Origin of the sequence: Sphingomonas sp. ERG5 (assembly GCF_000803065.1) — a bacterium.
In the GTDB taxonomy this organism is placed as follows: Bacteria; Pseudomonadota; Alphaproteobacteria; order Sphingomonadales; family Sphingomonadaceae; genus Sphingomonas.
Genome location: NZ_JSXI01000010.1, coordinates 1 through 54,975, shown reverse-complemented (window position 1 = coordinate 54,975; position 54,975 = coordinate 1). Strand labels below are relative to the sequence as shown.

At 65.3% G+C, this 54,975-nt stretch carries 54 protein-coding genes; 28 read left to right on the top strand and 26 right to left on the bottom strand.

The features are described from left to right. Positions 1–919: 919 nt before the first annotated feature. The 6 genes from OO12_RS02490 to OO12_RS02465 form a co-directional block, all read right to left on the bottom strand. A complete protein-coding gene (locus tag OO12_RS02490; protein ID WP_034157054.1) occupies positions 920–2,230 on the bottom strand; it encodes an amidohydrolase family protein in 1,311 nt (436 codons plus the stop codon). Beyond that, positions 2,227–3,621, bottom strand: a complete 1,395-nt coding sequence (locus OO12_RS02485) for an amidohydrolase (RefSeq protein ID WP_034157053.1) — start codon at positions 3,619–3,621, stop codon at positions 2,227–2,229. Before OO12_RS02485 ends, OO12_RS02490 begins: the two co-directional genes overlap by 4 nt. Positions 3,622–3,786: 165 nt before the next feature. Continuing rightward, positions 3,787–4,494, bottom strand: coding sequence for a phosphocholine cytidylyltransferase family protein (locus tag OO12_RS02480; RefSeq protein ID WP_235364656.1), 708 nt, complete (start codon positions 4,492–4,494; stop codon positions 3,787–3,789). After that, the gene (locus tag OO12_RS02475) at positions 4,491–5,585 is read right to left on the bottom strand and encodes an inositol-3-phosphate synthase (protein WP_034157052.1); all 1,095 of its coding nucleotides are present in this window, start codon (positions 5,583–5,585) and stop codon (positions 4,491–4,493) included. The genes OO12_RS02480 and OO12_RS02475 overlap by 4 nt, the downstream gene beginning before the upstream one ends. 66 nt (positions 5,586–5,651) lie before the next feature. Next, on the bottom strand, positions 5,652–6,377 hold the full coding sequence (locus OO12_RS02470) for a CDP-alcohol phosphatidyltransferase family protein (RefSeq protein WP_235364655.1): 726 nt from the start codon (positions 6,375–6,377) through the stop codon (positions 5,652–5,654). A gap of 219 nt (positions 6,378–6,596) precedes the next feature. Next, positions 6,597–7,748, bottom strand: a complete 1,152-nt coding sequence (locus OO12_RS02465) for an acyl-CoA dehydrogenase family protein (RefSeq protein ID WP_034157050.1) — start codon at positions 7,746–7,748, stop codon at positions 6,597–6,599. A 121-nt stretch (positions 7,749–7,869) separates the two neighbouring features. Between OO12_RS02465 and OO12_RS02460 the strand changes: the two genes are divergently transcribed. The 4 genes from OO12_RS02460 to OO12_RS02445 all read left to right on the top strand — a co-directional run bounded on the left by OO12_RS02460 (position 7,870) and on the right by OO12_RS02445 (position 12,888). Beyond that, the gene (locus OO12_RS02460) at positions 7,870–8,886 is read left to right on the top strand and encodes a fumarylacetoacetate hydrolase family protein (RefSeq protein WP_034157049.1); all 1,017 of its coding nucleotides are present in this window, start codon (positions 7,870–7,872) and stop codon (positions 8,884–8,886) included. A 203-nt stretch (positions 8,887–9,089) separates the two neighbouring features. After that, positions 9,090–10,379: a 3-methyl-2-oxobutanoate dehydrogenase (2-methylpropanoyl-transferring) subunit alpha gene (locus OO12_RS02455; protein WP_034157048.1), complete on the top strand. Its 1,290-nt coding sequence runs from the start codon at positions 9,090–9,092 to the stop codon at positions 10,377–10,379. Between the two features lie 56 nt (positions 10,380–10,435). Beyond that, complete coding sequence (locus OO12_RS02450; RefSeq protein WP_034157064.1) at positions 10,436–11,440, top strand: alpha-ketoacid dehydrogenase subunit beta; 1,005 nt, start codon at positions 10,436–10,438, stop codon at positions 11,438–11,440. 95 nt (positions 11,441–11,535) lie between these two features. Then, positions 11,536–12,888: a dihydrolipoamide acetyltransferase family protein gene (locus OO12_RS02445; protein WP_034157047.1), complete on the top strand. Its 1,353-nt coding sequence runs from the start codon at positions 11,536–11,538 to the stop codon at positions 12,886–12,888. Positions 12,889–12,925: 37 nt separating this feature from the next. On the opposite strand, the gene OO12_RS02440 is transcribed toward OO12_RS02445, so the two are convergent. The 3 genes from OO12_RS02440 to OO12_RS02430 form a co-directional block, all read right to left on the bottom strand. Beyond that, positions 12,926–13,903 carry a hypothetical protein gene (locus tag OO12_RS02440; protein WP_034157046.1) on the bottom strand — a complete coding sequence of 326 codons (978 nt, stop codon included), beginning with the start codon at positions 13,901–13,903 and terminating at the stop codon, positions 12,926–12,928. A gap of 91 nt (positions 13,904–13,994) precedes the next feature. Continuing rightward, positions 13,995–15,533 (bottom strand): ABC transporter permease/substrate-binding protein, encoded by a 1,539-nt coding sequence (locus tag OO12_RS02435; RefSeq protein ID WP_034157045.1) that lies wholly within the window; start codon positions 15,531–15,533, stop codon positions 13,995–13,997. Further along, positions 15,530–16,336: an ATP-binding cassette domain-containing protein gene (locus OO12_RS02430; RefSeq protein WP_034157044.1), complete on the bottom strand. Its 807-nt coding sequence runs from the start codon at positions 16,334–16,336 to the stop codon at positions 15,530–15,532. Before OO12_RS02430 ends, OO12_RS02435 begins: the two co-directional genes overlap by 4 nt. Positions 16,337–16,827: 491 nt before the next feature. Here OO12_RS02430 and OO12_RS02425 point away from each other — a divergent pair, with 491 nt between their 5' ends. Further along, positions 16,828–17,631, top strand: coding sequence for an SDR family oxidoreductase (locus tag OO12_RS02425; protein ID WP_200887367.1), 804 nt, complete (start codon positions 16,828–16,830; stop codon positions 17,629–17,631). Between the two features lie 25 nt (positions 17,632–17,656). Here the strand turns inward: OO12_RS02425 and OO12_RS02420 are convergent, their stop codons facing one another. Next, positions 17,657–17,956 carry a 4a-hydroxytetrahydrobiopterin dehydratase gene (locus tag OO12_RS02420; RefSeq protein WP_034157043.1) on the bottom strand — a complete coding sequence of 100 codons (300 nt, stop codon included), beginning with the start codon at positions 17,954–17,956 and terminating at the stop codon, positions 17,657–17,659. A gap of 49 nt (positions 17,957–18,005) precedes the next feature. On the opposite strand from OO12_RS02420, the gene OO12_RS02415 reads away from it, so the two are divergent. Genes OO12_RS02415 through OO12_RS02405 form a run of 3 tightly spaced genes read left to right on the top strand, consistent with a single transcriptional unit; the run spans position 18,006 to position 19,653 of the window. Continuing rightward, the gene (locus tag OO12_RS02415; protein ID WP_034157042.1) at positions 18,006–18,425 is read left to right on the top strand and encodes a metallopeptidase family protein; all 420 of its coding nucleotides are present in this window, start codon (positions 18,006–18,008) and stop codon (positions 18,423–18,425) included. Continuing rightward, positions 18,422–19,018, top strand: coding sequence for a heme ABC exporter ATP-binding protein CcmA (gene ccmA / locus OO12_RS02410; RefSeq protein ID WP_034157041.1), 597 nt, complete (start codon positions 18,422–18,424; stop codon positions 19,016–19,018). The genes OO12_RS02415 and ccmA overlap by 4 nt, the downstream gene beginning before the upstream one ends. After that, entirely contained in the window at positions 19,015–19,653 is a 639-nt protein-coding gene (locus OO12_RS02405) for a heme exporter protein CcmB (RefSeq protein WP_034157040.1), read from the top strand. Before ccmA ends, OO12_RS02405 begins: the two co-directional genes overlap by 4 nt. Before the next feature lie 35 nt (positions 19,654–19,688). Here the strand turns inward: OO12_RS02405 and OO12_RS02400 are convergent, their stop codons facing one another. From OO12_RS02400 to OO12_RS02365, 9 genes are all read right to left on the bottom strand, one after another. Beyond that, on the bottom strand, positions 19,689–20,558 hold the full coding sequence (locus tag OO12_RS02400; RefSeq protein ID WP_034157039.1) for a class I SAM-dependent methyltransferase: 870 nt from the start codon (positions 20,556–20,558) through the stop codon (positions 19,689–19,691). Between the two features lie 42 nt (positions 20,559–20,600). Then, on the bottom strand, positions 20,601–21,998 hold the full coding sequence (thrC, locus tag OO12_RS02395) for a threonine synthase (RefSeq protein WP_034157038.1): 1,398 nt from the start codon (positions 21,996–21,998) through the stop codon (positions 20,601–20,603). A gap of 126 nt (positions 21,999–22,124) precedes the next feature. After that, a complete protein-coding gene (locus tag OO12_RS02390) occupies positions 22,125–22,742 on the bottom strand; it encodes an SURF1 family protein (protein ID WP_034157037.1) in 618 nt (205 codons plus the stop codon). Continuing rightward, entirely contained in the window at positions 22,739–23,128 is a 390-nt protein-coding gene (locus tag OO12_RS02385) for a DUF983 domain-containing protein (protein WP_443024537.1), read from the bottom strand. The genes OO12_RS02390 and OO12_RS02385 overlap by 4 nt, the downstream gene beginning before the upstream one ends. Continuing rightward, positions 23,112–23,618, bottom strand: coding sequence for a DUF3291 domain-containing protein (locus OO12_RS02380; protein WP_052215452.1), 507 nt, complete (start codon positions 23,616–23,618; stop codon positions 23,112–23,114). The genes OO12_RS02385 and OO12_RS02380 overlap by 17 nt, the downstream gene beginning before the upstream one ends. Further along, positions 23,615–24,538, bottom strand: a complete 924-nt coding sequence (locus OO12_RS02375) for a cytochrome c oxidase subunit 3 (RefSeq protein ID WP_034157036.1) — start codon at positions 24,536–24,538, stop codon at positions 23,615–23,617. Before OO12_RS02375 ends, OO12_RS02380 begins: the two co-directional genes overlap by 4 nt. 47 nt (positions 24,539–24,585) lie before the next feature. After that, a complete protein-coding gene (locus tag OO12_RS02370) occupies positions 24,586–25,125 on the bottom strand; it encodes a cytochrome c oxidase assembly protein (protein WP_034157035.1) in 540 nt (179 codons plus the stop codon). Then, the gene (locus OO12_RS28410; RefSeq protein ID WP_160296715.1) at positions 25,122–25,268 is read right to left on the bottom strand and encodes a hypothetical protein; all 147 of its coding nucleotides are present in this window, start codon (positions 25,266–25,268) and stop codon (positions 25,122–25,124) included. Before OO12_RS28410 ends, OO12_RS02370 begins: the two co-directional genes overlap by 4 nt. A gap of 3 nt (positions 25,269–25,271) precedes the next feature. Beyond that, entirely contained in the window at positions 25,272–26,165 is an 894-nt protein-coding gene (locus OO12_RS02365) for a heme o synthase (protein ID WP_034157034.1), read from the bottom strand. 120 nt (positions 26,166–26,285) lie between these two features. Between OO12_RS02365 and OO12_RS02360 the strand changes: the two genes are divergently transcribed. Continuing rightward, complete coding sequence (locus tag OO12_RS02360) at positions 26,286–26,969, top strand: GNAT family N-acetyltransferase (RefSeq protein ID WP_152616225.1); 684 nt, start codon at positions 26,286–26,288, stop codon at positions 26,967–26,969. A 162-nt stretch (positions 26,970–27,131) separates the two neighbouring features. Here the strand turns inward: OO12_RS02360 and OO12_RS02355 are convergent, their stop codons facing one another. Further along, positions 27,132–28,391, bottom strand: coding sequence for a hypothetical protein (locus tag OO12_RS02355; protein ID WP_034157033.1), 1,260 nt, complete (start codon positions 28,389–28,391; stop codon positions 27,132–27,134). 97 nt (positions 28,392–28,488) lie between these two features. Here OO12_RS02355 and OO12_RS02350 point away from each other — a divergent pair, with 97 nt between their 5' ends. The 6 genes from OO12_RS02350 to OO12_RS02325 all read left to right on the top strand — a co-directional run bounded on the left by OO12_RS02350 (position 28,489) and on the right by OO12_RS02325 (position 35,305). Next, positions 28,489–28,896: a Nif11-like leader peptide family natural product precursor gene (locus tag OO12_RS02350; protein ID WP_152616224.1), complete on the top strand. Its 408-nt coding sequence runs from the start codon at positions 28,489–28,491 to the stop codon at positions 28,894–28,896. A 166-nt stretch (positions 28,897–29,062) separates the two neighbouring features. Then, positions 29,063–29,467: a Nif11-like leader peptide family natural product precursor gene (locus OO12_RS02345; RefSeq protein WP_034157031.1), complete on the top strand. Its 405-nt coding sequence runs from the start codon at positions 29,063–29,065 to the stop codon at positions 29,465–29,467. Between the two features lie 179 nt (positions 29,468–29,646). Beyond that, a complete protein-coding gene (locus OO12_RS02340) occupies positions 29,647–30,057 on the top strand; it encodes a hypothetical protein (protein ID WP_034157030.1) in 411 nt (136 codons plus the stop codon). A gap of 69 nt (positions 30,058–30,126) precedes the next feature. Continuing rightward, positions 30,127–33,048 carry a type 2 lanthipeptide synthetase LanM gene (gene lanM / locus OO12_RS02335; RefSeq protein ID WP_082006290.1) on the top strand — a complete coding sequence of 974 codons (2,922 nt, stop codon included), beginning with the start codon at positions 30,127–30,129 and terminating at the stop codon, positions 33,046–33,048. Continuing rightward, positions 33,039–34,022 carry a hypothetical protein gene (locus OO12_RS02330; RefSeq protein ID WP_034157028.1) on the top strand — a complete coding sequence of 328 codons (984 nt, stop codon included), beginning with the start codon at positions 33,039–33,041 and terminating at the stop codon, positions 34,020–34,022. Before lanM ends, OO12_RS02330 begins: the two co-directional genes overlap by 10 nt. Next, entirely contained in the window at positions 34,019–35,305 is a 1,287-nt protein-coding gene (locus OO12_RS02325; protein ID WP_034157027.1) for a hypothetical protein, read from the top strand. The genes OO12_RS02330 and OO12_RS02325 overlap by 4 nt, the downstream gene beginning before the upstream one ends. Here the strand turns inward: OO12_RS02325 and OO12_RS02320 are convergent. From OO12_RS02320 to coxB, 3 genes are all read right to left on the bottom strand, one after another. Beyond that, the gene (locus OO12_RS02320) at positions 35,216–36,235 is read right to left on the bottom strand and encodes a glycosyltransferase family 4 protein (protein WP_034157026.1); all 1,020 of its coding nucleotides are present in this window, start codon (positions 36,233–36,235) and stop codon (positions 35,216–35,218) included. The two genes, OO12_RS02325 and OO12_RS02320, sit on opposite strands and share 90 nt — an antisense overlap. A 112-nt stretch (positions 36,236–36,347) precedes the next feature. Continuing rightward, positions 36,348–38,030 carry a cytochrome c oxidase subunit I gene (gene ctaD / locus OO12_RS02315; protein WP_034157025.1) on the bottom strand — a complete coding sequence of 561 codons (1,683 nt, stop codon included), beginning with the start codon at positions 38,028–38,030 and terminating at the stop codon, positions 36,348–36,350. 3 nt (positions 38,031–38,033) lie between these two features. Then, positions 38,034–39,176 carry a cytochrome c oxidase subunit II gene (gene coxB, locus OO12_RS02310; protein WP_082006292.1) on the bottom strand — a complete coding sequence of 381 codons (1,143 nt, stop codon included), beginning with the start codon at positions 39,174–39,176 and terminating at the stop codon, positions 38,034–38,036. A gap of 209 nt (positions 39,177–39,385) precedes the next feature. On the opposite strand from coxB, the gene pyrE reads away from it, so the two are divergent. Genes pyrE through maiA form a run of 6 tightly spaced genes read left to right on the top strand, consistent with a single transcriptional unit; the run spans position 39,386 to position 43,851 of the window. Further along, a complete protein-coding gene (gene pyrE / locus OO12_RS02305; RefSeq protein ID WP_034157024.1) occupies positions 39,386–39,967 on the top strand; it encodes an orotate phosphoribosyltransferase in 582 nt (193 codons plus the stop codon). Continuing rightward, entirely contained in the window at positions 39,964–40,719 is a 756-nt protein-coding gene (locus OO12_RS02300) for a pyridoxine 5'-phosphate synthase (protein ID WP_034157023.1), read from the top strand. The genes pyrE and OO12_RS02300 overlap by 4 nt, the downstream gene beginning before the upstream one ends. 45 nt (positions 40,720–40,764) lie before the next feature. Further along, complete coding sequence (gene acpS, locus OO12_RS02295; RefSeq protein WP_034157022.1) at positions 40,765–41,190, top strand: holo-ACP synthase; 426 nt, start codon at positions 40,765–40,767, stop codon at positions 41,188–41,190. Continuing rightward, complete coding sequence (gene lepB / locus OO12_RS02290) at positions 41,190–42,092, top strand: signal peptidase I (protein ID WP_034157021.1); 903 nt, start codon at positions 41,190–41,192, stop codon at positions 42,090–42,092. The genes acpS and lepB overlap by 1 nt, the downstream gene beginning before the upstream one ends. After that, positions 42,089–43,201, top strand: coding sequence for an AI-2E family transporter (locus OO12_RS02285; RefSeq protein WP_052215448.1), 1,113 nt, complete (start codon positions 42,089–42,091; stop codon positions 43,199–43,201). The genes lepB and OO12_RS02285 overlap by 4 nt, the downstream gene beginning before the upstream one ends. Before the next feature lie 8 nt (positions 43,202–43,209). Further along, positions 43,210–43,851 (top strand): maleylacetoacetate isomerase, encoded by a 642-nt coding sequence (maiA, locus tag OO12_RS02280; protein ID WP_034157057.1) that lies wholly within the window; start codon positions 43,210–43,212, stop codon positions 43,849–43,851. Here maiA and OO12_RS02275 read toward each other — a convergent pair. Next, positions 43,835–44,941: a glycosyltransferase gene (locus OO12_RS02275; RefSeq protein WP_034157020.1), complete on the bottom strand. Its 1,107-nt coding sequence runs from the start codon at positions 44,939–44,941 to the stop codon at positions 43,835–43,837. The genes maiA and OO12_RS02275 overlap by 17 nt on opposite strands. Before the next feature lie 193 nt (positions 44,942–45,134). On the opposite strand from OO12_RS02275, the gene OO12_RS02270 reads away from it, so the two are divergent. The 3 genes from OO12_RS02270 to OO12_RS02260 are packed head-to-tail and all read left to right on the top strand — an operon-like array spanning position 45,135 to position 47,807. Beyond that, positions 45,135–46,061 carry a hypothetical protein gene (locus OO12_RS02270; RefSeq protein ID WP_052215447.1) on the top strand — a complete coding sequence of 309 codons (927 nt, stop codon included), beginning with the start codon at positions 45,135–45,137 and terminating at the stop codon, positions 46,059–46,061. Then, positions 46,058–46,600: a DUF2141 domain-containing protein gene (locus OO12_RS02265; RefSeq protein WP_034157019.1), complete on the top strand. Its 543-nt coding sequence runs from the start codon at positions 46,058–46,060 to the stop codon at positions 46,598–46,600. Before OO12_RS02270 ends, OO12_RS02265 begins: the two co-directional genes overlap by 4 nt. Positions 46,601–46,604: 4 nt before the next feature. After that, positions 46,605–47,807 carry a glycosyltransferase gene (locus OO12_RS02260; RefSeq protein WP_034157018.1) on the top strand — a complete coding sequence of 401 codons (1,203 nt, stop codon included), beginning with the start codon at positions 46,605–46,607 and terminating at the stop codon, positions 47,805–47,807. Here the strand turns inward: OO12_RS02260 and OO12_RS02255 are convergent. Further along, positions 47,794–49,254 (bottom strand): glycosyltransferase family 39 protein, encoded by a 1,461-nt coding sequence (locus OO12_RS02255; RefSeq protein ID WP_034157017.1) that lies wholly within the window; start codon positions 49,252–49,254, stop codon positions 47,794–47,796. The two genes, OO12_RS02260 and OO12_RS02255, sit on opposite strands and share 14 nt — an antisense overlap. 127 nt (positions 49,255–49,381) lie before the next feature. Here OO12_RS02255 and OO12_RS02250 point away from each other — a divergent pair, with 127 nt between their 5' ends. Beyond that, positions 49,382–51,007, top strand: coding sequence for an alkaline phosphatase D family protein (locus OO12_RS02250; protein WP_034157016.1), 1,626 nt, complete (start codon positions 49,382–49,384; stop codon positions 51,005–51,007). Between the two features lie 188 nt (positions 51,008–51,195). Beyond that, positions 51,196–52,116: a DUF3829 domain-containing protein gene (locus OO12_RS02245; RefSeq protein WP_034157015.1), complete on the top strand. Its 921-nt coding sequence runs from the start codon at positions 51,196–51,198 to the stop codon at positions 52,114–52,116. A gap of 88 nt (positions 52,117–52,204) precedes the next feature. On the opposite strand, the gene ubiG is transcribed toward OO12_RS02245, so the two are convergent. After that, a complete protein-coding gene (gene ubiG, locus OO12_RS02240; protein ID WP_082006289.1) occupies positions 52,205–52,966 on the bottom strand; it encodes a bifunctional 2-polyprenyl-6-hydroxyphenol methylase/3-demethylubiquinol 3-O-methyltransferase UbiG in 762 nt (253 codons plus the stop codon). A gap of 79 nt (positions 52,967–53,045) precedes the next feature. Here ubiG and OO12_RS02235 point away from each other — a divergent pair, with 79 nt between their 5' ends. Together OO12_RS02235 and OO12_RS27845 are read left to right on the top strand one after the other, a co-directional pair. Continuing rightward, a complete protein-coding gene (locus OO12_RS02235) occupies positions 53,046–54,290 on the top strand; it encodes an aspartate kinase (protein ID WP_235364657.1) in 1,245 nt (414 codons plus the stop codon). 89 nt (positions 54,291–54,379) lie between these two features. After that, the gene (locus OO12_RS27845; protein WP_152616222.1) at positions 54,380–54,841 is read left to right on the top strand and encodes a hypothetical protein; all 462 of its coding nucleotides are present in this window, start codon (positions 54,380–54,382) and stop codon (positions 54,839–54,841) included. Positions 54,842–54,975 lie beyond the last annotated feature (134 nt).

Genomic DNA, 54,975 nt, shown 5'->3' with positions numbered 1-54,975 from the left:
CCCCCCCCCCATGCTAACATAGCTTCTACAATAGTCTGCCTGCCTCACCTCGGGGGAGATTGGGCGAGGCGGTGTCGAGTAAAGGAGGCTGCACGGGGTCGGCAGCTTTCGGCCCTCATTACCGGAAAGCAGACACTGCGGAATGAGCGATATTTGGGCGGGTTGTGAGACTGCATTTGGTGTTACAGTGACACGTGCGCCACCCCCCTTTTACTCTGGTGGGTTAAGCGATAGCTTCGCACCACGGCCCGTCTCGCTCACATCGTCTTCCCAGCATTGCGCGTCACGTAAATCAGCGTGGTAATGGAAACCCTGGCACCGACACCGGAGGATTATCGGTGTCGTTTGGGCCGAAGGGAGGTGCATTGATTGCCAAGCCTCGCTAGCCGTAACTAATACGCTGTAGCGAGCTTCAAAAAAGCGCGATGTGTCGCACGTTGGCTCGTCAAGTGCGCGTCATGTCATTGAAAGAACATAGATATATTCCAAATCCCAGACGCTCGCCTGGCACTGGAGATATGCAACAATAGGGTGTCCCATATCTCGCCCGGCCGCCAATACTTACCTATCGACGTGCCCGCCCAAAGTGGATCGATTCACCCAACCCCCAGCCACTGCCATGCTCACCCCCATAGCGCGCGCTTCACATCGCAGGCGAAGGCCCTCCGCCAAACCGGTTGAATCGCGCAGGCCCGTCATCACGCACGCCCGGATTTGAGCAAAGCATGACCTCCACCCGCCGCCATTTCCCGATTTTCCCGCAAGCCGCCGGAAAAATTCCCGTAACGCTCCAACAAAATTCCCGCAGAAATTCCCGCAGAACGCTCAAAAAAACATTTTCCCGCAGGATTTCCCGCAGCGACGGGAAATTCAGGTCGCTGCGACCGGCAAGGCAGTGCTCCGCCGGTCGCCGGCAGGTTCAGCGTTGATACGCCTTGGGCAGCGCGCCTTCCTGTGGTTGCAGATAGCGGTCGCGCAGCATGCCCTGGCGCGTTTCGAGCGGTTGCTTGACGCCGTCGATCCACACGCTGAGCGCCGCCGTGTCGAGCTCGAGCGGGTCGCCGCTCCAGATCACCACATCGCCGCGCCGTCCCGGACGCAGCGAGCCGATTTCGCCGCCCAGCCCGATCGCCTCGGCCGGGATCGAGCTGATCGCGGCGAACGCGCTGTTCCAGTCGAGCCCGGTCGCGCCGGGCAATCTGGTCAGCGCGACCAAATTGCCGGCATATTGTTTTTCGAGCCGTGCCTGGCGTGCCTCATTGTCGTTGATCATGCCGATGCCGACCTGGACGCCCGCCGCCTTCATCCGGCCGATGTTCGACTGGGTCGATCCGAGCTGTTCGAACGATGCGGGCAGGTCGGTCAGCGCGCTGGCGATCACTGGCACATGCGCGGCGGCGATCTGCGGCGCCACCATCCAGCCTTCCGCCGCCCCGACGAACACCAGCTTCAACGCGGGCATTTCCTTTTTGAGGTCAAGCAGCACCAATATGTCGGAGGCGCGCTCGACATGGATCAGCAGCGGCATGCGCCCCGTGACCACGGCGCCCAGCGCCTCGGCATCGGCACGGGTAAGCAAGGCATTCTTGCCGAGATCGGCATAACCCGCCGGGTTGCGCGCATAATCGCGCGCCTGGGCCAGCGCGTTGCGGAACTGCGCGATCGCCGCCGGGCGGCTGCCGCCCGCGGCGCGTGCACCGGATTCGCCATATTCCATGAACTGGAAGGCGCGCGGGCGCGTCACCGCATCGCGGTCGGCGCCCAGATCGATCACTGCGCCCAGGCCGGCGAAGACGGATCCGTTATTGTCGGGCGCGACGATCGCGCGCGTCACGCCCTCGGCGCGGTTGAGCGGGATCGAACTGGTGCGCGGATTGACCGCGAGCGAAATGTCGAGCGCGGCATGGAACGGGCTGCTCGATGCGCCCGAATCATTGGTCTGCGATACGCCATCGACTTCGATGATGCCCATCCGGGTGAACCCGGCGACGATGCCCGGCGTGACCCAGCGGCCACCGGCATCGATCGTTTCCATCCCGGCCGGGGCCGCGACATTCGCGCCGGCCGCGACGATCCTGCCGTCGCGCACCACGACGGTGCCGCGTTCGATCGGCGCGCTGCCGTCGCCGATCACCAGCTTTGCGTTAACGATCGCGACCGACTGGGCGGTGGCGGGCAGTGCGGCAGCGGCGAGCAATGACGCGGCGGTGCAGAGCAGGAGGCGCTTCACTTCACATCTCCCGCGCCGGGCTGGCCAAGCTCGAAGTCGGACACCGGCCTCAGTTTCGGATTGTTCGCATCGTAGAGCAGCGCGCCGTCGATCCACACCTTGTCGGGCCGCGAATAGACACTGAACGGATTGCCGTTCCACAGCACGACATCGGCCATCTTGCCCGCTTTCAGGCTGCCGGTCCGGTCGGCGATGCCAAGTGCCTTGGCCGGATTGATCGTCAGCCATTCCCACGCCACCGCGTCGGAAATGTCGATCCCGGCGCGCCGTCCGGCGGCGAGCGCCTTGGCGACTTCCTGGTTCAACCGCTGGATGCCGTTCTCGTCGTCGCTATGGATCATCGCGCACGTGCCGGCCTTTTGCAGCAGCGCGAGATTCTCGCTGATCGCGTCATAGCTTTCCATCTTGAAGCCCCACCAGTCGGCCCAGACCGCGGCGCAGGTGCCGTTGGCCTTCAACAGGTCGCCGATCTTGTAGGCCTCGACCGCGTGGTGGAAGGCACTGACATGATAGCCGAATTCCTTGGCCATATCCATGACGATGGCCATTTCGTCGGCGCGGTAGCAATGGTTCTGCACCAGGATTTCGCCGTCGAGCACGCCACGCAGCGTGTCCATCGCGATGTCGCGCGTGGGGGCGTCGCCGCCCTCCTTCTCATATTTGTCCCATTTGCGCTTATACTCGACCGCCTTCGCCCAGGTCTGGCGATCGACCGCGATATTGCCCATCCGGGTCGATGGCTGGCGGCCCTTGCTGCCATAGACGCGCTTGGGATTCTCGCCGCACGCCATCTTCAGGCCATAGGGCGCGCCGGGGAATTTCATGCCCTGCATGGTGCGCGCATAGACATTCTTGAGCACGACCGACCGGCCGCCCATCAGGTTGGCCGATCCGGGCAGGATCTGCAGCGTGGTGACGCCGCCATTGGTCAGCGCGCGGCTGAACCCCGGGTCCTGCGGCCAGACGCTATGCTCGGCCCAGACATCGGCGGTGATCGGGCCGGTCGCTTCATTGCCGTCCGAATTGGCTTCGACCCCGGGCGAGGGATAATCGCCGAGATGGCTATGGATATCGATGATGCCGGGGGTGACGACCTTGCCGGTGCCGTCGATCACCGTTGCGCCCTCGGGCGCGGTGACGGTCTCACCGACCGCGACGATCCTGCCGTCGGCGAACAGCACCTGTCCCTTGGCGAAAGTCCCGCCTTCGCCGTCGAAGATCGTGACATTGGTGATCAGCGTCGGGGTGCCGGGATAGGCTTTGTAGGTCGAGGGATAGGGATCGTGGCTGTAGCGCTTGCCCGGGGCGGAATCGCTCGCGCTCTTCGGCTTGTCGGCATTGGCGTCGGTGGCGCAGGCCGAAAGCAGGGCGGCCATCGCACAGGCCAGCATCGCGGTGCGTGGCCCCCTCTTCGCGGCACGCAACTCCCGTGCTGCCCGAAACCCGTTCGCCATGACGCCCCCTGTTATTGGATCCGGTGTTGTCCCGGGAAGCGCCTGAAATCCGTTAGCGCGGGGCCCATGTCAACCGTCGTGTCGACCGCATCCGCACGAAATTCACCCGCCCGCCAGCCATTGCTCGGCGGCGGCGAGCGCCTTGGGATCGTCGACATCGATCCAGTCGATATCGCTGCAATCGACCACGCCCGCGGCGCGGCGCGCGGCGAGCAGGCGGACCGCATCGGTGATCGACGGTTCGGCCAGCGTTTCCAGCGCGGCGAAGAACGGCGCCCCGACCGCGAACACGCCGGTGTCGTAGCAATCATGCGGCGCCATGCCCTTGCCGATCGCGACGATCCGGTCGCCCTCGGTCGCGACGAAGGTCACGTCACCGGGGTCGACCCAAGGGTGGCCGAGCCGGCGATCGATCCCGAGATTGAGCCCGTCACCCGCGCCGGTGTCGGCCATGCGCGCATAGAGGCTGGGATCGACGAGATGGTCGCACATCGCCAGCAGCGTCGCTTCGCCCGCCAGCAACGGCGCGGCGGCAAGGGCGGACACGCCATTGGGCTGGCGCCAGTCGGCGGTCAGCGCGGTCTCGACCATGACCGGCCAGTCGCGCGCGGCAAGATGCGCCTCGATCGCGTCGGCACGATAGCCGGTCGTGACGATGACGCGGCGGATCCCCGCTGATGCCATGCGTTCGATCGCATGGTCGATCAGCGGTTTGCCGCCAACGACGCACAAGGGTTTGGAATCGGCGGCCGATCGCAGGCGGGTGCCGGCACCCGCCGCGAGCAGTACCGCCGTGGTCAGTCGATTCACGCAGCGGCGGCGATGAAGTCTTCAACCGCAAGCTGGGCCAGATCGTCGGTCATCTGGATCGGAGGGTGCTTGCAGAAATAGGCCGATGCCGGATGGATCGGGCCGCCCATGCCCCGGTCGCTGGCGAGCTTCGCGCAACGGATCATGTCGATCGCGACGCCAGCGGAATTGGGGCTGTCCTCGACCGACAGGCGCAGTTCCAGGTTCATCGGCACGCCGCCGAACATCTGGCCTTCCATGCGCAGGAAGCAGACCTTGTTGTCGTTCTGCCACGCGACATAGTCGCTCGGGCCGATATGCACATTGTCGTCGGTCAGGCGCTCGGCCGCGACCGACTGCACTGCTTCGGTCTTGGAGATCTTCTTCGATTCCAGCCGGCGATGGTTCGACATGTTGAGGAAGTCGGTGTTGCCGCCGGTGTTGAGCTGATAAGTGCGGTCGAGCTTCACGCCGCGCTTGGCGAACAGGTCGGTCAGCACGCGGTGGACGATCGTTGCGCCGAGCTGCGCCTTGATATCGTCGCCGACGATCGGCACGCCGGCGTCTTCGAAGCGCTTTGCCCATACGGCGTCGCTGGCGATGAAGACGGGGATGTTGTTGACGAACGCGACGCCCGCTTCGAGCGCGCATTCGGCATAGAATTCGGTCGCCTTCTGGCTGCCGACCGGCAGATAGTTCATCAGCACATCGGCCTTGCTCTCGCGCAGCGCGGCGACGACTTCGGCCTTGGTCGGTTGCGGCAGGTCGGCAACGATGAAGGTCCGGTCATCGGCATAATCGGCCATATGGTCAGCGACGCCGTCCAGCACATTGCCCATCTTGACCTTGACGCCGCTTGGCGGGACGTCGGCGCAGAATATCGCGGTGCAGTTCGGCTTGGCGAAGATCGCCTCGGACACATCGACGCCAACCTTGCGCGTATCGACGTCCCATGCCGCGACGACCTTGATATCGCTCGGCTTGTAGCCGCCCAGGTCCCAATGCATCAGACCGACATGGTCGTTCGATCCCTTGTGATAGAAAGCGAGACCCTGGACCAGCGAACTGGCGCAGTTGCCGATGCCGATTACCGCGACATTGATGGTTTTCATGGTTGGAGCAGTCCTTCGATATTCAAATGAGGGTATGGCGGATGGCGACCATATAGGTGCCGATGGTCAGGTATTTACAGGTGCGACGGCGCGTGGATGCACCAGATCGGCTTCGACGCGCCGATGCCAGACGAGCGTAGCAATGATCAAGAGGGTTAACGGCACGATTTCGAACCACCAGAAAAGCCGGGGATTCCCCACCAGACAGGCAATGAAGATCGCCAGAACGCGCATATTGGCGCTTTCCAGCGCCATTAATTTCATGACCGGCGCGGCGCGCAATCCATAATCCAGGCCGAAGCGCGCCGGGTCGCGGCTCGACCGCAGCGCCTGGTCGAACCGGTCCGCGACGCGGTCGATCCCGTGCGAGATCGCGTCATAGCCGCGTTCGAGCAGGCCACCGGTCCGCGCCGGCGGGGAGTCACCCGAATCGCCCCGCACGCGGCGATGGAAACGGGCGCGTTCGCCTTCGTACAGGCTCGACTGGATGACGTGCGCGGCGCCCGCGACGACCGCCAGCGCCCAGCCTTCGCCAGTGCCGATCGAGGTCGCGATCACGACATAGATGAGGATGAACACGCCATGGTCGCAAATGCCGTCGAGCAGCCGGCCAAAGGCGCTCGCGGTCTGAGTCGCGCGCGCGACCATGCCGTCCAGGCCATCGGCGATCAGCCAGGCGATCGACAGGATCAGGCCGACGACCGCGGCGATCGGCGCGTCCCAGTTCCAATAGGCAATGGCCGCCCCGATGCCGAGGGCGAGGCCGATGAACGAGACCATATTGGCCGACACGCGCCACGCAAGCGCTATCGGAAGAAGCCGCCGAGCGGTGGGATGGATCAGCCAGAGATTGGTTGGATCTTCTATCCGCCTGTCTCGGGTGCCGTCAGGCGTTGGGGGTGTCATCGGATCGCCGTCATGCCGACATGACGCTATTTTTGCAAGAGATGACGCGATGAACGGTGACGTAGCGGATACGCCACCGCCGTAACGGCTTCTTGCGACCCGGCACTACAGGCTGCGTCCGATCAGCTCCTTCATGATCTCGTTGGTTCCGCCATAGATCCGGCTGACACGGGCGGCGCGCCACATCCGTGCGATCGGATATTCGTTCATATAACCGGCGCCGCCATGCAGCTGCAGGCACTTGTCCATCACCTCCCATTGCAGTTCGGTGTGCCATAATTTGGCCGCTGCGCCCTCGACCGGGGTCAGTTCGCCGGCAAGGTGGCGCTTGATCGCCCAGTCGAGATGCGCCCAGCCGACCTGCAGCTTGGACTTGAGGTCGGCGAGCACGAAGCGGGTGTTCTGGAAATCGAACACCATGCCGGCAAAGGCCTTGCGGCTCTTGGTGAACTCGACCGTCTCGTCGAACGCCTTCTGCGCCGACGCCTGCGTGCCGACCGCGATCGACAGCCGCTCCTGCGGTAGCTGGCTCATCAGATAGATGAAGCCCTTGCCTTCCTCGCCCAGGCAATTGGTCATCGGCACGCGGACATCCTCGAAGAATAATTCGGAGGTGTCGGCGGCGTCCTGGCCGATCTTGTCGAGCTTGCGCCCGCGCTTGAACCCGTCGCGGTCGCTTTCGATCAGCAGGATCGACATGCCCTTATAGGCGGGCTTGGCATCGGGATCGGTCTTGGCGACGACCAGGATCAGGTCGGCATTCTGGCCGTTGGTGATATAGGTCTTGGATCCGTTGACGACATAATGATTGCCGTCCTTCTTCGCCGAGGTGCGGATCGCCTGCAGGTCGGATCCGGTGCCGGGCTCGGTCATCGCGATCGCGGTGATCGTCTCGCCCGAGACGAGCCGCGGCAGCCACTGCTTCTTCTGCTCTTCCGACCCGTACTGGACGATATAGTCGCACACGATGTCGGACTGGAGCGAGAAGCCGGCGGGCACGCCCTGATAGCTCATTTCCTCATCGACGATCGCGTTGTAACCGAAATCGAGGCCAAGCCCGCCATATTCCTCGGGTACGGTCGGACACAGCATCCCGATCTCGCCGGCCTTGCGCCAGAATTCCTTGGGGACGAGGCGCTTTTCCTCCCATTCGCCGACATTGGGTACGCCCTCCTTCTGCAGGAAGCTGCGCACCGTCTGGCGGAATGCCTCATGATCTTCATTATAGGCGAAGCGACCGGGAACGGCGTCGAGCATGGATAAGTCCTCTCTTGAAACCTTTTGCGTGGTTTGAGCGGCGTTGACGTTTGGGTCAAGCGGGTAGCGCTCGACAGCGCGTATCAGGGGGGTATGCTGAGGCAAAACTCTAGGAGTCCGCATGAAACTGGCCAGCCTCAAGCATGCCCACCCCAAACAGGGGCGTGACGGAAAACTCGTCATCGTCTCGAACGATCTCGCCTGGTACGCCGATGCCGGTCACATCGCGCCGACTCTCCAGGCGGCGCTCGACGACTGGGACCGGCTGCTGCCCGACCTGCAGAATCTCGCGACCGATCTCGAGCATGAGATGATCCCGATGCGGCGTTTCCACGAAAACGACGCCGCGTCGCCGCTGCCGCGCGCCTATCAATGGGCCGATGGCTCGGCCTATGTGAACCATGTCGCGCTGGTGCGTCAGGCGCGCAATGCCGAGATGCCGGAGAGCTTCTGGCACGATCCGCTGATGTATCAGGGCGGCTCGGACGGTTTTCTCGGGCCGCGCGACCCGATCCCGCTCGCCGACGAAGCCTGGGGCTGCGACCTGGAGGGCGAAGTGGTGGTGGTGACCGGCGACGTGCCGCTCGGCGCGAGTCGCGAACAGGCGCTGGCGGCGGTCCGGCTGGTCGGGCTGACCAACGACGTGTCGTTGCGCAATCTGATTCCGGGCGAACTCGCCAAGGGTTTCGGTTTCTTCCAGTCCAAGCCGGCCAGCGCTTTCTCGCCGGTGTTCGTCACCCCCGACGCGCTTGGCGACTGGTGGAAGGACGGCAAGCTGCACCGCAAGCTGATGGTCGACCTCAACGGCAAGCCATTCGGCCGCGCCGAGGCGGGTGAGGACATGACCTTCGATTTCGGTACGCTGATCGCGCACGCCGCCAAATCGCGCGCGCTCGGCGCGGGCACGATCATCGGCTCTGGCACGGTGTCGAATCGCGATAGCGACGGCGGCCCGGGCAAGCCGATCGCCGAGGGCGGTGTGGGCTATTCCTGCCTCGCCGAATTGCGCACGATCGAAACGATCAGGGGCGGCAAGCCAGTGACGCCGTTCCTGACCAAAGGCGACACGGTGCGCATCTGGGCCGAGGACGACAAGCACCACCCGATCTTCGGGGTGATCGAACAGACCGTCGGTTGAGTCTCCGCGGACGGGGAGGACTCGCTTCTCCCCGTCCGACCTTCGTCCCGTCCGACCCAATGGGCGAACCGAACGGCACGATTGGCACAGTGGCGGCACGGCAGGCCCCTCGCCAAGCGCTTTGAAATTTTATAACAAGGGATGATCATCGATTCCGCGCGTTTGCTTAAACCAGAGGCAACGCCGAAAAGACTGGAGAGGCCATGGCAAGCGACATTCCGCGCGCCAATCTGAAACCATTGTCGCTATACGTGCCGGAGCCCAAATTCCGCCCCGGTGACGCGGTCGATTTTACCGAAGTGGCGATCCCCGCCGCCGGATCGGTGCGCCGCCCCGACACTGCCGATCCCGCCGACAGCTTCATTGATCTCGCTTATGAACTGGTCCGCGTGCTCGACCATGAAAATCAGGCGGTCGGCCCGTGGAATCCGCGCCTTTCCCCGGACACGCTGCGCGGCATGCTTCGCAGCATGGCGTTGGTCCGTGCGTTCGACGAACGCATGTTCCGGGCGCAGCGCCAGGGCAAGACCAGCTTCTACATGAAGTGCACCGGGGAGGAGGCGGTCGCCGTCTCCGCTGCCTTCGCGCTCGATTATGAGGATATGTGCTTCCCCTCCTATCGCCAGCAGGGGTTGCTGATCGCACGGGGCTGGAGCCTCGTCGACATGATGAACCAGATCTATTCGAACAAGGGCGACCGGCTGCAGGGCAAGCAGCTGCCGATCATGTATTCGGTCAAGGAAGCCGGTTTCTTCTCGATCTCGGGCAATCTCGCCACGCAATATCCCCAGGCCGTGGGCTGGGCGATGGCCAGCGCCGCCAAGGGCGATACGCGCATCGCCGCGACCTGGTGCGGTGAGGGTTCGACCGCCGAGGGCGATTTCCATTCCGCCTGCACCTTTGCCAGCGTCTATCGTGCGCCGGTGATCTTCAACGTGGTCAACAATCAATGGGCGATTTCGAGCTTTTCCGGTTTCGCCGGCGCCGAATCGACCACGTTCGCGGCGCGTGCGGTCGGCTATGGCATTGCCGGCCTGCGCGTCGACGGTAACGATGCGCTCGCCGTCTATGCCGCGACCGCTTGGGCGGCCGAGCGTGCGCGGACCAATCAGGGCCCGACCCTGATCGAGCATTTCACCTATCGCGCCGAGGGGCACTCGACCTCCGACGATCCCGGCCAGTACCGCTCCGAAGGTGAACCGACCGCCTGGCCGCTCGGCGACCCGGTCAAGCGGCTCAAGGACCATCTCATCGCGATCGGCGAATGGGATGAGGAGCGCCACGTGGCGCAGGACAAGGAGCTCGCCGAGCAGGTCAAGGCGGCACAGAAGGAAGCCGAAAAGAACGGCATTCTCGGTCACGGCCTGCACCAGCCGCTCGATACGCTGTTCGACGGCGTGTTCGAGGAAATGCCCTGGCACTTGCGCGAGCAACAGGCGCAGATGATCGCGGAAGAGACGGCCTCGGGCCGCCCATGGGCACGCAAGTCATGAGTGAGATGATCGAAACCGCAACGCCGCAGGATGACGCCGAAGGCGGCACGGCGCGCATGAACATGATCCAGGCGATCAATTCCGCCATGGAAGTGGTCATGGCGCGCGATCCCGACGTGATCGTGATGGGCGAGGATGTCGGCTATTTCGGCGGTGTGTTCCGCGCCACCGCTGGCCTGCAGGAAAAATTCGGCAAGACCCGCGTGTTCGATACGCCGATCACCGAATGCGGCATCATCGGCGTGGCGGTCGGCATGGGCGCTTATGGCCTGCGCCCGGTGCCCGAGATTCAGTTCGCCGATTACATCTATCCCGCGCTCGACCAGCTCGTCTCGGAAGCAGCGCGGCTGCGCTATCGCTCGGATGGGGAATTCACCTCGCCGATCACCGTGCGCTCGCCCTTTGGCGGCGGCATCTTCGGCGGGCAGACGCATTCGCAGAGCCCCGAGGGCATCTTCACGCATGTCTCGGGCATCAAGACGGTCATTCCATCGACCCCGTACGACGCCAAGGGCCTGCTGATCGCGGCGATCGAGGATAATGACCCGACGCTCTTCTTCGAACCGAAGCGCATCTATAACGGCCCGTTCGACGGCCATTGGGATCGCCCGGCGCAGAATTGGTCGAAGCATCCGGCGGGTGAAGTGCCGACCGGTTACTACAAGATCGAACTGGGCAAGGCGAAGATCGTCCGCGCCGGCGATGCGCTGACCATCCTTGCCTATGGCACGATGGTGCATGTGTGCATGGCGGTGGTGACCGATGCCGGTGTCGATGCCGAGATCATCGACCTGCGCACGCTGGTGCCGCTCGACATCGAGACGATCGAAGCGTCGGTGAAGAAGACCGGCCGCTGCATGATCGTGCATGAGGCGACGCGTACCAGCGGGTTCGGCGCGGAATTGTCGGCGCTGGTGCAGGAACGCTGCTTCTATCATCTCGAAGCGCCGATCGAGCGCGTGACCGGCTTCGACACGCCGTATCCGCACAGTCTCGAATGGGCCTATTTCCCCGGCCCGGTGCGGATCGGCGAAGCGCTCAAGAAAGTGATGCGAGACTAAAGCCGATACATTCACCCCGTTCGCTTCGAGCGAAGTCGAGAAGCGGGGCTGGAGACGGATTTTTCGACTTCTTTCGAAACGAACGGAATACTGGGATGGCACGCTTCGAATTCAAACTGCCCGATATCGGCGAAGGCATTTCCGAGGCCGAGATCGTCGCGTGGCACGTCAAGGTCGGTGACCGGGTCGAGGAGGATCAGGGCCTGGCCGACATGATGACCGACAAGGCGACGGTCGAAATGGAATCACCAGTGTCCGGCACGGTGATCGAGCTCGCCGGCGAAGTCGGCGACCAGGTGTCGATCGGTTCACCGCTGGTGGTGATCGAGACCGACGCGGCCGAAGGCGAAGCGCCGGCAAGCGATGCCGCCGCCCGCGCCGAACTGGCGCAGGATGTCGCCGAGCAGATGGGCGCGGAAAATCCCGGTGCCGAGGGCGTGGCCGAAACGCCGGCTCCTGCGGAGCGGCACTCTCCCGCGCCCTTCGTTTCGAGCGAAGTCGAGAAACCTGTCCCGGCGCCGCAGCCGGGTGCGCCTGCCGCCGTACCGGCTCAGGCCGCCACTCACGCCGCCGCTCACGCTCTTGCCTCGCCGGCTGTGCGCGCCCGTGCCACCGATCTCGGCATCGACCTCACACAGGTCAAGACCGAGGGCGACCGCGTGCGCCATGCGGACCTCGATGCCTTCCTGCGCTATGGCTCGGGTCAGGGCTATCAGGCGCCGCACGCCAACAATGCCCGCGCCGATGAGCCGATCAAGGTCATCGGCATGCGTCGCAAGATTGCCGAGAACATGGCCGCGTCGAAGCGCGCCATCCCGCATTTCACCTATGTCGACGAAATCGACGTCACCGCGCTCGAGGAAATGCGCGCCGACCTCAACGACAATCGCGGCGGCCGGCCCAAGCTGACCATGTTGCCGCTGCTGATCGTCGCGATCTGCAAGACCATTCCCGACTTCCCGATGATCAACGCGCGCTATGACGATGAGGCGGGCGTGGTCACGCGCCACGGCCAGATCCATCTCGGCATGGCGACGCAGACTCCGGCGGGTCTGATGGTCCCGGTGATTCGCGATGCGCAGGACCGCAATGTCTGGCAGCTCGCGACCGAGATCGGCCGCCTCGCCGAGGCGGCACGCACCGGCAAGGCCAAGGTTGAGGAATTGTCGGGTTCGACCCTGACCATCACGTCGCTCGGGCCGCTCGGCGGCATCGCTACCACCCCGGTGATCAACCGGCCCGAGGTTGCGATCATCGGTCCGAACAAGATCGTCGAACGTCCCGTCTTTGCCAAAAATTCTCATGGGGGCGATGAAATTCGCCGCGCCAAGCTGATGAACCTGTCGATCAGCTGCGACCACCGCGTCGTCGATGGCTGGGACGCGGCGAGCTTCGTTCAGGGCCTTAAGAAGTACCTCGAAACGCCGGTCCTGCTGTTCGCCAATTAAAGGGCACGCTCCCCGGTGCGAGCCGGGGAGCCGCCGCCTACCTGTTCCACCGCTTCATGATGCGTTGACCCTCCGTCACCATCCGCTTCCCCTCGGCCAGCGCGGCCTGATTGTCCCGCACCAGCTGGTTCCACCGCTCGATATGATGGTTGAATGATGCCAGATCGCTCTGGTTGGTAAACATCAGCCGAGTCCCCTGTGCGCGCCAATTGCGTCTGGCCAGCGTCTGGCAAATGGCCTGCCCCTCATCGAGCTGCGCTTTGACGATCGTCGCCGAATTGTTGATCCGGGCGATCGCTGGATCTATCGCGTCGGCCATTCCCTTGCTGATTTCACGTCGGGCCGCGACGGGTATGTCGGCCGTCCCGATGTCCTTGCCCACCTGTCGTGCAGCGGCGCGTATTCTGGCGACCCTTGCATCGACCGCTGGCTTTTCGCGCCCGAACCGGGCGCAGTCCTTGAGTAGAGACGGATCGTCTTCGATTCCCGGGGCTGCGATCCGGTTTATGCCGATCGCATCCAACTTGCTTGTCTGTTCTTGCCCGATATCGTTGAGCGTCTTGAAATAGCGGAGGAATATCCGTGATACAGGACCGCGATCGGCATTTGGCGGCAGCTTGATCTGGCCATCATCGGTGATCTCGATCTCGGCCAACATCAAAAGATCGCGGCGGATCACAGCATTGTCCAACTCGATCCGCGTCGTCGTCGCGAACACGCAGAGCAGGGCGATTCCGGCGAGACTCCCCACTTGCCAGCTGACGCTGGCATGGCGGATCGTGATGACCCAGGCCAGACCATAGACAAGAATGGTCAGTCCGATTGCGCCGCCGACCAGAAAGGCAAGCGATTCACCCGCATAACGCCCATCATGCGTGCCGCCGAAGGTGCCGATCAGTATGATGATCGCGACCAGGATGATGGCGATCAGCGGGTGTCCGTCCTTCGCCGTCAGGTCGCGTTCCCAATCCTCGAGCGCTGCCGCGTCAGGATCCGCCTTGCGAAAAAATGCCATTTACGCCCCCCGTCGGGGTCACTGGTGGCATTGGCGGTTTCCGTTTCGCAAGCGAAATCGTTGGCCCATATCGCCTCCGCGCGAAATCCAGCTACAGCCCGAGCTTGCGCTCCAGCCACCGTGCCGCCTCTTCGGGCGAGGCCTTGTTGGTATCGCGGTCGACCATGTAATTCGCCTCCCGCATCGCCTCGACCGGCACTTTGCCGATCAGCGGCCGCAACGCGGCGGCAAAGCGCGCATCCGCGGCGCGGCGTGGGGCAAGCAGCAGGATCGCGTCATAACCGGGGATCGCACCCTTCGGGTCGGCCAGCACGGTCAATTTGTCCGCCGCGATCCGCCCATCCGAGGAAAAGGCCGGAATCACATCCGCCGTGCCGCTGGCCAGCGCGCGATACATGAAGGTCGGCTGATAGGGCTGCGCCGATGCGAAGCGCAGATCGTACGCCTTGCGCACCGCCGCCCATTCGGGCCGTTCGAGAAATTCGATATCGGTCGCCAGCTTCAGCCGGGGCGCGATCGCGGTCAGGTCGGCGATGCTGGTCACCCCGCGGCGCTCGGCATCGGCACTACGCATCGCAAAGGCATAGCTGTTCTCGAACCCGAGACTGCCGAGCAAATGGATGCCGTGCTGCTGCTTCGCCCAGGCGCCGACTCCCGCGACGATCGCTGCGCGGGGCGGCACATCGTTGCGCTTCATCTCGTTGGTCCAGATCGTGCCCGAATAATCGACATAGGCATCGACATCGCCGCCCGCGGTCGCATTGAACGCCACGACCGACCCCAGGCCCTCGCGATAATCGACCCGGTATCCGGCCTTTTCCAGCTGATGTCCGATCAGCCGGGCCAGGATATACTGCTCCGAAAAGCCCTTCGCACCGACCACCACCGTTTCGGCGCCGGCGCGGGGCCACATTGGCGCCAGCGCGGCGATCACGCCAAGCGCCAGCACGCCGCCGGCGATCCATGCGCGCCGGCGCTTGCGCACCGCGATGCCATGCTCGATCACCCCGAGCAGCGCATCGACCGCCAGCGCCAGCGCCGCCGCGCTCAGGCAGCCGGCCAGCACCAGCGCCCAGTTCTGCGTCTGCAATCCGGCAAAGATCATATCGCCAAGGCTTGGCTGACCGACCGTGGTCGACAGGGTGGCGGCGCCGATCGTCCATACCGCGGCGGTACGGATTCCCGCCATCAGCACGGGCGCGACCAGAGGCGCCTCGACCAGCCGCAATTTCTGCCACGCGGTCATGCCCACCCCGTCCGCCGCCTCGATCACGGCGGGATCGAGGCCGATCAGCCCGGTGACGCCGTTCCGCAGGATCGGCAGCAGCGCATAGAGCGTCAGTGCGAGCAGCGAGGGCAGGAAGCCCAAGGCAGGAATGCCGCCGCCGATCAGGGTCGAGAGCGACAGCAGCAGGGGATAGAAGAGCGCGAGCAGCGCCAGCGAGGGGATCGTCTGGACCAGGCTGGCGAACCCCAGCGCGACGCGTGCGACCAGTGGTCGGCGCGCTGACCAGATCGCCAGCGGCAGGCTGATCACTAGGCCAAGCGCAAGCGCCGATGCCGCGAGCAGCAGATGTGCGGCGAGCAGGTCGGGCACTCGCGCGAAGGCGGCAAAGAACGGGCTGTTCATGTGTCGCGCTCCAGCGCGATCAGGCGGCGGCTCTGTTCGCGCGGTACCGCGACCAGCGCATCCGCCGCCGTGCCGCCATCGCCCGCCAGCAAGCCGCGCGGTGTCGCGTCGGCGACGATCCTGCCCGCCTCCATCACCAGCACCCGGTCGGCGAGCAGCAGCGCCTCGGCCATGTCGTGCGTGACCATGATGGTGGTCAGGCCAAGCCGGTCGTGCAGCGCGCGAATCGCCGTGCCGAGTTGATCGCGCGTCACTGGATCAAGCGCGCCGAACGGCTCGTCCATCAGCATCAGTCCCGGCGCGGTGGCCAATGCGCGCGCCACGCCGACGCGCTGGCGCTGTCCGCCCGAGAGTTCGTCGGGCATACGCGCGGCAAAGCCGGCGGGCAGATCGACCAGCTCGAGCAATTCGGCGACGCGCCGCGCCCGGGTGATTGTGTCGCCGTCGTTCGACAGCTTCAGGCCGATCGCGATATTGTCCGCCACGCTGAGATGCGGGAACAGGCCGATATTCTGGAAGACATAGCCGATCCGGCGGCGCAGCGCGTGCGGCTCGACCGACTGCACCGCCTCGCCGGCAATGGTGACGCGACCGGCGCTTGGTTCGATCAGCCGGTTGATCATCTTGAGCAAGGTCGACTTGCCCGATCCCGATGCGCCGACCAGCGCGACGAAGCTGCCCGAGGCGATCTCGACCGATACCGAATCGACTGCGACCGTACCGCCAATGACGGATTTGGCCGGATATGATTTGGTGACGCCGTCGAATGCGACCGAAGGACCGGGCTTGGAGCTGTCTGGCATCGGCGACGATAGTGCGGGAGGACGCGCGGCGCGTCAACGAAGTGCGCGGGGCTCGATTCAGTACCGGCGCTGAATGCGACAGCGCTCCGGCGCGCCGATGCGATTCGGTGCCGGCTCTTTCTCATGACGATAGTGACTGACGCGTGGCGCCATCGCTGCGTGCGATAACAGGACCTGTTTCGACCTGTTATCGCGTCCATTTTCCACCTGTTATCACCTGTTATTCGAAGAACAGGTGGAAGGGGTTCAAGGGTTTGAAAACAAGCGGTAATTTCTCGCTGAAAATCCAACTTAACAGGAGAAGATTTTCCGGCCCGATTAACAGGTGATAACAGGCGTCGCGCGCCGCCTTGGGGACACTAGGATGTCGATCGGGATCGGTCGTGCAATCGGCGGCTTGTCCAACCCGCCCCGTTCCGCATAGATCGCAGCGAAATTGACACGATCGATGCCGGAACTGGCCCGGCGCGAGAGCGAAGAGGGAAACAGGGATGGCGGACGGCGTGCAGAAGGCGATCTTCATCACCGGCGGCGGATCGGGAATCGGGCGGGCGACGGCGATCCTGTTCGCGGCGCGCGGCTGGCGGGTCGGGCTGGCCGATGTCAATGTGACTGGCCTGGCCGACACTGCGGCGCTGCTGCCGGCGGGCATGGTCTCGACTTATACGATGGACGTGCGCGACCGCGACGCCTGGGTTGCGAGCCTCGACGCATTCACCGCGACCAGCGGCGGCCGGCTTGACGTGCTGTTCAACAATGCCGGGATCGGCACTGGCGGACCGATCGCGCAGATGAGCTTCGAGGATATGGACCGCACCGTCTCGATCAATCTGATGGGGGTGCTGAATGGCGCGCGGATCGGCCATGCCTATCTCGTCCGGACGCCCGGCTCGTGCCTGCTCAACACCGCCTCGGCCTCGGCGATCTATGGCTCGGCGGGACTCGCGCCCTATTCGGCGACCAAATTCGGCGTGCGCGCGCTGACCGAAGCGCTCGATGGCGAATGGTCGGCCGACGGGATCAAGGTGCGCGACATCGTTCCGGCCTTTATCGAAACGCCGCTGCTCAACTCGCCCGCCGGCGGCTCGAATCGGTCGATTCGCGAAACGGTGACCGGCGCGGGGCTCGAACTGACTTCGGCCGATGTGGTGGCGCAGGCCGCCTGGGACGCGGTGCATGGCGACAAGGTCCACACCTATGTCGGCAAGACCGCCCACCGCATGGCCTTCGCCGCGCGCTGGATGCCCGGCAGGCTGCGCAAGATGATGCAACGCGGCGTCGGCGCGGCGGAGTAAGGTCTCCTCCCCGGAACGGGGAGGATTAAGAAACCAACCCGTCGATCGCCTCAGCCATGTCCACGTCGCGGTGCGACAGCCCGCCGGCGTCGTGTGTGGTGAGCAAGATTTCGACCCGGTTCCACACGTTCGACCATTCGGGGTGATGGTCGGCCTTTTCAGCGAGCAGGGCGACGCGCGTCATGAACGCGAACGCCTCGCTGAAATCGGCAAAAGTGATGGTGCGGGTGATCGCGTCGCGCGCTTCATCATAATCCCACTCGTCCAGCGCATCGAGCGCTTCGGCGCGCTCCTCTTCGCTCAGCGGTTCGATCGTCCCCGTCACGTCTTCCTCCTGCTGGCGCCGCTTGCGCCTTGGCCTTATGGCATAGCCGATGGCGACATCCGATCAATCCCGCCCCAGGGCAATACGGGCTCCAACCATTGCGGCGATCGAGGAGATCGCGCTGCGCACGCTGGAAAGCCTGCCGGCCGAATTCCGCGCGCATCTCGGCGACGTGGTGCTGATCGTCGAGGATCTGGCGGACGAGGAAACGCTCGATGCGCTCGGCATCGACCATCCGCTCGATCTCACCGGCCTGTATCATGGCCGTCCGCTGAGCGAGAAATCATCGATGGAATCGGGCTCGCCGCCTGACCGCATCCATCTCTACCGCCGCGCGATCCTGGAGGAATGGGTCGAAACCGGGGTCGGACTCGACGCTCTGGTCAGCCATGTCATGATCCATGAGATCGGCCATCATTTCGGCCTGTCCGATGCGGACATGCACGCGCTGGAGGAAGCGGCGGGTTGAGCGCCTTTCCCGACGATGGCGCGCTCGCGTTCCATGGCGTGACCTGCACGCGGGGTGGGCGGACCTTGTTCGGGGAGCGGTCGTTCGCGCTTCGGTCCGGCGGCGCGCTGCTGGTCACCGGGCCGAATGGCGTGGGCAAGTCGAGCCTGGTGCGTGTCGCCGCCGGTCTGTTGCCGCCGGCGGCCGGCCGGGTCGAGGCGAACGGCGACCGGGCCTTGTTGACCGAAGCGAGCACGCTCGACCAGGACCTGACTCTGGGCCGGGCGCTCGGTTTCTGGGCCGCGATCGATGGTCGCCTCGGTGCGGTGCGCGATGCTCTCATCGCCTTCGATCTCGCGACGTTGCGCGACGTCCCCGTCCGGCTGCTGTCCACCGGGCAGCGTCGCCGCGCCGCGCTGGCGCGAATCGCGGCGAGCGGGGCGGGGATCTGGCTGCTCGACGAGCCCGCCAATGGCCTCGATGCCGGGGCGGTCGCCTTGCTCGAGGCCGCGATCGCCGCGCACCGGGCGAGCGGCGGCATCGTGCTGGTCGCGACTCATCTGCCGATCGCCGTGCCCGATGCGCAGACGATCGCGCTGGAGGGCGGAGCATGATCGGCGCGCTGATCATGCGCGACTTGCGCCGCGCCTGGGCCGGCGGCGGCGTGACGCTGGTCGTCGGCTTCTTCCTGCTCGTCGCGACCCTCTTCCCCTTCGCGATCGGTCCCGATGCGGTGCTGCTTGCGCGGGTCGGCGGCGGGGTGATCTGGGCCGCCGCCTTGCTCGCCGCGCTCCTGCCGGTCGAGCGGCTGGTCGGTCCCGATGCCGATGCCGGGATGCTCGATCAGCTTGCCGTGCGCGGTGTGAGCATGGCGACGGTCGCCGCGGCGAAGATCGCCGCGCACTGGCTGAGCTTCGGGCCACCGCTGATGCTCGCTGCGGTCGTCGCGGCGGGCTTGCTTGGCTTGCCGCTCGACACGCTGCTCGCGGTCGAGCTTGGCCTGTTGATCGGCACGCCGGGTCTTGCCGCGCTGGCGGTCGCGACTTCGGCATTGGTGACGGGCGTCCGCGGGGCAAGCGCGGTGGCCGGTCTGGTGATGCTGCCGCTCGCCGTCCCGCTGCTGATCTTCGGCGCGGGGTCGATCGAAGGCGGTGAAGGGGCGGTCAAATTGTTGGCGGCGGTCAGTCTTGTGCTGCTGGCCGGCGCGCCGTTCGTGGCAGGGGCGGCGATCCGCGCCGGAATGGACTGACAACCGCTCGAAACGAACGGAAGTTCAGGCCGCCCTTACCGGCTCCACCGTGCAAAGATCGCCGTCGGCAACAGCAGCCCGCGCGCTTCCTCGCGCACGACCAACTCGCCTGCCTCGACCGTTCCGCCCAGATCGGCAAAGGCCTGGCGCAGCAACTCGGCGATCGCCAGCGCCGACATGCGCACCGCATAGACCGTCAGGAACAGGAACCGCGACTCGGCATCGAGCAGCTTGCGGCAATCGGCGATCAGCCCGGGCAGGCCTTCCTCCAGCTTCCACACCTCGCCCTCCGGCCCGCGGCCATATTTCGGCGGGTCGAGCAGGATGCCGTCGTAACGCCGTCCGCGCCGGACCTCGCGCGCGACGAACTTGGTGCAATCGTCGATCATCCAGCGCACCGGCTTGTCGCTCATCCCCGACAGCGCGGCATTGGCGCGCGCCGCCTCGACCGATTTCTTCGACGCGTCGACATGGACCATCTTCACGCCCTTGTCGGCCATCGCCAGCGTGCCGACGCCGGTATAGCCGAACAGATTGAGGCATTCGGGCGCCTCGACGCCGGCCACCCGCTCGCGCATCCAGCCCCACACCGGCGCCATGTCGGGGAAGAAGCCGAGATGGCGGAACGGGGTGTTCTGCGCGGTGAAGGTGACGCCGTCCCATTTGAGCGGCCACCCTTCGCGCGGTACCGGCTCGCTATAGTCCCAGCGCCCGCCGCCATCCTCGTCGGATCCGGGCACGAACTCGCCCTGCGCGCGCCAGTCGGGGCTGGCCGGCGCCCATAGTGCCTGTCCCTCGGGGCGGATGAAGCGAAAGCGGCCATAGCGCTCCAGCTTGCGGCCATGGCCCGAATCGATCAGGCCATAATCCGCCCAGGGCTCGCCGATCAGGGTCTGGAGCTCCATGCCTCTACCTTCCGCTCGAAACGAACGGTGATGGGAACGACATCACCGAACCGCCACCGCCCGCTCGGCGATATAGGCGGTCACCGCGTCGAACGTGCCGGGCAGGCTGTCATAACGCTCCTGCCGCTCGAACAGGTCGCCGATCCGCGCCGGAAGTGTCGGGCGCACGCCGGTCGCGCGCTCGACCGCGTCGTCGAACTTGGCCGGATGCGCGGTCGCCAGCGTCACGACGGGAACGTCACCCAAATCGGCACGCCGCGCGGCAGCCAGGCCGATCGCGGTGTGCGGGTCGATCACTTCGCCCGACTTCTCGCACGCCCAGCGCATCGCCAGCGCCATGTCGTCAAGATCGATCCGGTCGCTGCTGAACAGCCCCGCCGCGCCCTCGCGTTGCGCATTGGTCAACCGCATCGCCTTGCTCGATTCAAAGCCCGCCATCTGTGCGGCAAGGGCAATACCGTCGCGGCCGCCGAGATCGAACAGCAGGCGTTCGAAATTGCTCGAAACCTGAATGTCCATCGACGGGCTTGGCGTCGGCACCACGGTGCCTTGCGAATAATCGCCATCGGCAAGCGCGCGGTGGAGAATGTCGTTGACGTTGGTCGCGACGATCAGCCTGGCGACCGGCAGGCCCATCTTCGCCGCGACATAGCCGGCGAAGACATCGCCGAAATTGCCCGTCGGCACTGAGAAGGCGACTGGCCGCTCGGGCGCGCCGAGTCGGACGGCGGCGTAGAAATAATAGACCACTTGCGCCATCAGCCGCGCCCAGTTGATCGAATTGACCGCCGACAGCGCGAAGCGGCCGGAGAAGTCGGGCGAATTGAACATCGCCTTCACCATCGCCTGGGCATCGTCGAAGCTGCCGTCGATCGCGATATTGTGGATATTGGGGGCGAGCACCGTGGTCATTTGGCGCCGCTGCACGTCGGACACGCGGCCCTTGGGGTGGAGCATGAAGACATCGACGCCCTCACGCCCGGCCAGCGCGTCGATCGCGGCGGAGCCGGTATCGCCCGAGGTCGCGCCGACGATGGTGACATGTTTGCCCGAGCCGCTGAGAAAGCGTTCGAACAACAGGCCAAGCAGTTGCAGGGCGACATCCTTGAAGGCGAGCGTCGGCCCGTGGAACAGCTCCAGCAGCCAGTGTCGCTGGTCGAGTTGGACCAGCGGCGTGACAGCGGCATGGCTGAAGCGGCCATAGGCCTCGGTGCACAGCGCGCGCAGGTCATCGTCGCTGAGCACGCCGGCAACGAACGGGCTCATCACCGTGACCGCGGTGTCGACATAGGACATGCCGCGCATCGCCGCGATCGTCTCGGGGGAGAGGGTCGGCCAACGCTCGGGCAGATAGAGCCCGCCATCGCTGGCGAGGCCGGCCAGGGTGACCTGCTGGAAATCGAGGATCGGCGCGGCGCCGCGGGTGCTGATGTAACGCATGGTCTTGGCGACTAGCGGCGTGGGCGCAGAGTCACAAGTTGTGCGTCATTGCCTCGTCATCGGAATTTGCCCGCGCGGCCCATACTCAGCGGCTGGAAGAATGTGCGGTAACGGGCCAGACAAAGGCTAGGCCTTCATCCGTCGCCTGAGCGCTAGCGCATAGATGATCCCGGCGACGCCCGCGAACAGGAACCATTGCACGGCATAGGCAAGATGGTTGTTGGGCACCGCCGACAGATCGGGCTCGGGATTGGCGTCGAGCCCGGCAAGCGGCGTATCGGTGACCAGCATCAGCGTCTTGGGATGCGCCCGCCCGATCAGCGAGGCGATCAGCGGCTGATCGTCGGGCGCATGAGTGATGTAACCATGCACTTCGCCGCCGGTCCAGGTCGGCTTGGCGTCGGGCGCGCGCGCCAGGCCGATCTGCACGGTCAGGCCGGGGCCTTCGGCGCCGGTTCGGCACTGTGCGATCTGCCGCCAGCCGGTTGCACCCTTTGCGTTGCGCCCGGCGCGGTTGCTCCAGCCGACCGGCTGCAGGCAAAAGGCACCGGCCTTGCGGAACAGCAGCGAATCATCGACCGGGATGGCGGGAAAGGCGATCGGCGGCAGCGTGCGGTTCGCGGCATATTGCGCGATCAGCGCTTCCTTCTCGCCCTTGCGCTGCAGCTGCCAGATGCCAAGCGCGATCATGATCGCAATGGCGAGGCCGACGACGATGGTGGCGACGATCGGAATCCGCTTCACGCGTCTTCGCCCTTCAATCGGCCTTCACGCGCGGCGTTGCGATATTCGAGCGCGATCAGCATGCCCTTCGCGGCGCGCAGCGATCCGACCACGCCGGCGGCCGTCACCGGGATCCAGATCAGCATGTGCAGCCAGAGCGGCGGGTGCAGCGTCAGCTCGGTGGTGATCGCCATCGCGACGACGATCGCGCCGAGGATCAGGGTCAGGAAGGCGGCCGGGCCGTCACCGACATTGAAGCTGTCGAAGTCGAGGCCGCAATTGGGGCAATTCGGCGCAAAGGCGGCGAGGCCGGCGAACAGGGTCTTCGCGCCGCAGCGCGGGCAGAGTCCCCTGATCGCAACCTGGGCTGGCGTTGGCGCCGTGGCGAGATCAGGCGCGGCCGACACACCAGGGATCGGGTTGATGATCGACCGGAACGCCGGACTCGTCGGGCGCCGGGAAACGCGCCTTGAAGGTGAAGGCCTGTTCGGTCGGGCCATAGCGATCGAGCCGCCACAGCCGCCCCAGGGCTTCGTCTATCGTCGGGATATGGCCGGCGGGAATCCACCACAGCGCCTGATAGGCGCCATCGAAGCGATCGAAGAATTCGCGCCGCCGCGCCATGATCGGCGTGTGCGCGCTGCGATAGACATAGTCGAACAGCGCATCGGCATCACGCCATACCGACATGTTGACCGCGAACAGCGGGTCGGATGTCGGGCGGATCGCGGTCGCGTTGCCGCTATCGTCCTGCAGCCGCCAGATGAAACCCGGCGAGGCGTCGGCAATGGCGTTGACCCGGTCGAGCGCAGCCATGAACGGCTCGACGCGCGGGTCGCCGGGCGGCGCAGCGAACCGCCCGACATTGACCTGCGCGAGGTGCCAGCTCTCGCTCACCCGCCGTGGACCGGCGCGCCCCAGCCGCCCCAGACATAGATGGTGACGAACAGGAACAGCCACACCACGTCGACGAAGTGCCAGTACCAGGCCGCGGCTTCGAAGCCGAAATGCTGGCGCGGCGTGAAGTCGCCCTTATAGGCGCGCACCAGACAGACGGTCAGGAAGATCGTGCCGATCAGCACGTGGAAGCCGTGGAAGCCCGTCGCCATGAAGAACGACGCGCCATAGTTGATGCCCTTGAACGGGAACGGCGCGTGGATGTACTCATAAGCTTGGATCGAGCTGAACAGCAGGCCCAGGATGATCGTCAGCCACAGCCCCTTGAGCACGCCGTCGCGATCGCCGACGCCGAGCAGGCCCCATAGGCCGGTCTTCTCGCCACCGCGCTGACCATGGATCAGGGCATGATGCGCCCAGGTCACCGTGGTGCCCGAGGTCAGCAGAATGATCGTGTTGAGCAGCGGGAATTCGAAGGCGTTGATCACTTCGATGCCCTTGGGCGGCCAGTGCGCCGCGCCGGCGGCGGCGTCGGCGATCACGCTCGTTGCGCCGTCCGCATATTGGATCGCGGCCGGAAAGAGCGAGAAGTCGAAAAACGCCCAGAACCAGCCGACGAAGAACATCACTTCCGAAGCGATGAACAGGATCATGCCGTAGCGCAGGTGAAGTTGCACAACGGGCGTGTGATCGCCCTGATGCGCTTCCTTGATGACGTTGGCCCACCAGCTGAACATGGTGGTCAGCACGCCGGCCACGCCGAGGAAGAAAACGATGCCGCCGCCATTGGGCTTGCCGACATGGCCGCCATGCATCCACATGATGCCGCCTGCCGCCATCGCCAACGCCGAGAAGGCGCCGACGATCGGCCAGATATCCGGAGCGAGAATGTGGTAATCGTGGTTCTTGGCGCCGGCCATGCGTCGGTCCCCTGTAAGGCGGTTGTTATCTCAGTTTGAAAGTTGCTCTAGCTTGCGACGTCGCCGGAATCCACCGGGTAAAACGTATAGCTGAGCGTGATCGTCTTGATGTCCTTCGCGTCGGGATCATCGAGCATTTTCGGATCGACGAAGAAGATCACCGGCATGCGTGCGGTCTCCCCCGGCTTCAGCGTCTGCTGCGTGAAGCAGAAACACTGGATCTTGGTGAAATATTTCCCCGCCTGGGCCGGGGTGACGTTGAAGGTCGCGGTCCCGGTCACTGGCTTGTTCGACGTGTTGGTCGCGGTGAAGAAGGCCATGTCGCGCGCGCCGACATCGACCGTCTCGGACGGATGCTCGGCGGCGAACTTCCAGGGCAGCTTCGCACTGACATTGGTGTCGAAGTCGATCTGGACGCGGCCTGCACCGGCGACGGCCCCCGGCGCGACCAGGCCGCGCTGCGTCGTGCCGTTGAGCCCGGTCGCCGCGCAGAACATGCTGTAGAGCGGCACGCTGGCAAAACCGAGCCCGGTCATGAAACACACGCCAAGCCCGGCGAGCAATGCGGTCCGGACCGGCGGGGTCAATGGGGCATTCCTGCCTTGATCTTCACGATGGTGATCGCGAACACCAGGATGACGAGCGCGCCGAGGATCAGGCCCATCACGGTCGCGCGTGAGCGCTGGCGTGCGCGGATCAGCTTGTCGGTCGGGGGAATCAGGTCAGCCATGGCTCAAATCCAGTGATCGACGACCAGCGCGCCGAAGAGAATGAACAGATAGAGGATCGAATAAGCGAAGAGGCGCTTTTCCGGGCGCATCATGTCGCCGGTGCCGGTGGTGCGCAGCGCCACCTGCAGCGCCATCACGGCGAACACCGCCGTCGTGGCGATCGCGACGATGCCGTAGAGATTGCCCGCCAGACCGAGCGGCCAGGGCGCGATCGCGGCGGCGGCCATCGGCAGTGTATAAAGCCCGATCTGCACCCGGGTGGTGCGCTCGCCCGCGACGACCGGCAGCATTGGCACGCCGGCGGCGGCGTAATCGGTCTTCATGAACAGCGCCAGCGCCCAGAAATGCGGCGGCGTCCACAGGAAGATCAGCGCGAAAAGCAGGATCGGCAATGTCGCGACATCGCCGGTCGCGGCGGCCCAGCCGATCAGCGGCGGGAAAGCACCGGCGGCGCCGCCGATGACGATGTTCTGCGGCGTGCGGCGCTTCAGCCAGATGGTGTAGATGAAGACGTAGAACAGGATCGACGCGGTCAGGATCGCGGCGGCGACGAGATTGAGCGCCAGGCCCATCAGGATCACCGAAAAGGCCGCGAGCCCGACGCCGAAATGCAGCGCGGACTGGCGGTCCATGCGTCCGGCGGGAAGCGGCCGGCCGGCGGTGCGCTTCATCACTTGGTCGATATCGGATTCATACCATTGGTTGAGCGCGCCCGCGGCGCCCGCGCCCAGCGCGATGCACAATATGGCGGTGAAACCGAGCACTGGGTCGATCTTCACCGGCGCTGCCAGCATGCCGCACAGCCCGGTGAATACGACAAGGCTCATCACCCGGGGTTTGGTCAGGGCAAGAAAGTCGCGCCAGTCGGCGGGCAAAGTGAGAGTCGCGGAGGTCATGATTGTCAGCGCCTATAGGCCGCTGGGACGGTTGGGGAAAGTGCTGCATTTGCCGGCCGATCCGCCAGCGGATCTTTGTCCTGCCATTGCATCGCATGATGCGCGATTCTAACGATTGGCATGCCCTTTGAACCAAGCGTAGCGATGGACCCGGAACTGATCGAATCATGGTTGCGGGCCCGATCCGTGGCGCGGAACCTGCCTCAGCCGATTCGTGACAGCGGCGGCCTGAGACTCGACAGCAATTTGCCGGCCGAGTTGCGGCGATATGTTTTCGCGCGGCCCGGGCCCGGCCTGGTTGAACTGGGCCGATCGATCACAACCCCGCTTGTCTTTCTGAAGCTGTGCGGCCCTCCGGAGCAGCTCGCATCATTGCTTCCCGCGCATTGGTGCCTGTCCCCGGTCGGCTATGTGATGACCTGCGATGCGACGCCGGCCACCGCGGTGCTGGCGCCGGGCCATCGGATGGAAACCCATGTCGACGGCCCGACCACTGAAATCCGCATCCTCGACGATCACGGCGATCTTGCGGCGAGTGGTTTTGCCGCGGAATGGGATGGGCTGTTCATCTACGACCGCATCGTGACGGACGCCGGGCACCGCCGCAAAGGCCTTGGCCGCGTCGTCATGGCCGCGTTGGGCGCGGCGCGACGATCGCCGCAATCGCGCCAGCTGCTCGTGGCCACCGAAGAGGGACGCGCGCTTTACGCCATGATGGGCTGGGAGGTTGGGATGCTCTTTTCCTCCGCCGGGATTGTGGATGGCATCGGCACCTCGGCCAGCGGCGATTCAACCGCACGATGAGATGCCGCAGGGTGATGGTCGGATGAGACGCCGCCAGCTATTCTTGCCCCGTTCTTTCTCAAAGGCGCGAAACATCGCCCCTGTTCCACCCCTGTTTCACAACAGGGGCGTAGCCTGAGCCGTCACTGGACGCGACACGCCGCCATGGGGCGCCCCTAAGCTCTAAGCTATCTCACCCGCCGCTTGTGCGATCGCATCGGCAATATCCTTGCCCGACATTTCTCCGGCGCGAAATGCACGGGCCGCCGCGTCCGCCCAGAGTGTCGTTGGATCGGAACTGGCGCGTGAGAGGCTGCCGAGCGCCGCTGCTTCCTCCCGCGCCCAATGTGCAAGCGGCGCGGCAAGAATCGGATTCGGCTGAGGCAAGTCGCGCCAGACCAGGCAGGCGCCCCAGCGATGCGGCGCGTCGCACGCCATGCTGACCAGCGCGCGGTCGAACCGCCGGCGGACTTCGTAATGGCCGAAATCGACCAGCCGGGCGCGAACCCCTGCTTGCCGGTCGAGGCGCGCGAGCTGAATGTTGATGCCGTCGCACGTCGCGGCGTCCGATCCGTCGAGCGCAGCCTCGACCTCGGCCCGGATGCGCCGATCGACTGGTTCGAAGGGGCCATCGACATAGGCGATGCGCGGCCCATCCGCATTCGCCTGAAGATGGTGGCGCGATCCGGCATTGCTGCTGGTCAGGCCGTAAGCGCGCAGCAACAGCTCGATCTCAAGCCGGATGCGCTCGCCGGTCGAGCCGCGCCAGGGCAGGACAGGTTCGTCCTGGTCGCGGGCATGCGCGCGGCGCACCAGCATGGCGGCCGGCAGTTGCTCGCCACGATGAGTCAGGGCATCGAAGCCGAGATCGAGCACGGCATAGGCCGGCACCGTCCACAGATCCGGCGCAGCGCGCGCCAGGATCGCGGCGATGATTGCTTCCATCAGCACCTCGCGCAGCGCTTCGCGGAGCGAACAGAGTCCTGACGAATGGTGCGCGCGTGCCGGGACATGCCCCGCGCCGCGCCCGACGCCCTTCAGGTCGAGCAGCAGATGCTCGTCCCCAGGTCCTTCGGCACGCAGTACCGCGGCGCGGCCATAGCGTGGCGGCCGCCAGGCCGGGCGCGGAGCGCCAATGGCGGCGATCGGGGTGTTGACCTCGGTCTGGGCGGCCTGAGTCAGCGACACCAGACCGGCCTGTTCCAGCATCCAGGCTTCGCGCGCCGCGATCGGATCCAGAGCGGCGACACCGAGCGCCTGGTCCGAGAGAGCCGGCAGGTCATGGGTGAGCAAGGCGTGATCGAGCAGGACGACCTGCGCCGTGGCGACTCGCACCAGTTGATCGGCAGTGCCATCCGGGGCGTCGATCTCGGCCAGGTCGCGCTTTGGCGGATCGACCGGCAGGCGTGGCGGCACGGCGCGGTGCGTCGCGGGCAGGTTCATCTATGACTCGATTGCTGCCGGAACATTGTCTATGCGTAACGAACCGCTGGAACGAGTACAAACAAGTGCTGATGGCGGCAACAGGGGGATGCAGGCCATGAACAGCGACGATCCGAAGCCATCGACCGATCCGCACGCCACCGCAGCGAGCCTCGCGTCGCAACAGGCCGGGCAGGCCGTGCCCGCCGATGCCGGTTTGGGCGACGAGTTGAACGAGGTACTGCTTGGCCTCAAGCGCAAGATCGCGGCCAGTCCGGCATTGCAGAGCACGCTCCACGCCGCCCAGGATGTTGAGGATTTCTTCAAGCGTCTGGTCGGGATCGGTGCCGATCACGGCGTCGACTTCACCCCGGAACAAGGCAAGGCGTTCGTGCAGCGCCGCAATGACGTGGTGGCCGCCAATCTCGGCGCCGAGGCGCCGCCCAGTTCGCAGACCAACAACTGCACCCAGGGTAATACCTGCCAGACGCTGTGCACCAACAATCCCTATAATTCATCCTGCTGATGGGGGCATTGGCCGGGCCGACGGCTCGGCCATCTATCGGCAAAGTGCATCGCAAATGGTTCGATCTCCGGCTCGTCCAGCGCCGGAATAGTGCCTATGCGTAACCACTCCCCGACATGGGGCGATCCGGCCAGGCCGGTATCGAGACAATTGAGGGATGCACGCAATGAGCGACGAACAGACTCCCTCCACCGATCCGCACGCAGATGCTGCGAGCGCCGCAGCGCAGCAGGCAGGGCAGGCACTCCCTGCCCAGGACGGTCTGAGCGACGAGCTGAATGAAGTCCTGCTTGGCCTCAAGCGCAAGATCGCGGCCAGCCCGGCGCTACAGAATGCGCTGCAGGCAGCCGAAGATGGCGAGGATTTCTTCAAACGGCTGGTCGGGATCGGCGCTGATCACGGCATTGATTTCACGCCGGACCAGGGCAAGGCGTTCGTGCAGCGGCGCAACGATGTCGTTGCCGCCAATGTCGGCACCGAAGCGCCGCCCAGTTCGCAGACCCATAACTGCACCCAGGGCAATACCTGCCAGTCGCTCTGTACGATGAATCCCTATAATTCGGGTTGCTGATGTCGGTGGCTGGTCGGGCCCGAGACCCCGCATCCGCCCCCAGCATCCGCCAGCGTTGTAAATTGCATCGCGAGTGGCTCTATCTGCGACTCGCTCGATGCCGAAACATTGTCTATGCGTAACGAACGGTACCCAGACGGACGATCCGGGTCAGTATCTGGCAGCAGGGGGTGCACGCGATGAGTGGTGACGAACAGAAGCCTTCGACCGATCCGCATGCCGCCGCGGCGAGCGCCGCGTCGCAACAGGCGGGGCAAGCAGTATCCGGCGATCATGGCCTGAGCGATGACATGAACGACCTGCTGCTTGGCCTGAAACGGAAGATTGCGGCGAGCCCGGGGCTGCAGAGCATCCTGCACGGCGCCGAGGATGTGGAGGATTTCTTCAAGCGCCTCGTCGGCATCGGTGCCGATCATAATGTCGAGATCACGCCGGAGCAGTGCAAGGCCTTTGTCAAACGCCGCGACGACGTCGTCGCCGCCAATGTCGGCACTGAGCCCCCGCCCAGTTCGCAGACCAATGGCTGCACTTTGGGGAACACCTGCCAGAATTTGTGCACGGCGAATCCCTATAATTCGAGTTGCCGCTGACGGCCGACCGCGCTGGTCCGGCCTCTCGGTCGGGGCGGGACGGTGTTGTCCCATCATTGTTGATCGGTCATGCCTGACATGATGACGCAGGCACCGACCCTGTCCGTTTCCGCCCGCCCGGCAAGCGTCTTGCCGGGCGTCGATCCCGCCATGCCATTGCCGTTCGAGCACGTCCTGGCGCCGCTGGTCGGCCGGACGGTCGACGCATTGCTGGCGACGCTCGGGCAGGTGCACCCGGCCTTTGCCGAGCGGCTGTCGCCCGCGGTGACCGGGATGATCGAACGCACGCTGCTCCACCGTCTGGTGTCGTGCAGCGTGCCGATGCTGCTGGGCGCGTTCAATGACTGTCGCCCGCCGGGATTCACCCTGTTGTCACGCTTCCTTGATGGCGAGGTCCGGGCCGCCAATCCCGAGGAAGGCGCGTCGCGTATCCGCTATGACGGCTTTGTCGCTGACATGCTGGCGGGCGGGTTCGAACGTCTGCGGCTCAGTCATCCGGTATTCGCTCATGTCCTCGATACCGAGACACGCCATTTCCACGATCATTTGGTCGAAGCGGCGGGGCGCCTCCTCTCCGACCTTCCGGCGATCGTCCTTATGCTGGGTGGCGAAGGTGATCCCGGCGCGATCCGGTCGCTCCATCTGACCCTGTCCGATCCGCATCGCAACGGACGCGCGGTGATGATCTTCGCGTTCGAATCCGGTCTGTCGATTGTCTACAAGCCGCGCGATCTGGAGCTTGATGCCGCTTTCCATGCCTTTTGGCAGCGCTGCGAACCATCGGCGACCCGGCCCGCTTTTCTGCTGTGCGGCGACTATGGCTGGATGGAGGCGGTCGCGCCGGTTGCGCCCGCCACGCCCGCGGAACAGCAACAGCTCGACATCGCTTCGGGACGGTTGCTGGCGGTGCTGTATCTGCTCGGCGCGACCGATTGCCATTTCGAGAATTTCATCGTGCGCGGCGGCGAGTTGGTCATGATCGACGCGGAAACCGCGCTGCATCCGGCACTGTCCGGCACGCCGGTCGATCGCGCCCATCTTGGCGATCCATGGGATTGGGACAGCGTCATGCGACCGGGCTTGCTGCCCTATTGGATCCATGCGCCCGAAGGCGACGGGGCCTGCGATGTCAGCGCGCTCGGCTGGCGCGGTGCGGTGCGCGGCAATTTCGCACGCCAGCGGTGGCGCGCGCTCAACACCGATGCGATGACTCTGGCGAGCGAGCCGGTGACGCCTGATGCCGAGATTTCCGACAGTCCGGAGATCGACCTCGATGCATTGAGCGAGGGCTTTGCCGCGATGTATCGGCGCCTGGTCGAACGGCGCGATGCCTTGAGGCAATCGGCCGAACTCCGCGCGCTGGGCACGGCGCGGGCGCGGTTCGTGCTGCGCGGGACGATGCAGTACGGCACCATGCTGCAGAAGAGCCTGGTGCCGCATTGCCTGGAAAGCTTCGCTGCGTACCGCGCGCATTTCGAACAGCTGCCTGTGCTGGTCGACGCCGCCGATCCGCACTGGATGCGGCTGCGCGATGCCGAGATTGCAGCGCTGGAGCGGCGCGACATCCCCTATTTCACGGTCGATACGTCGGGCGTGACGGTGACGGCATGCGACGGCACAACGGTCGATGCCCCCGGGTTGCGCTGTGCCTATCCCGATATGCTGGAACGGTTCGACCGGCTCGGCGCGCCCGATCTCGCGCGGCAGATCACCTTGATTGGTGCGAGCGTCGCGGCGGCGAGAACCCGACGCGGGACAGTCGATGGCGATCGCGCGCCGGTGCCGATTCCGGGGCCTGGCGATCGGTCGGACGAGCTGATGCGGGCGGCGCTGGACATCGCCGACCGGATCGTCGCCAGCGCTCATGGCCTCGATCAGGGGCGCGCGCAGTGGATCGGACTACATTATTACAAGGCGGCGGATTGCTATGCGCCGCAGCGGCTGGGCCATGGGCTCTATGAGGGCAATGCCGGTATTGCGCTGTTCCTCGCCGCCGGCGCGGCGCTGGGCGGGCGCGATGATCTGCGCAACGCGGCCCATGCGGCGCTGGCCCCGATCCGCACATTCGATCTGCGGGCGTCGGATGCCGGGACGGGGCGGATCACCGGGATCGGCGCCGGGGCTGGCCTCGGGGCGCTGGTCTATGCACTGACCCGCTGCGCCGATCTGCTTGGCGACGATGCGCTGCTGAGCGATGCAACGCGGATTGCCGGTGATATCGACGATGCGGCGATCGCCGCTGATACGCATGCCGATATATTGTACGGCACCGCCGGCGCGATCGTCTCACTGCTGGCGCTGCATCAGCGTACCGGCGCGTCGGACCTGATCGATCGGGCGGCCGCCGCTGGCCGGCGCCTGACGCAGCAATGGACTGAAGTCGCGCGCGCGCCGGGCATGTCGCACGGCGCCGCCGGGTTTGCCCTGGCACTGGCGCGACTCTCCCACGCCACCGGCGATGCGGCGTTCGGACGCACGGCCGGCGAGGCAATCGCGTTCGAGCGCAGCCTGTTCGACGTCGCGGCGGGCAACTGGCCCGACCTGCGCTTCCCGCCCGAGCCGGAGACGGGCCGGCCGCCTTGCTCGATGATGTGGTGCCATGGCGCGCCGGGCATTGGCGTATCGCGCCTCGCCATGCTTGACCTTCATGTCGATCAGCAGGTGCTGGAGGAGGTCGAAACCGCGATCGCGGCGACTCTGGGCAATGGCATCGGCCCGATCGACCATTTGTGCTGCGGTAATTTCGGGCGGCTCGATTTCCTGAGCGAGGCGGGGCAGGTCCTCGACCGCCCTCTACTCCATGCCCAGGCAATTGCGATGGCGCAGGTTCGCTTGGAGCATCAGCGTGAAACGGGTTCGTTCGCGCTCGACGTCAATGACGGACCCGATCATCTGAAGCCGGGGCTGTTCAGCGGACTGGCCGGGGTCGGCTATACCTTGCTGCGTCTCGCCGCGCCGGGGCGGTTGCCGACTGTCCTGACATGGAATTGACCGCCACCCTGACGCCGACGGTCGGTGCGATGCTCGACCGCCTGGCGCCGACGCTGGTGCCGCCTTTGTTCGATACGGTGGCGGTCGAGCGGCTGCGCACCCTGTCGTTGCACTTGCCGTCGGCCCGCTTTCTGCTGTTCGAACGCCATCTGGGATCTGGCGCGTCGCGAGTCGATCTGAGCATCGGCCAAGTCGCGCATTGGCCTGACGCGCTGCGCCCGATGGCCTTGTCGGTCGATCCGGACACATTGTGCCTGGAATATGACCTTGATGGCGATGCCGGATCGCCGGCCTTGTTCCACACGGTGCGATCCAGCCCGCCGCTGACCGGCACGGCGCTGGCCGCATTGGCGACGGGCCTGCTTGAACAGATGCCGGCCCCGATGCACGACATGCTGGCGCGCGCCGCGGCGGCGCAAGTGGCGGACGAAAGCTGGATCACGCATGTCGGCGCGATGTTCGGCCGGGCCGGTCGGCCGATCCGGGTCAATATCGGCGCATCGTCGGCCGCCGCGCTCCGCCGCTATGCCGTGAACGCAGGATGCGGTTCCGGTCCGCTGGCGGCGCTCGACCGGCTCGTGTCGCTCGTCGAAGGGCTGCCCGTGTCGTTCATTCTTGCGCTCGAATTGGGCGCGGTGTTGTCGTCGCGCATCGGCATCGAGCTGTACATGCCGCCGCCCGAGCAAGCGGTCGCGGCGGTGCTCGACCGGTTTGTCGGATACGATTTGTGCTGCCGCGACGAAGCCGAAGCGATCCTGGCCTGGCCCGACGAGGCCGACCGGGGCGGTCCGCGCTGGCCCGAGCCGCTGCACAGTCTCGACGTGCTGCTCGGGCCCCGGCATCGCGGTCATGCGGCCCGCGCGCTCGGCCATCTGAAGCTGGTCGCGGAGACGGACGGGACGGTGCGCGCCAAGGCCTATCTCGCCGCCTTTTACCGTCGTGGTGCGACGCGACCGGCGATGCGTGCGGCATGAGCGACGCGCGGATCGAATGGCGTGGCGATCTGTTCGCGACCGACTTGTCCGCCGCGCGCGCCGGACTGTGGCGTTTTCCAGTTATCGCCCGGCCGTGGTCGCATACGATCACGCTGTTTCTACACCCGGCGCATGAAGGGGAAATCGACCTCGAGACGGTCATCCGCCTGCGCAGCTATTGCGATCTTCCGACCCTGTCGGCGGATGCGGTCGCCAATCTGTTGCGCAAGGGGCTCGCCGGCAAGCTTCAGCGCAAGGAATCGTCCGGGACGATGCGATCGCTGGGGGACGCGACGCTGTGCTGGCCGGATCGTGGCGCGACGGTGCAACTGGCCGGTATGAACTATCGTCCGGGATCGGTGCGCGTCTCCGAACGGGTCCATTACAGCCTCGCGGCGGATACGGCGTCATCCGAGGCAGAGCGCGTGACCGTCGATCTCGATCGCCACCTGTTCCGATTGACGGACGACGGGCTGGTCAGGCCGCTCGGCCAGCTGGGACCGCGACTCGAATTCAAAGGGCCGACGCAGCGCTGGATCGAACGGTCGCGCGAAGTGGTTGATGCGGATGCGCTGGCCCGGCGCCGTCCCAACCGCGCGCTCGAATTGCTGTTCCAGGACATGCTGCGCGATCGGGTCTTGCCCGCACCCGAATCCTTTCCGGAGGTCGAACTGAAGTTCGACGTCGATGGCGTGGTCGACGCGGCGGCAATCGATGCCGTGGAGCGGTCGCTTGGCGAGATCCGCTTGTTGCTGCCGCCGCCGCATCGGATCGAACGGATGCGCCGCTATCATCTGTGCCGTGACCCCCTGACCAGCGATGCATGCACCGTGGTGGAAACGCCGAGCGGGCGATTATCGGCAAAGCGCAAGCGCAACGCGCGGTCGCTGGGCGCGGTGTTGTTGCGCGACACATCGGCGATGCACGCCACCGATCGCGACGGCGTGGCGGTATCGCTTGGCGATTTCCTGCGTGAACGCGGCTGGATCCACCTCGCCACATTCGAAAAGACGCAGACCAAGATACCCTTTTCACTGCCGAGCGGGCGGGCCTATCTCATCAGTGTCGATCATTGTTTCGCCGGCGATGGCCGCACGCTCGACCAGATCGAGCTGGAATTCATCGGCTCGGTCGGCACGTTGCACCATGATGCGGACGAGGTGGCCGGGGAGTTGGAAGAGCTGGCGCGCCGGTTAGGATCCGGCCCGCTCGGCGCGCGTCTTGCCCTCAGCACCCGCACCAAGCACGGCTTTTTCGGAGACGTCATCGCGCTGGTCGCGTGATGAGCCGAGCGCGGTGTCGAGCACGGCGTGGAACGCCCGTCGCTCCGCTGCCTTGCTGTGGCGCGCCGCCATGGCGCGCCCACCCTGCAACAGGCGTGACCGGAGCGGCTGGTCGGTGAGCGCCCGGCGCACCGCCTCGACATGCGCGTCCAGGTCGCCGAACTCCGGTTGCAGGCACGTCCGCCCGGCGATGCAATGCCCACGATTGCCGGTCACATCGCTGCAGATGACGACGCAGCCGGCGGCCATGCCCTCGATCGCGGGCAGGTAAAAGCCCTCGGCACGGATCGGCAATGCGACCAATATATCGGTCGCCAATATGATCGCGGCCTGATCGGCATGCGGGCGCCACGCGCCATCGAGCAGGAGTGGCGCATGGCCGAGCGTCCGGAGCCGTTCGGCGAGCAGGGCTGCGAAGTCGTGCTGTTTCGCGCCAAGGATTGTGATGCGGTGACGTTTGCGCGGACGGCGCAGGGCGAGAAAGGCGGGATCCATGCCGATCGGCACGACATGGATCGGTCCGTTCGCCACCGGCGCGATCTGGTCTGCAAGCGCCTGGGTGGTGCAGATGCGCCGGGCGGGCCGTTCGAGATAGGCGCGCAGCAGCGGGTCGGCGAGATACCCCGGATGCTGGACGAAGTGGATCATCTCCGTCGCTGCGGGAAGGTCGGGCAGCAGCGACCAGTCCTTGCCGTTGACGCAAACGAAGCGGAAGGCGTTGAGGTCTGGCGGCGCATCGGGCGGTGCGGCGATGCGCTCCGGCATCAGGCCGGCCCAGATATCGTTCGACGCATGATCCGAGCCGGACGGAAACCAGATCCGCGCATCGATTCCGGGGTGCGCCGCGGCATGGCCGAAATAGTCCCGCACCTTGATGTTGCCGCCGGTCGGCCGCCGCACCTCGCGAATGAACAGCATCGGTACGGTCATGCGGACAGGCTCATCGCCTCACCCTAGCGCGTGGGGGTGGTGCCGCAACGTCCCATAAGCAAAACGCCCCGGCTCATCACCGGGGCGTTTCGTTGTTCGGGGTCTTCCGATCTCAGTGATGACCACCGTCGTCGATCACCGGGAGCGTTTCGAACTGGTGATAAGGCGGCGGGCTGGACAGCGTCCATTCCAGCGTCGTCGCGCCTTCGCCCCAGGGATTGTCCGCCGCCTTGCTGCCCTTGGCCAGCGACCAGAACAGGTTGACGAAGAAGATCACCATCGACCCGGCCATGATCATATAGCCGATCGTCGCGACCAGGTTCCAGTATGCGAGGCCGTCGGTGTAATCGGGCATGCGGCGCGGCATGCCCTGCAGGCCGAGGAAATGCATCGGGAAGAACATCACGTTCACGCCGACGAAGAACACCCAGAAGTGCAGCTTGCCGAGGAACTCGTTATAGTTCCGGCCCGACATTTTCGCGAACCAGTAATAGAAGCCAGCGAACAGGCTGAACACCGCGCCAAGGCTGAGAACATAGTGGAAATGCGCCACCACGTAATAGGTGTCCTGCATGTAATCGTCGACGCCGCCATTGGCGAGCACGACGCCGGTCACGCCGCCGACGGTGAACATGAAGATGAAGCCGATCGCCCATAGCATCGGCGTCTTGAAGCTCATCGATCCGCCCCACATCGTCGCGATCCAGGAGAAGATCTTGATGCCGGTCGGGACCGCGATGACCATCGTCGCGGCGGTGAAGTACATCTTGGTGTTCACGCTGAGGCCGGTGGTGAACATGTGGTGCGCCCACACGACGAAACCGACCACGCCGATCGCGACCATCGCGTAAGCCATGCCGAGATAGCCGAAGACCGGCTTTTTCGAGAAGGTTGCGATGATCTGGCTGACGATGCCGAAGCCCGGCAGGATCATGATGTACACTTCGGGGTGACCGAAGAACCAGAACAGATGCTGGTACAGGATCGGATCGCCGCCGCCGGCCGGATCGAAGAAGGTGGTGCCGAAATTGCGATCGGTCAGCAGCATGGTGATGGCGGCCGCGAGCACCGGCAGTGCGAGCAGCAGCAGGAAGGCGGTGACCAGCACCGACCATACGAACAGCGGCATCTTGTGCAGGGTCATGCCCGGCGCGCGCATGTTGAAGATGGTGGTGATGAAGTTGATCGCGCCGAGGATCGAGCTGGCGCCGGCAAGGTGAAGCGACAGGATCGCCATGTCGGTCGACGGCCCGGGCTCGCCATAAGTGGAGAGCGGCGCATAAAGCGTCCAGCCATTGCCGGCGCCGCCGAAGAAGGGCGAGGCGAGCAGCAGCGAGAACGCGGGCACCAGCAGCCAGAACGAAATGTTGTTCATGCGCGGGAAGGCCATGTCCGGCGCGCCGATCATGATCGGGACGAACCAGTTGCCGAAGCCACCGATCATCGCCGGCATGACCATGAAGAACACCATGATCAGGCCGTGCGCGGTGACCAGCACGTTCCACAGGTGGAGCGAATGATCGAGACCCGCTTCGCCGCCGGGCAGGTAATGCACCCAGGTGCCGAGATACTGGATGCCCGGATGCATCAGCTCGGCGCGCATCATGCCCGAGATCGACCCACCGATGATCCCCGCGGTGATCGCGAAGATCAGGTAGAGCGTGCCGATGTCCTTATGGTTGGTCGACATGAACCAGCGCGCGAAGAAACCGGGCTTATGGTCCCCGTCATGCGCGTGATCATGGGCGTGGCCGTGCGCGTCGAACGCGGACGAATGAATGGCGGTATCGGTCATGTCTTAGTGTCCGGTGCCGGCGGCGGCGGGTTTAGCCGCTGCGCCCTGAGTGGTGGTTGCGGCGCTGGTCGCATTCTCGACCGGACCCGTGGTGTTGGCGACTGCCGCTGCGGCGGGCGCCGGCGCGGCGGGTGCGGCCGCCGCGGGTGCTGCCGGCTTCGCGCCCTTGGGCGTGCCGCCCTTGGCCTTGACCCAGGCGGCGAACTGTTCCGGCGTCACGGCTTCGACCGCGATCGGCATATAGCCATGGCGCGCGCCGCACAGTTCGGAGCACTGGCCGAAATAGACGCCGGGCTTCTCGATGGTGAAGCTGGTCTCGTTCAGGCGCCCGGGCACTGCGTCGAGCTTGATCCAGAAAGCGGGCACTGCCCAGCTATGGATCACGTCGTTGGCAGTGGTGATCAGGCGGATCGGTACGCCGACCGGCAGGACGACGCGATTGTCGGCGGCAAGCAGGCGGGGGCCGTCGGCATCGGTGCGGAACCGCTCGCCGGCGGGGACATCGCCCTTTTCCTTGAGCATGTTGGCGGTCACTTCGAACCCGCCATTATCGGGATATTGATACGACCAATACCATTGGTTGCCGATCGCCTTCAGCGTGATGGCGTTGGTCGGGGCCGGCTTGTACTGCGCCTGGAGCAGCCCGATCGACGGCACCGCGAGCAGCACCAGGATGATCACCGGGGCCAGCGTCCAGACGATTTCGATCAGCGTGTTGTGCGATGTCTTCGACGCCACCGGGTTGGCCGCGGCGCGATAGCGGTACATCACCCAGAACAGCAGGCCGAGCACGAACAGCGAAATCACGGTGATGACGGGCACAAGGATCGCGTCATGGAACCAGTGCGCCCGCTCGCCATTCTTGGTGACCTGCGGCTGGATGCCCCAATGGCCGTCGACCGGCTGGCCGACGCCCGCGGTCGGGGCCATGATCGGCGCGCCGTCCTGCGCGAGGGCCGGGTCGGTCGGCTTGGCCGCGGCCGCGGTGGTCGTGGCCTGCGGCGCGGTTGCCGCTGGTGCGGCTGGTGCCGTAGCGGCTGGCGCAGTGACTGCCGGCGCGACTGGCGCCGCAGCATGGCCAATCCCTGGACCTGCTCCCGCCAGCAGCAAGCCTGCCGCTAGCATGATCGATTTCAACCCCGTCATACGCATCAATGTCGTCATCCCTGGCGAACACGCCACCCCTGTTGATAAGGTGACGCTGGGCGGGAATACGCCCGTTTGTGACGGGCCTATACGCGCGACCCTCGCGTGTCTCAAGCTTGGGAGCGGCTTTTTTGGGCGGCTTTCTTCGGGCGGCGTTGCGCTTGGGGTGTCTGCCCCCCTATTTGGGCCTCGACGAAAGGGCCCTCGCCATGACCGAAGAACAGGTTCTCGCAGAATTCCGTGCCGCCGAGGCGTTGCTCGAGGGACATTTCATCCTGTCGTCCGGATTGCGCTCGCCGCGCTATCTGCAATGCGCCCGCGTGCTGATGGATCCTGCGCGCGGCGCGCGGCTGGCCGAAGCGATCGCCGCGCAACTCCCTGACGATATTCGCGAATCGGTGCAGGCAGTGGTCTCGCCGGCGATGGGCGGGGTGATTGCCGGACATGAAATGGCGCGCGCCCTGGGGGTCGAGGCGATGTTCCTCGAACGGCCCGACGGCGTGTTCGAACTGCGCCGCGGCTTCCGCCTCGCGCCCGGCACGCGCGTACTGATGATGGAGGATGTGGTCACCACCGGGCTGAGCTCGCGCGAAGCGATCGCCGCGATCGGTCGGGCGGGCGGCGTGACCGTCGCTGCGGCGGCATTGGTCGATCGATCGAACGGCAGCGCGGATCTCGGCGTGCCGTTCTTCCCGCTGATCCGGCTCGATGTACCGACCTATGCGGTTGACGCACTGCCGCCGGAACTGGCGGCGATTCCGGCGATCAAGCCCGGCAGTCGCGCTGCATGACCGACGACCATCTTCGCCGCGCCGATGAAGGTCGGCTTCGCCTTGGGGTCAATATCGACCATGTCGCGACGGTGCGGAACGCGCGCGGCGCGGGCTATCCCGATCCGGTGCGTGCGGCGCTGCTTGCGGCCGAGGCCGGGGCCGACGGCATCACCGCGCATCTGCGCGAGGATCGGCGGCACATCACTGACGACGATATCGCGCGGCTGTCCGATGCGCTGACCATCCCGCTCAACCTGGAAATGGCCGCGACTGATGAGATGCTGGCGATCGCGCTGCGCCACCGGCCGCATGCCGCCTGCATCGTGCCGGAGAAGCGCGAGGAGCGCACCACCGAGGGCGGGCTCGATGCGGCCGGCCAACACAATCATCTCGCGCCCTTGGTCGCGAGCCTGAGCAACGCGAACATCCGCGTGTCGCTGTTCATCGAACCCGACGCACGACAGATAGAGGCGGCGCTTCGCCTCGGCGCACCGGTCGTGGAACTGCACACCGGGCGCTATGCCGAATTGACGGGCGAAGCGCAGGCGGAGGAACTGCGCCGTCTCGCGGACGCGGCGGCGCTGGCGGCGAAGAATGGCATCGAAGTCCATGCCGGCCACGGCCTGACCTATGACAATGTCGCGCCGATCGCCGCGATCCGGCAAGTGCGTGAGCTGAACATCGGCCATTTCCTGGTCGGCGAAGCGATGTTCGTCGGGCTGGATGAAGCGGTTCGCACCATGCGCGCGGCGATGGACGTGGCGCGGTGAGCGCTTTGCTCAATCCTCCCCGGCACGGGGAGGGGGAGGATTGATATGATCATCGGACTCGGTTCCGACCTGTGCAGCATCGAGCGGATTCAGGCGTCGCTCGACCGCTTCGGCGAGCGATTCGAACTGCGCGTGTTCACTGAGGTCGAGCGCGCCAAGGCGGCGCGGCGTCCCTTCACCAAGGCCGGCACGCTGGCCAAGCGCTTCGCCGCGAAAGAGGCTTTTTCCAAGGCGGTCGGCACCGGTTTCAAGGCCGGTGTGTTCATGAAGGACATTGGCGTGGTCAACGCGCGATCGGGTGCGCCGACGCTTGCGCTGACCGGTGGGGCCAAGGCGAGACTTGACGCGTTAACCCCTGCGGGCCACGTCGCGAACGTACATTTGACGATGACCGACGATCATCCCTGGGCGCAGGCCTTTGTGATCATCGAGGCCATCGCGATCAAAAACGATAATGGCAAGGAAGAGTAATGGCGGCCGAGGAATTGGCGTTGGACGCAAATCAGCCCGCGGCCGAAGAGACCGGGACTGAACCCCCGGTACAGGCCGGCAAGCCGCGCACCAATTGGTGGGACGAGGCCAAGGGCATCGTCTGGCTGATATTGGCGGTGCTCGGTTTCCACAGCTTCATCGCCAAGCCCTTCTATATCCCGTCCGAATCGATGCTGCCGGGCCTGCTGGTCGGCGACCGGCTGGTCGTGACCAAATATCCCTATGGCTGGTCGTTCGTGTCGCCGACCTTTCATTTGCTGCCCTTCTTCCATGGGCGATTGTTCGGCCGCATGCCGGAACGCGGCGATGTCGTGATCGTCACGCCGCCCGGCACCAAGACCGACTATATCAAGCGCATCATCGGCTTGCCCGGCGACCGGCTGCAGGTGCGTGGCGGCGTGGTGTTCCTGAACGGCGTCGCGGTGAAGCGCGGGCCGATGCATGAGGCGCGCATCCCGGTCGATCCCAATGCGACGTGCGACGCGAGCCAATATCCCGGCGCGCTCGAAACCGACAAGGACGGCAAGAGCTTCTGCCGTCTGCCGCTGTTCACCGAGACGTTGCCCAATGGCCGCAGCTACGAGACGGTCGACCTGCAGCCCGACAGCCAGGGCGACAATTATGGCCCGATCACCATCCCCGACAAACATGTCTTCCTGATGGGCGACAATCGCGACCGCAGTTCGGACAGCCGCTTCCGGCTCGGCGAACCCGATCTCGGTCTTGGCGGTCCGGTGCCGTGGGAATATGTCGGCGGTCGCGCCGAATTCATCACTTTCTCGCTCGATGGCGCGGCGACCTGGAATCCGCTGACCTGGTGGGGGTCGCTGCGGCCGGGCCGGGCCGGTAGTTCGCTGCATCCGCGGGAAGAAAAGAAATGACCGATCGGCGCCCGCCTGACGGCATCGAGCTTGTTACAGGCGCCAGCCCGCATGAGGTGCGCGATCCGATCATTCGCGCGGAATTGAAGCGCGCGACCGTCTGGCTGAGCCTGGCGGCGGGGATGGCGCTGGTCGTCCTGCTGATCCAGCCGCTGCTGATCATCTTTGCCGGGCTGGTGTTCGCCTCGATGCTCGATGGCGGGGTGCGCCTGCTCGGTCGGGTGCTCAAGATCGGGCGCAGCTGGCGGTTGCTGATCGTCGTCGTGCTGACCGTCGCCTTCCTGGGCGGCACCTTCTATCTGACCGGGGTGCAGGTCGTGCAGCAGGTCACGCAGCTGCAATCGACCCTGATCGAACAGTTCAACCGCGTCACGCACTGGCTGTCGCAAATGGGCGTCATGCCCGGCCGTTCCGATCTCAACAGCATCCTGCAACAGGCGATGGGCTCGGTCGGCCGTCTCACCTCCTTTGTCGGCACGGCGGCGGGTGCGTTGACCAGCCTGTTCATGGTGCTGATCATCGGACTGTTCCTGGCGATGGATCCCCGGGTCTATGAGCGCGGCGTGCAATGGATGGTCCCGATGGACAATCGCCGCGAATTCGCCATCACGCTTCAGCGCATGGGCCAGACCATGCGCCGCCTGCTCGCCGGGCGACTTGCCGGCATGGCGTTCGAAGGCGTGCTGATCTGGATCGTGCTGGCGATCGGCGGCGTGCCGATGGCGCTGCTGCTTGGCATCATCACCGGCATTCTAGCCTTCATCCCCAATATCGGCGCGTTCGTCAGCGGTGTGCTGATGGTTTCGGTCGGGTTCAGCGCTGGCGTGGACACCGGGCTGTGGGCGATCTTCAGCTATTTCGCGGTGCAGACCTTCGACGGCTATGTCGTCATTCCGATGGTCGCCAAGCGTACCGTCGATTTGCCGCCGGCGCTAACACTTGGCGCGCAGATCCTCGCCAGCGCGCTGTTCGGCGTGATGGGGCTGGCGCTGGCCGACCCGATGACCGCGATGATCAAGGTCGCGATGGAACGCAGCTCCGAGCGCTCCGAAGAAGAGGATTCTCAGGAGGGCGATGGCGCGGAAGACGGGGCCGGGGCGCCGGCATGACCGGGGGCATGACCGGGAGCATGATCCGGCTGCACGATTATTGGCGGTCCTCGGCATCCTATCGGGTGCGTATCGCGCTCGCGCTGAAGCATGTGCCGTATGAGCGGCATGAGATCAGCTTGCTTGACGGGGCGAACCGTGCGCCCGACTATCTGGCGCGCAATCGCCAGGGGCTCGTGCCGACGCTTGAGATCGATGGCGTGATGCTGACACAGAGTCTGGCGATCATCGATTATCTCGATGCGACCTATCCAGACCCGCCGCTGGTCCCGCGCGACGCGCTGGCGCGGGCCCAGGTGCTGGCGCAGGCGCTGACGATCGTGGCGGACATCCATCCGGTCGACAATCTGCGTGTGCTGAAGCGGCTCGAAAACCAGTTTGGCGCGGACCAGGCGGCCCGTGACGACTGGTATCGGCATTGGATCCATGAAGGCTTCGCCGCACTCGAACACATGGCCGGGGACGGCCCGTTCCTGGGCGGCGCTTCACCCAATCTCGCCGATCTCTGCCTCGTGCCGCAAATCTACAATGCGCGGCGCTTCGGGCTTGATCTGTCGGCCTATCCGAAGCTGGTCGCGGCGGATGCCGCGGCGGCCGGGGTGCCCGAGATCGCGGCGGCGCATCCCGATCGGGTCAAGGCGCAGGGTTGATCCCCGCGCCGGCCAGGCGATCGAACAGCGCGAGATAGTCAGTCGAAGCGGTATCGCCGGGCTGCGGCACGGGGCCCGGCCGTTCGCGGCCCGGGGTGATCCAGTGATCGAGCGCTGCGACCAGCGCAGCCGCATCGCCCGGCGGCACGATCGAACCGAGCCGGGGCGCTGTCACGATTTCGCGGATCGCGACGGTCGATTCGGTGGTGACCACTGGCGTGCCCAGCGCCAGGGCTTCGCACAGCACGCCCGGCACGCCTTCGAAATCCGACACCAGCGCCACCAGCGCTGCGCGGGCGATCGCCGGCAGGGGATCGGCGGCATTGCCCGGCAAACTGATCCGGTCGCCCAGGCCGAGCGCGGCGATGTGCGCCTCCAGGGCCTGTCGCCGCTCACCTTCGCCGAGAATGACCAGGGCGATCGCCGGATCGGCGATGCGCGCCATCGCCTCGATCAGCCGCTCCCAGCGCTTCTGTGGCTCGAGCCGCCCGACGCCGAGCAGGAAACGCCCCTCGGGCAATGCCGGCATGACCGCGCCCGGGATGGCACGAGCCGGAGGGTTGGCGATGACGCTGATCCGGCTTGCGGGCATGCCCATCGCGGTGGCGGCTTCATTGGCCATGGCCGGGGTCATCGCGACGACATGGGCAATGAAGCGTGGGTGCAGCCGCAGCCACTGGCGATAGCCCCATGCGACGGGAAAAGGCTGATCGGGACGAATCAGCGCATTCGACACTTTGGCGACGATCGGCGGGCAGGTGGCCCCAAGCCGCAGCCGTATCGTGGCGGCGATGCTGGAATAATGATTGCCCGGGCAGAAGATCAGATCGGGCCTTAGCCGCGCGGCCTGGCGCGGCACGGCGGTGAGCATGGGGGGATACTCGGCCGATCCGGTCGCGATCACCGCCACTCCGTCCGGCAATTCGGCGGCGAGCGGTCCGCTCGGATCGCCGATCACCAGCGTCACGCGCCGGCCCGCCGCAACCCAGTCGCGCATCAGCCGCAACTGCGCGCGCTCCACCCCACCGCCGCGCCACGACTGGGCATAGGTCAGGATATGGCGGGCGGTCGTGGAGGCGGCGGCGGACATGTATCGGGGCTTTCCCGAGAGATGGCCGGGCGTCAAAGGAATTCCCCGATTTGATCCCGACTTGATTTCGGCCCATCGCTTCTCATGTTGCGGTGCGGCAACAATACGGCTATGGGCGCAACGCTCCGTCTTGGAACTGTGCGACAACAGCGGACGTTTTCACCCAGTGAATATTCCCACAAGCGGAGCTTCGATGAGCACGAGCATAGCCGAGGCTTCCTTGCCGCTCGCCCCTGATCTTGCGGGGCTGGAGCCACTTCAAACGATCAAGAGCCGCTGGCCGATGATCATCGGCGCGGTCCTGACCGTCGCGATGGTCGTCGGGCTGGGCCGTGAATTGTTCGGATCCGGACTGGCCGGGTTGAGCCGGATGGTGCCGGCGAGCCCGTTATTCTATTTGTTCTTTGGCATGCTGTACATGTCGCCGCCGACCGGCGATCTGATCATCTTCCGCAGATTATGGGGCATCCCGGTCGCGGACGGTTATGCCGCGTTGCTCAAGAAGCGAATCGCGAACGAAGTCGTGATCGGCTATTCGGGCGACGCCTATTTCTACACCTGGGCGCGGCAGCGCGCGCAAATGATCGCCGCGCCGTTCGGCGCGGTGAAGGACGTGACCATCCTGTCGGCGATCGCCGGCAATGGCATCACCTTGCTGATGATCGCGCTGGCCCTGCCGCTCGGCACGAACCTGATGAGTGAAGCGCAGCTGCACACGCTGGCCGGATCGGCCGCGGTCGTCTTCGCGATTTCGCTGCCCTTCCTGGTCTTCTCCAAGAAAGTTTTCTCGCTGCCGCGCAAGACCCTGTGGTGGGTCTTCATGGTGCATTGCCTGCGGCTGACCGCAGGGTCGGTGCTGATCGCACTGGCCTGGCATTTCGCGTTGCCGACCGTGTCGGTGTGGATGTGGCTGTTTCTCGCCGCTGCGCGCCTGCTCGTATCGCGTTTGCCGCTCGTGCCGAACAAAGACCTTCTTTTCGCCAATTTCGCGATCCTGTTCATCGGGCAGGATCAGGCCCTGTCGGAACTGGTGGCGTTCAGCGCGGCGCTGACCTTGCTGATCCATGTGGTTCTGATTGGATCGTTCGGCCTGTTCGGCCTGGTGAGGAAGAAGGTATGAAGTTGCAATTGGCTGTCGCCCTGGCCGTGTCCGGCGTGGTGGCGACGGCCTTCCCGGCGATCGACGCGGACGCGCAGGCGACCGTGATCGGTAGCGATGCCACGGCGTGTATCGCCGGCGGTGGTCCGGCGATACACGCCAACATCGTCGGGCTGAAGGATCGTATCGGCGAGCTCAAGCTCGAACTCTATCCCGCGACCGAGGAGGATTTCCTCAAGGACGATCGCGACCTGGCCAAGCAAGGCAAATTCTTCCGCCGCATCCGCGTGCCGACGCCGCAATCGGGGGCGGTCTCGGTCTGTATCAAGGCGCCGCGCGCCGGCCGTTATGCCTTGCTCTTCACGCATAATCGCGACGGCAAGAACAAGTTCGATTTCTGGTCCGACGGCGCCGGCTTCCCGAGTAACCAGAAGCTCGGCCGGGCGCGCCCGAAATTGCAGCAGGCCGTGATCAACGTGCCCAATGGCGTGGTGACGATCGAGATTCGCGCGCAATATCTGCGTGGCCTGGGTGGTTTTGCGCCGATAAAGGGCGATTGAACCGATGCGCATCGTCGACGTCAATGAGTTCTACTCACCGACCGGCGGCGGGGTGCGCACCTATATCGACCGCAAGATGGGCATCATGTCCGACCTGGGCCATGAACTGATCGTCATCGCCGCGGGCCGCGAGAATCTGGTCGAGGAGCGCCCGGGCGGCGGCAAGATCATTTACGTCAAGGCGTCGCGCCTGCCGTTCGACAGCAATTACGGGCTGTTCTGGGATGCCGATCCGATCATCCGGCTGCTCGACGAACTGAAGCCGGACCTGGTCGAGGCATCGTCACCCTGGCGCCCGGCCTGGATCGTCGGGCAATGGCAGCCCGACCCCGCGCATGACGCCGCCAAGGTGTTCTTCATGCACAACGACAATGTCGCGGCCTATGCGCTGCGCTGGTTCGAGAGCCTTGCGCCGCATGACCGGATCGAGCGGGCCTTTGCCTGGTACAGCCGTTACATGAGCCGCTTCCTCGACAATTACGATGCGGTCGTCACCAACGGACCGGCGCTGGAAAAGCGCCTGAAGGCGCGCGGCGTGCGGATCGACGCGGCAATGCCGCTCGGCATCGAGCGCGCGCATTTCTCGCCCGACTTCCGCGACGAGAAATTGCGCCGGGCGCTGCTCGCGCAATGCGACCTGCCGCCCGAGGGGCTGTTGCTGCTCGGGCTCGGGCGACATCATCCGGAGAAACGCTGGCAGCTGGTTGTCGATGCGGTCGCCCGCGCGGGCTCGAGCATTCCGGTCGGCATGATCCTGCTCGGCACCGGCGTCGCCAGCCGCAGGATCGAAAAGACCATTGCCGGCTCGCCGCACATCCGCATGTTCCGCCCGGTCTATGACCGCGAACGCCTCGCCCGGATCATGGCAAGCTGCGATGCGCTGATCCATGGGTCGGAAGCCGAACCGTTCGGGCTGGTCGCGTCGGAGGCGATGGCAGCGGGCCTGCCGCTGATCGCGCCCGATACCGGCGGCTGCGCTGAAATCGCCGATCCCCTGACGTCGGAACTCTATACCGCGCGCGACGCGGTTGCCTGTGCCGCGGCGATCAAGCGTTTCCACGCGCGTGACCGCCAGCTGGTGCGCCGTGCGGCGGTCGTTGCCGCCGGCAAGGTGCGCAGCGACCGCGAACATACCGAGGAACTGATGGCCTATTATACCGGGTTGGTCGCGGCCAAGCGCGCGGGACGGTCGCTCAGAGCGGCTTGATATAAAGGCGGAAACGTCCGCCCTCGACTGACGTCTGCCGCCAGCCATTGCGTTTTGCCCACGCCTCCAGCGCCTGATCCAGTGCCGGATCGCCGCTGGTCCATTTCCCTTCGCCACCAATCAGGATCGCGGCGGGTGGCCGGGAAAAATGCGCCTCCAATGTGTCGCCTGAAATGAGCCGGTCCACCGCTTCGATCTTCAGGTCGAGCAGATGATGGCTGCGAAAATAGAAGGGACCTGTGGCGAAGCGCGGATCGGGCATCCGCCCCGCCGCCGGCAGGAATTGGGGCGAGAGTGTCGCGACCGGCCCCGTCACCCCACCCGCATCCATCGCCGCCCCGATCGCCCTGCCTTGCCGTATCGCCTCGATCATCGGCACGTCGGGAACCGCGCGGACGAGTGCCTCGACCGACGGGGCGAGGCCGGCACAGGCGAACACCACCAGCGCGATCCGCGCCCGTCGCCCTGGCGGGGCGGCATGCCAGCCGATCGCGAGGCGCACGAACAGGGGCGGCAGGATCGGCAGCAGATATTGGCGCCAGGTCGGGAAGGGGAGGAGCGCGGCGATGATCCCCGCCCACAGCATCCAGTCGATCGCCCGCCCCGATTGCGCCTGCCCCCATTTTCCTCGCCATCGCACCCGGCTGGTCAGCAGCAATCCGATCAGCGCGGGGCCAAGCGCGAGAAATTTGAGCGTGTCGAGCGCCTTGGCCAGCCAGGACATCTTCCAGGGCCGGTCGTGATAATATTGGCCCGGCGCGACCGCGGGGAATTCGAACACGCCAAACATGAAGCCATGCGGATTCCAGGAGGCGCTGGCCGCCACGAACAGGATGATCGGCAGCGTGCCGGCGGCGAGCCATAGCGGCCGGTGACGGCGATCGAGCAGCGCATAGATGCCGTACGCCGCCGCCGGCAGCGCAAAGGAAATCTTCGCCGCCGCCGCCGCGGCCAGCAACAGGCCGGCGAGCAAGGCGGTCCAGCGCGTGGCGCGATCATTCGCCGCCCGGATCACCAGGGGCAGCGCGGCGGCCAGCAGGGCCACTGGCAGCGCGTCGTTGCGCGCGGTGCCGACGCTGAACAACAGGATGTCGGTGCACGCGAACAGGCCGGCGCCAAGCAATGCCGGGCGCACCGCCGCGCCGCCTTCGCGCGCCGCGCGATAGACAAAGGCGATCGCCGCCGTGCCGAGCAACGCATTGACGATGCGCAGGCCCGGCCAGGCCCAATCACCGAACGCCCAGGCAAAAGGAGCGAACAGGATCGGCTGCAGCGGCACCTGCAGATAGGCGAAATCGCGATAGGGCAGATTGCCCTGCGCCGTCAGCACCGCGGCGGCGACATATTGGCTTTCGTCATGATCGAGCGGCCGCGCCAGCGCGAGCGCCACCAGGAGCAGCATTGCCGTCGCCAGCCAGAGCCTCGCGGAAGTCAGGTCTGGACGCATGGCTCTTTCGTTTCGTGACGGATCGGCGCAGCTTTAGCCAGCGGGGGCGGGCCTGTCACGAACGGCACTGTCACGAACGCGCCATATCAGCAGCGCATCAGACGCCGGCAAAGAGAAGAGGGTCACCATGGAATTCACGATCGATCGCCGTTCACTGGTTCTGACCGGTGCATTGGGGCTGGGCGCTTATGCCATCCCCGGCTTCGCGCAGAGCGCGGCGCTCGCCACCGCACGCGGCTTCACCCATTCGGTCGCGAGCGGCGAGCCGGCGAGCGATTCGATGCTGCTGTGGACGCGCTATGTCCCGGCCGATGGCGGCGCGGTCGAACTGAAGGCCGAGGTGTCGACCACGGCGGATTTCGCGAAGATCGTCAGCGGCGGGGTGCAGATCACCGGGCCGTGGCGTGACCATACTGCGAAGATCACCGTGGCGGGGTTGAAGCCCGGTACGGCCTATCATTACCGCTTCGTCGCGCCCGATGGCAGCATGTCGCCGGTCGGCCGCACCAAGACCCTGCCCGAAGGCAAAGTGGACCGCTTCCGCACTGCGATCTTCTCCTGCTCCAACCTCGCATTCGGTTATTTCAATGCCTATGCCCATGCCGTGGCGCGCGACGATCTCGATCTCGTCGTCCATCTCGGCGACTATTTCTACGAATATAAGCCGGGCGGTTATCCGTCGCTCAAGGACACGGTCGGTGGTCGCCTGCCCGAACCGGCAAGCGAGCTGCTCCATCTCGCCGACTATCGGCTGCGCTATGGCAGCTACCGCGCCGATCCCGACCTGCAGGCGCTTCACGCCCGGCATCCGATGGTCGTGCAATGGGACGATCATGAATCCGCCAATGACAGCTGGGAAGGTGGGGCGCAGAATCATCAGCCGGACGAGGGCGACTGGAACGATCGCCGCGCCGCCTCGATCCAGGCGTATCGCGAATGGATGCCGGTCTCGGACGAGCCGTGGAAGGCCTATGATATCGGCACGCTGGCGACCTTGTTCCGCACCGAGACGCGGCTGCTCGGCCGCACCAAGCAGCCCGATATTGCGCCGCTGTTAAAGGCTGCCGACCCGGCCAGGGCGCTGCTCGATTTCCGCAATGGCGCCTGGATGGATCCGGGCGCGACGATGATGGGCACGCAGCAGGAAAATTGGCTCGACCATGAACTGCGCCAGTCGGTCAAAGCGGGGCAGAAATGGCAAGTGGTCGGCTTCGGCACGATCATGGGCGAATCGATGACGCCGCCCGATGCGCTCGACTGGCTCGCGCCCGGCGCGCCCGCCTATGTGCGCGGCTATATCAGCGAAGGACTGGCGGCGGCAAAGGCGGGCCTGCCGTCCAATTTCGACAATTGGGGCGGCTATCCGGCGGCACGGGCGCGTTTCCTGAAGGGCGCGCAAGGCGCCGGGGCCAATCTGGTGGTCATTTCGGGCGACAGCCATAATGCCTGGGCATTCGACCTGGCGCAGGACGGCAAGGCCGCGGGGGTCGAATTCGCCGGGCATTCGGTCACGTCGGGCGGTTATGAATCCGCATTGACGGCCGATCCGAAGCGCGTCGCGGCGGGCCTGGTCAAGGCCAATCGCGAGCTGAAATGGTGCGACACCTCGCGGCGCGGCTATATGGCGATGACGCTGACGCCCGAACGGGTGAGCAATGACTGGGTGATGGTCGACAGCGTGAAGACCAAATCGGCCGGCGGCGTGGTCGGGTACAGCACGACGGTGGCGCGCGGCCGGAACGTGATGGCCTAACCGCCGGCGGCACCCGTTTTGCGCGGCGCGCGTTTGAGGAGAGGCATCATCCTGCGCTTTTCGGCACGGTCCGATTGGGGCAGGATGCGGCCGCCTTGTAACGGTGACGGGAGTTGGGTGTGCTGAATCGGAAACGGGGTTTGTTTCACAGGGGTCTGCTTCACAAGGGCCTTTTGAGTCTGGCCGGCATGGCGCTTCTCGCCACCGCGGCATGCAGCGGAAAGAGCGGCGGCAATCAGGCGCAGCAGGCCGGTGAGGCGGGCGAACGACAGCTTGGCGATCAGGAAGCCCAGAAGAAGTTCAACACCTATGTGAAGGCGATGAACCTGCTGGTCGATTCCGGCAAGTTCGACGAACGACTGGCCTATTTCGAGCGGCAGAACCCGCAATTGAAAGGCAGCGCGCCGCTCACCGAACTGCATCTGATGAATATCGCCGTCGACCCTATCATCACCAGGCTGGACGAAGCGCGCAAGATGAGCGCGGTCATCCCCGGCGTGGACGAAAAGGCCCAGGCGCTGATTCCGGCACTGACGCAGCTCGACGCGGTCAACACCGAACTGAACGCCTATAGCTCGGCCAAGGAATTCCTGGTCGATGGCGGCAAGAAGGGGCGGGAGATCGCGCCGCGATATCAGGCCGCACTGGCGGCGGCGCGCGATGCGCAACTGCAATTCGCCGACACGACCGCGGCCTATGAATTGCAGCGAGACCGGGCGGCACTGGCCCGGGCCAGGCCGGATTCAGTGGAATTCCATAAGCTGACCGTGACCCTCGCTGCGCGCGCGGCGATGCGCGCGTTCGACAAGATCAACGCACCGGGCGATGACCCCGCCGCCTTCACGGCGAGCCTGTCCACGCTGGGGCAGGTCAACGCGTCGATGGCGGACTTCATCGCCAGGACGCCGAAGACCGGTGCCGGATCGCTCTCCTCCGACTGCCAGCGCTATGTCGGTGAGATCAACTCGATGATCGGCGCCGGCCGCACTTTCACCGCAACGATGAAAAGCAAACCCGCTGACCTGGCCGATGATGCGAAGGACTTTATCGAAGCGTTCAATGACGGCGTTGGCGAAGCATCGAACTGCGAGCTCGAATATGGAGCCTAGCGTCTTGGCCGGTCTAAGTCGGGCCGGCCCCGTCTAAACCGAACAGCGTCTAAACCCGACACCGTCTGAACCGGAAAATCCCTGCGGATCAGGCGCGCACCGCCGTCACGAAATAATCGAGCTTGCGGTCGTCGCTCAGCACAAAGCCCTTGGTGACCGAAAAACTCAGGCCGCGCGTATCGACCACGGCCAGCCCGGCCGCCTCGATCAAAGCGGTCAGGTCGTCCGGGGTCAGGAACTTGTTCCAGTCATGCGTGCCGCGCGGAATTTGCCCGGTGCCTTCCGCCACCGTGATCATGGCGAGACGCGACAGTGCGGTGCGATTGGGGGTCGACAGGATCAGCAACCCGCCCGGCGCGAGTGCGCTGCCCAGGCCGGCGACAAAGCCCGCCGGGTCGCTGACATGTTCGATCACTTCCAGCGAGGTGACGAGATCGAATCGCTCGGCCCCCAACGTCTCGACGCTGCCGGCGCGATACGCGATCGCCAGGCCCGACAGTGCCGCATGGGCCGTGGCGGCGGCGATATTCTCAGGCGCGGCATCAAGCCCGGTGACCGCCGCGCCGAGCCGTGCGAGCGGCTCGCACAGCAATCCCGCGCCGCAGCCGACGTCGAGCGCGCTCTTGCCGGCAAGCGGCGTGAAAAGCGTCTCGTCGATGTGCCAATGCCGGTTCACCTGCTCGCGCACATAGCCGAGCCGCACCGGGTTGAGCTTGTGCAGCATCGCCGACGAGCCGCTGGGGTCCCACCAGTCCGCCGCCATCGCGCCGAAATGCGCGGCTTCGGCCGGGTCGATCGTCACCGCCCGGGTCTTTACGGGCGTCGTTACGGGTGCGCTTGCGTTTGCCATGGCTGGTTCCTATCAGCACCCCCTCCGCAGCCCAAGGACTTCCCGACCTTCCATGTCCGATCACTCACCTCGTATCGTGATGAAATTCGGCGGCACCTCGATGGCCGGTATCGAACGCATCCGCACCGTCGCCGCACGCATCAAGCGCGAGGTCGAGGCCGGCAACCAGGTTGCCGTGGTCGTCTCGGCGATGGCGGGGGAGACCGACCGGCTGGTCAATTTCTGCCGCGAGGCCTCGTCGCTCTACGATCCGCACGAATATGACGTGGTCGTGTCGTCGGGCGAACAGGTGACCAGTGGGCTGCTGGCGATCGCGCTGCAGGCGATCGGCGTGCCGGCGCGCAGCTGGCTTGGCTGGCAATTGCCGATCCGCACCTCGGATGGCCATGCCTCGGCGCGCATCGGCGAGATCGAGACGAGCCGGCTCAACGAATCGCTCGCGCGCGGCGAAGTCGCGGTGATCCCAGGTTTCCAGGGCGTCGCGGCGGGCGAGCGCGTGACCACGCTTGGCCGCGGCGGATCGGATACCTCGGCGGTGGCGATGGCGGCGGCGATGGGCGCGGACCGCTGCGATATCTATACCGATGTCGACGGGGTCTACACCACCGACCCCCGGATCGTCCCGCGCGCGCGCAAATTGAAGCGCGTGACCTATGAGGAAATGCTGGAACTGGCGAGCGTGGGGGCGAAAGTGCTCCAGACGCGCTCGGTCGGTCTCGCAATGAAGGAAAATGTCCGCGTTCAGGTATTGTCGTCGTTCGTCGATGACGACGCGCCGCTCGGCAGCGCGGAACCTGGCACGCTGATCGTCGGCGAAGAGGAATTGGGAACCATGGAACGGCAGCTCATCACGGGAATCGCGCACGACAAGAACGAAGCGAAGATCACGCTGACCGCGGTGCCCGACCGGCCCGGCTCGGTCGCGTCGATCTTCTCGCCGCTTGCCGATGCCAATATCAATGTCGACATGATCGTGCAGAACGTCGCGCATTCGACCGGCTCGACCGACGTGACCTTCACCGTGCCCTCGGCGGATCTCGCCAAATCGCTCGACGTGCTGGGCAAGGCGCAGGGCGATATCGGCTATGTGCAGCTGGTCCATGACACGCGCGTCGCCAAGATCTCGGTCGTCGGCGTCGGCATGCGCAGCCATGCCGGCGTCGCCTCGACCATGTTCAAGACACTCGGCGAGCGCGGCATCAATATCCTCGCCATCACCACCTCGGAGATCAAGGTCAGCGTGCTGATCGAGGAGGATTATACCGAACTCGCGGTGCGCGTGCTGCACACGGCCTATGGGCTCGACGCGGAGGACGCGGCCTGATCTTTTTCGCGGTGTGAATGCCGCCGCCGTTTCCGAACGGCGGCGTCCGCCCAGTTGCAGACGTCGGCTTTGGCGTTAGGGTCGTGACCATGAGGCCATGGATCGAAGGCACAATCTCCATTTTGCGGTGCGAGGGTGAAGGCCATCTCACGCCCTACCTCACGTTTAGCGGTGACACCGACATGGTGACAGCAGGACTTGCATCTCTGTCGAGCATAATTCTTGATGAGATCGTTGTTGCCGAGATGGCCTCCCAAGAGCTTGACGATGAAGGGGGAAAAGCATTCCAAGGCCGCATCAACAGCTTGCTTGCCCGCAACGATCTCAGATTTGTGCGTCTGCGGCGTGTAGAAGGCGCCACGCTGGCTGCAGGATCGTCATTCCAAGATTTTCGACAAACCTATTCACCGCCTCGGTTGGTTTTTGCGTGCCCTCGATGTGGCTTAGATGCAGCAACCGGGCGATCAGCAACGCCCTCTGACTACAAAAGGGCTGGCGGAACGCTGACGGTCGTTGCCGATTTGGAAATTCGAGACCGACCTCCAGAATGACCGCTTCCCACCGAGGCTGTGTGAAAACGCCATTTGAGCGGCGGCGCATTGAGCTGCGGCACGGGCATTCTTACTGCTGCATCGCGGCGATCAGACCGGTTGCTCCCATCAGGGCGATTGCGCGTTTGATGTTA

What these genes read in the sequence shown, in the direction of transcription:
- OO12_RS02365 (WP_034157034.1), bottom strand. Translation starts at nt 26,165, where the DNA reads ATGACCTCCGCGACTCTCACTTTGCCCGCCGACTGGCGCGACTTTCTT.
- OO12_RS02475 (WP_034157052.1), bottom strand. Translation starts at nt 5,585, where the DNA reads ATGAAAACCATCAATGTCGCGGTAATCGGCATCGGCAACTGCGCCAGT.
- pyrE (WP_034157024.1), top strand. Translation starts at nt 39,386, where the DNA reads ATGACCGAAGAACAGGTTCTCGCAGAATTCCGTGCCGCCGAGGCGTTG.
- OO12_RS02455 (WP_034157048.1), top strand. Translation starts at nt 9,090, where the DNA reads ATGGCAAGCGACATTCCGCGCGCCAATCTGAAACCATTGTCGCTATAC.
- OO12_RS02255 (WP_034157017.1), bottom strand. Translation starts at nt 49,254, where the DNA reads ATGCGTCCAGACCTGACTTCCGCGAGGCTCTGGCTGGCGACGGCAATG.
- OO12_RS02330 (WP_034157028.1), top strand. Translation starts at nt 33,039, where the DNA reads ATGGAATTGACCGCCACCCTGACGCCGACGGTCGGTGCGATGCTCGAC.
- maiA (WP_034157057.1), top strand. Translation starts at nt 43,210, where the DNA reads ATGACCGGGAGCATGATCCGGCTGCACGATTATTGGCGGTCCTCGGCA.
- OO12_RS02375 (WP_034157036.1), bottom strand. Translation starts at nt 24,538, where the DNA reads ATGGCCGGCGCCAAGAACCACGATTACCACATTCTCGCTCCGGATATC.
- OO12_RS27845 (WP_152616222.1), top strand. Translation starts at nt 54,380, where the DNA reads ATGAGGCCATGGATCGAAGGCACAATCTCCATTTTGCGGTGCGAGGGT.
- OO12_RS02270 (WP_052215447.1), top strand. Translation starts at nt 45,135, where the DNA reads ATGAGCACGAGCATAGCCGAGGCTTCCTTGCCGCTCGCCCCTGATCTT.
- OO12_RS02440 (WP_034157046.1), bottom strand. Translation starts at nt 13,903, where the DNA reads ATGGCATTTTTTCGCAAGGCGGATCCTGACGCGGCAGCGCTCGAGGAT.
- OO12_RS02260 (WP_034157018.1), top strand. Translation starts at nt 46,605, where the DNA reads ATGCGCATCGTCGACGTCAATGAGTTCTACTCACCGACCGGCGGCGGG.
- OO12_RS02350 (WP_152616224.1), top strand. Translation starts at nt 28,489, where the DNA reads ATGAACAGCGACGATCCGAAGCCATCGACCGATCCGCACGCCACCGCA.
- thrC (WP_034157038.1), bottom strand. Translation starts at nt 21,998, where the DNA reads ATGCGTTACATCAGCACCCGCGGCGCCGCGCCGATCCTCGATTTCCAG.
- OO12_RS02415 (WP_034157042.1), top strand. Translation starts at nt 18,006, where the DNA reads ATGGCGACATCCGATCAATCCCGCCCCAGGGCAATACGGGCTCCAACC.
- OO12_RS02345 (WP_034157031.1), top strand. Translation starts at nt 29,063, where the DNA reads ATGAGCGACGAACAGACTCCCTCCACCGATCCGCACGCAGATGCTGCG.
- OO12_RS02465 (WP_034157050.1), bottom strand. Translation starts at nt 7,748, where the DNA reads ATGCTCGACGCCGTTCCCGGTCGCTTCGCCTATAATGAAGATCATGAG.
- OO12_RS02325 (WP_034157027.1), top strand. Translation starts at nt 34,019, where the DNA reads ATGAGCGACGCGCGGATCGAATGGCGTGGCGATCTGTTCGCGACCGAC.
- OO12_RS02285 (WP_052215448.1), top strand. Translation starts at nt 42,089, where the DNA reads ATGACCGATCGGCGCCCGCCTGACGGCATCGAGCTTGTTACAGGCGCC.
- OO12_RS02275 (WP_034157020.1), bottom strand. Translation starts at nt 44,941, where the DNA reads ATGTCCGCCGCCGCCTCCACGACCGCCCGCCATATCCTGACCTATGCC.
- OO12_RS02300 (WP_034157023.1), top strand. Translation starts at nt 39,964, where the DNA reads ATGACCGACGACCATCTTCGCCGCGCCGATGAAGGTCGGCTTCGCCTT.
- lepB (WP_034157021.1), top strand. Translation starts at nt 41,190, where the DNA reads ATGGCGGCCGAGGAATTGGCGTTGGACGCAAATCAGCCCGCGGCCGAA.
- OO12_RS02405 (WP_034157040.1), top strand. Translation starts at nt 19,015, where the DNA reads ATGATCGGCGCGCTGATCATGCGCGACTTGCGCCGCGCCTGGGCCGGC.
- acpS (WP_034157022.1), top strand. Translation starts at nt 40,765, where the DNA reads ATGATCATCGGACTCGGTTCCGACCTGTGCAGCATCGAGCGGATTCAG.
- OO12_RS28410 (WP_160296715.1), bottom strand. Translation starts at nt 25,268, where the DNA reads ATGGCTGACCTGATTCCCCCGACCGACAAGCTGATCCGCGCACGCCAG.
- OO12_RS02360 (WP_152616225.1), top strand. Translation starts at nt 26,286, where the DNA reads ATGCCCTTTGAACCAAGCGTAGCGATGGACCCGGAACTGATCGAATCA.
- OO12_RS02245 (WP_034157015.1), top strand. Translation starts at nt 51,196, where the DNA reads ATGGCGCTTCTCGCCACCGCGGCATGCAGCGGAAAGAGCGGCGGCAAT.
- OO12_RS02400 (WP_034157039.1), bottom strand. Translation starts at nt 20,558, where the DNA reads ATGGAGCTCCAGACCCTGATCGGCGAGCCCTGGGCGGATTATGGCCTG.
- ctaD (WP_034157025.1), bottom strand. Translation starts at nt 38,030, where the DNA reads ATGACCGATACCGCCATTCATTCGTCCGCGTTCGACGCGCACGGCCAC.
- OO12_RS02435 (WP_034157045.1), bottom strand. Translation starts at nt 15,533, where the DNA reads ATGAACAGCCCGTTCTTTGCCGCCTTCGCGCGAGTGCCCGACCTGCTC.
- OO12_RS02425 (WP_200887367.1), top strand. Translation starts at nt 16,828, where the DNA reads ATGGCGGACGGCGTGCAGAAGGCGATCTTCATCACCGGCGGCGGATCG.
- coxB (WP_082006292.1), bottom strand. Translation starts at nt 39,176, where the DNA reads ATGACGGGGTTGAAATCGATCATGCTAGCGGCAGGCTTGCTGCTGGCG.
- OO12_RS02430 (WP_034157044.1), bottom strand. Translation starts at nt 16,336, where the DNA reads ATGCCAGACAGCTCCAAGCCCGGTCCTTCGGTCGCATTCGACGGCGTC.
- OO12_RS02250 (WP_034157016.1), top strand. Translation starts at nt 49,382, where the DNA reads ATGGAATTCACGATCGATCGCCGTTCACTGGTTCTGACCGGTGCATTG.
- OO12_RS02355 (WP_034157033.1), bottom strand. Translation starts at nt 28,391, where the DNA reads ATGAACCTGCCCGCGACGCACCGCGCCGTGCCGCCACGCCTGCCGGTC.
- OO12_RS02450 (WP_034157064.1), top strand. Translation starts at nt 10,436, where the DNA reads ATGAACATGATCCAGGCGATCAATTCCGCCATGGAAGTGGTCATGGCG.
- OO12_RS02485 (WP_034157053.1), bottom strand. Translation starts at nt 3,621, where the DNA reads ATGCTGGCCTGTGCGATGGCCGCCCTGCTTTCGGCCTGCGCCACCGAC.
- OO12_RS02340 (WP_034157030.1), top strand. Translation starts at nt 29,647, where the DNA reads ATGAGTGGTGACGAACAGAAGCCTTCGACCGATCCGCATGCCGCCGCG.
- lanM (WP_082006290.1), top strand. Translation starts at nt 30,127, where the DNA reads ATGCCTGACATGATGACGCAGGCACCGACCCTGTCCGTTTCCGCCCGC.
- OO12_RS02235 (WP_235364657.1), top strand. Translation starts at nt 53,046, where the DNA reads ATGAAATTCGGCGGCACCTCGATGGCCGGTATCGAACGCATCCGCACC.
- ubiG (WP_082006289.1), bottom strand. Translation starts at nt 52,966, where the DNA reads ATGGCAAACGCAAGCGCACCCGTAACGACGCCCGTAAAGACCCGGGCG.
- OO12_RS02445 (WP_034157047.1), top strand. Translation starts at nt 11,536, where the DNA reads ATGGCACGCTTCGAATTCAAACTGCCCGATATCGGCGAAGGCATTTCC.
- OO12_RS02460 (WP_034157049.1), top strand. Translation starts at nt 7,870, where the DNA reads ATGAAACTGGCCAGCCTCAAGCATGCCCACCCCAAACAGGGGCGTGAC.
- OO12_RS02265 (WP_034157019.1), top strand. Translation starts at nt 46,058, where the DNA reads ATGAAGTTGCAATTGGCTGTCGCCCTGGCCGTGTCCGGCGTGGTGGCG.
- OO12_RS02320 (WP_034157026.1), bottom strand. Translation starts at nt 36,235, where the DNA reads ATGACCGTACCGATGCTGTTCATTCGCGAGGTGCGGCGGCCGACCGGC.